At 56.6% G+C, this 57,530-nt stretch carries 54 protein-coding genes and 1 pseudogene (2 of these 55 cut by a window edge); 13 read left to right on the top strand and 42 right to left on the bottom strand.

Translation table 11 applies throughout. The features are described 5' to 3' along the window. From PTZ19_RS19795 to PTZ19_RS19810, 4 genes are all read right to left on the bottom strand, one after another. A protein-coding gene (locus PTZ19_RS19795) for a carbohydrate ABC transporter permease (protein WP_276356941.1) crosses the window boundary here: on the bottom strand, positions 1–55 show its beginning. 836 nt of this gene lie to the left of the window's left edge; 55 of the gene's 891 nt are visible here — the first part of the coding sequence; it begins with the start codon at positions 53–55; the stop codon falls past the left edge of the window. Position 56: 1 nt separating this feature from the next. Beyond that, positions 57–998: an ABC transporter permease gene (locus PTZ19_RS19800; RefSeq protein ID WP_276356943.1), complete on the bottom strand. Its 942-nt coding sequence runs from the start codon at positions 996–998 to the stop codon at positions 57–59. 267 nt (positions 999–1,265) lie between these two features. Further along, a complete protein-coding gene (locus PTZ19_RS19805; RefSeq protein WP_276356944.1) occupies positions 1,266–1,919 on the bottom strand; it encodes an EcsC family protein in 654 nt (217 codons plus the stop codon). Between the two features lie 145 nt (positions 1,920–2,064). Further along, entirely contained in the window at positions 2,065–2,697 is a 633-nt protein-coding gene (locus PTZ19_RS19810; RefSeq protein WP_276356945.1) for an FMN-dependent NADH-azoreductase, read from the bottom strand. Positions 2,698–2,876: 179 nt separating this feature from the next. Here PTZ19_RS19810 and PTZ19_RS19815 point away from each other — a divergent pair, with 179 nt between their 5' ends. From PTZ19_RS19815 to PTZ19_RS19825, 3 genes are all read left to right on the top strand, one after another. Next, positions 2,877–3,752 carry a helix-turn-helix transcriptional regulator gene (locus PTZ19_RS19815; RefSeq protein WP_276356946.1) on the top strand — a complete coding sequence of 292 codons (876 nt, stop codon included), beginning with the start codon at positions 2,877–2,879 and terminating at the stop codon, positions 3,750–3,752. A gap of 29 nt (positions 3,753–3,781) precedes the next feature. Further along, positions 3,782–4,735: a helix-turn-helix transcriptional regulator gene (locus PTZ19_RS19820; RefSeq protein WP_276356947.1), complete on the top strand. Its 954-nt coding sequence runs from the start codon at positions 3,782–3,784 to the stop codon at positions 4,733–4,735. 435 nt (positions 4,736–5,170) lie between these two features. Beyond that, on the top strand, positions 5,171–5,842 hold the full coding sequence (locus tag PTZ19_RS19825; RefSeq protein ID WP_276356949.1) for a class I SAM-dependent methyltransferase: 672 nt from the start codon (positions 5,171–5,173) through the stop codon (positions 5,840–5,842). A gap of 11 nt (positions 5,843–5,853) precedes the next feature. Here PTZ19_RS19825 and PTZ19_RS19830 read toward each other — a convergent pair whose 3' ends face one another. The 6 genes from PTZ19_RS19830 to PTZ19_RS19855 all read right to left on the bottom strand — a co-directional run bounded on the left by PTZ19_RS19830 (position 5,854) and on the right by PTZ19_RS19855 (position 10,831). After that, on the bottom strand, positions 5,854–6,846 hold the full coding sequence (locus tag PTZ19_RS19830; RefSeq protein WP_276356951.1) for an alpha/beta fold hydrolase: 993 nt from the start codon (positions 6,844–6,846) through the stop codon (positions 5,854–5,856). Positions 6,847–6,883: 37 nt separating this feature from the next. Beyond that, entirely contained in the window at positions 6,884–8,095 is a 1,212-nt protein-coding gene (locus PTZ19_RS19835; protein WP_276356953.1) for an MDR family MFS transporter, read from the bottom strand. A 445-nt stretch (positions 8,096–8,540) separates the two neighbouring features. After that, positions 8,541–9,137: a TetR/AcrR family transcriptional regulator gene (locus tag PTZ19_RS19840; RefSeq protein ID WP_276356955.1), complete on the bottom strand. Its 597-nt coding sequence runs from the start codon at positions 9,135–9,137 to the stop codon at positions 8,541–8,543. A gap of 349 nt (positions 9,138–9,486) precedes the next feature. Beyond that, a complete protein-coding gene (locus tag PTZ19_RS19845) occupies positions 9,487–9,963 on the bottom strand; it encodes a VOC family protein (RefSeq protein WP_276356957.1) in 477 nt (158 codons plus the stop codon). 20 nt (positions 9,964–9,983) lie between these two features. After that, positions 9,984–10,490, bottom strand: a complete 507-nt coding sequence (locus tag PTZ19_RS19850; RefSeq protein WP_276356958.1) for an SRPBCC family protein — start codon at positions 10,488–10,490, stop codon at positions 9,984–9,986. Beyond that, entirely contained in the window at positions 10,487–10,831 is a 345-nt protein-coding gene (locus tag PTZ19_RS19855) for an ArsR/SmtB family transcription factor (protein WP_276356960.1), read from the bottom strand. The genes PTZ19_RS19850 and PTZ19_RS19855 overlap by 4 nt, the downstream gene beginning before the upstream one ends. Before the next feature lie 342 nt (positions 10,832–11,173). Between PTZ19_RS19855 and PTZ19_RS19860 the strand changes: the two genes are divergently transcribed. Beyond that, on the top strand, positions 11,174–11,599 hold the full coding sequence (locus PTZ19_RS19860; RefSeq protein WP_276356961.1) for a VOC family protein: 426 nt from the start codon (positions 11,174–11,176) through the stop codon (positions 11,597–11,599). A 46-nt stretch (positions 11,600–11,645) separates the two neighbouring features. Here PTZ19_RS19860 and PTZ19_RS19865 read toward each other — a convergent pair whose 3' ends face one another. The 3 genes from PTZ19_RS19865 to PTZ19_RS19875 all read right to left on the bottom strand — a co-directional run bounded on the left by PTZ19_RS19865 (position 11,646) and on the right by PTZ19_RS19875 (position 16,852). After that, entirely contained in the window at positions 11,646–14,843 is a 3,198-nt protein-coding gene (locus tag PTZ19_RS19865) for an endo-1,4-beta-xylanase (RefSeq protein ID WP_422615021.1), read from the bottom strand. Positions 14,844–15,047: 204 nt separating this feature from the next. Then, entirely contained in the window at positions 15,048–15,968 is a 921-nt protein-coding gene (locus PTZ19_RS19870) for an ABC transporter permease (protein WP_276356962.1), read from the bottom strand. Further along, positions 15,965–16,852, bottom strand: a complete 888-nt coding sequence (locus PTZ19_RS19875; RefSeq protein ID WP_276356965.1) for an ABC transporter permease subunit — start codon at positions 16,850–16,852, stop codon at positions 15,965–15,967. The genes PTZ19_RS19870 and PTZ19_RS19875 overlap by 4 nt, the downstream gene beginning before the upstream one ends. Positions 16,853–17,125: 273 nt before the next feature. Between PTZ19_RS19875 and PTZ19_RS19880 the strand changes: the two genes are divergently transcribed. Beyond that, entirely contained in the window at positions 17,126–18,220 is a 1,095-nt protein-coding gene (locus PTZ19_RS19880; protein WP_276356966.1) for a threonine aldolase family protein, read from the top strand. A 59-nt stretch (positions 18,221–18,279) separates the two neighbouring features. Here the strand turns inward: PTZ19_RS19880 and PTZ19_RS19885 are convergent, their stop codons facing one another. The 11 genes from PTZ19_RS19885 to PTZ19_RS19935 all read right to left on the bottom strand — a co-directional run bounded on the left by PTZ19_RS19885 (position 18,280) and on the right by PTZ19_RS19935 (position 32,696). Further along, complete coding sequence (locus PTZ19_RS19885; protein WP_276356967.1) at positions 18,280–19,329, bottom strand: NAD(P)-dependent alcohol dehydrogenase; 1,050 nt, start codon at positions 19,327–19,329, stop codon at positions 18,280–18,282. 68 nt (positions 19,330–19,397) lie between these two features. Then, the gene (locus PTZ19_RS19890) at positions 19,398–20,396 is read right to left on the bottom strand and encodes a zinc-dependent alcohol dehydrogenase (RefSeq protein WP_276356968.1); all 999 of its coding nucleotides are present in this window, start codon (positions 20,394–20,396) and stop codon (positions 19,398–19,400) included. Next, positions 20,393–21,232 (bottom strand): sugar phosphate isomerase/epimerase family protein, encoded by an 840-nt coding sequence (locus PTZ19_RS19895; protein ID WP_276356969.1) that lies wholly within the window; start codon positions 21,230–21,232, stop codon positions 20,393–20,395. The genes PTZ19_RS19890 and PTZ19_RS19895 overlap by 4 nt, the downstream gene beginning before the upstream one ends. Before the next feature lie 19 nt (positions 21,233–21,251). Further along, positions 21,252–22,088, bottom strand: a complete 837-nt coding sequence (locus PTZ19_RS19900; RefSeq protein WP_276356970.1) for a carbohydrate ABC transporter permease — start codon at positions 22,086–22,088, stop codon at positions 21,252–21,254. Continuing rightward, entirely contained in the window at positions 22,078–22,968 is an 891-nt protein-coding gene (locus PTZ19_RS19905; RefSeq protein ID WP_276356971.1) for a carbohydrate ABC transporter permease, read from the bottom strand. The genes PTZ19_RS19900 and PTZ19_RS19905 overlap by 11 nt, the downstream gene beginning before the upstream one ends. Before the next feature lie 71 nt (positions 22,969–23,039). Further along, positions 23,040–24,383 carry an extracellular solute-binding protein gene (locus PTZ19_RS19910; RefSeq protein WP_276356972.1) on the bottom strand — a complete coding sequence of 448 codons (1,344 nt, stop codon included), beginning with the start codon at positions 24,381–24,383 and terminating at the stop codon, positions 23,040–23,042. A gap of 137 nt (positions 24,384–24,520) precedes the next feature. Further along, the gene (locus tag PTZ19_RS19915) at positions 24,521–26,119 is read right to left on the bottom strand and encodes a response regulator (RefSeq protein WP_276356973.1); all 1,599 of its coding nucleotides are present in this window, start codon (positions 26,117–26,119) and stop codon (positions 24,521–24,523) included. Further along, a complete protein-coding gene (locus PTZ19_RS19920) occupies positions 26,094–27,851 on the bottom strand; it encodes a cache domain-containing sensor histidine kinase (protein WP_276356974.1) in 1,758 nt (585 codons plus the stop codon). The genes PTZ19_RS19915 and PTZ19_RS19920 overlap by 26 nt, the downstream gene beginning before the upstream one ends. Before the next feature lie 2,504 nt (positions 27,852–30,355). Next, entirely contained in the window at positions 30,356–30,511 is a 156-nt protein-coding gene (locus tag PTZ19_RS19925) for a hypothetical protein (RefSeq protein WP_276356975.1), read from the bottom strand. 176 nt (positions 30,512–30,687) lie between these two features. Beyond that, positions 30,688–31,287, bottom strand: coding sequence for a P-loop nucleotide/nucleoside kinase family protein (locus PTZ19_RS19930; protein WP_276356976.1), 600 nt, complete (start codon positions 31,285–31,287; stop codon positions 30,688–30,690). A 56-nt stretch (positions 31,288–31,343) separates the two neighbouring features. Next, positions 31,344–32,696: an MATE family efflux transporter gene (locus PTZ19_RS19935; RefSeq protein WP_276356977.1), complete on the bottom strand. Its 1,353-nt coding sequence runs from the start codon at positions 32,694–32,696 to the stop codon at positions 31,344–31,346. Positions 32,697–32,913: 217 nt separating this feature from the next. Between PTZ19_RS19935 and PTZ19_RS19940 the strand changes: the two genes are divergently transcribed. The 3 genes from PTZ19_RS19940 to PTZ19_RS19950 all read left to right on the top strand — a co-directional run bounded on the left by PTZ19_RS19940 (position 32,914) and on the right by PTZ19_RS19950 (position 36,217). Then, on the top strand, positions 32,914–34,326 hold the full coding sequence (locus PTZ19_RS19940) for an ABC transporter substrate-binding protein (RefSeq protein WP_276356978.1): 1,413 nt from the start codon (positions 32,914–32,916) through the stop codon (positions 34,324–34,326). A 64-nt stretch (positions 34,327–34,390) separates the two neighbouring features. Then, positions 34,391–35,359 (top strand): carbohydrate ABC transporter permease, encoded by a 969-nt coding sequence (locus tag PTZ19_RS19945; RefSeq protein ID WP_276356982.1) that lies wholly within the window; start codon positions 34,391–34,393, stop codon positions 35,357–35,359. A gap of 3 nt (positions 35,360–35,362) precedes the next feature. After that, entirely contained in the window at positions 35,363–36,217 is an 855-nt protein-coding gene (locus PTZ19_RS19950; RefSeq protein WP_276356986.1) for a carbohydrate ABC transporter permease, read from the top strand. Positions 36,218–36,278: 61 nt separating this feature from the next. On the opposite strand, the gene PTZ19_RS19955 is transcribed toward PTZ19_RS19950, so the two are convergent. From PTZ19_RS19955 to PTZ19_RS19975, 5 genes and pseudogenes are all read right to left on the bottom strand, one after another. Then, entirely contained in the window at positions 36,279–36,653 is a 375-nt protein-coding gene (locus PTZ19_RS19955) for a GntR family transcriptional regulator (RefSeq protein ID WP_276356988.1), read from the bottom strand. Then, the gene (locus PTZ19_RS19960) at positions 36,650–37,306 is read right to left on the bottom strand and encodes an ABC-2 transporter permease (protein ID WP_276356990.1); all 657 of its coding nucleotides are present in this window, start codon (positions 37,304–37,306) and stop codon (positions 36,650–36,652) included. The genes PTZ19_RS19955 and PTZ19_RS19960 overlap by 4 nt, the downstream gene beginning before the upstream one ends. After that, the gene (locus tag PTZ19_RS19965; protein ID WP_276356992.1) at positions 37,299–38,153 is read right to left on the bottom strand and encodes an ABC transporter ATP-binding protein; all 855 of its coding nucleotides are present in this window, start codon (positions 38,151–38,153) and stop codon (positions 37,299–37,301) included. Before PTZ19_RS19965 ends, PTZ19_RS19960 begins: the two co-directional genes overlap by 8 nt. 404 nt (positions 38,154–38,557) lie before the next feature. Further along, positions 38,558–39,016 (bottom strand): annotated as a pseudogene (locus PTZ19_RS19970) (carbohydrate ABC transporter permease); the annotation flags it as partial. 79 nt (positions 39,017–39,095) lie between these two features. Continuing rightward, positions 39,096–39,611: a GrpB family protein gene (locus PTZ19_RS19975; protein WP_276356995.1), complete on the bottom strand. Its 516-nt coding sequence runs from the start codon at positions 39,609–39,611 to the stop codon at positions 39,096–39,098. A 134-nt stretch (positions 39,612–39,745) separates the two neighbouring features. Between PTZ19_RS19975 and PTZ19_RS19980 the strand changes: the two genes are divergently transcribed. From PTZ19_RS19980 to PTZ19_RS20000, 5 genes are read left to right on the top strand one after another with little or no spacing between them, the layout of a single operon-like run. After that, a complete protein-coding gene (locus tag PTZ19_RS19980; protein WP_276356996.1) occupies positions 39,746–40,291 on the top strand; it encodes a helix-turn-helix domain-containing protein in 546 nt (181 codons plus the stop codon). Between the two features lie 12 nt (positions 40,292–40,303). After that, positions 40,304–41,410 carry an ABC transporter ATP-binding protein gene (locus PTZ19_RS19985; RefSeq protein WP_276356999.1) on the top strand — a complete coding sequence of 369 codons (1,107 nt, stop codon included), beginning with the start codon at positions 40,304–40,306 and terminating at the stop codon, positions 41,408–41,410. Further along, positions 41,385–42,209, top strand: coding sequence for an ABC transporter permease (locus PTZ19_RS19990; RefSeq protein WP_276357001.1), 825 nt, complete (start codon positions 41,385–41,387; stop codon positions 42,207–42,209). The genes PTZ19_RS19985 and PTZ19_RS19990 overlap by 26 nt, the downstream gene beginning before the upstream one ends. Continuing rightward, entirely contained in the window at positions 42,206–43,009 is an 804-nt protein-coding gene (locus PTZ19_RS19995) for an ABC transporter permease (protein WP_276357002.1), read from the top strand. Before PTZ19_RS19990 ends, PTZ19_RS19995 begins: the two co-directional genes overlap by 4 nt. Then, positions 43,006–44,079 carry an ABC transporter substrate-binding protein gene (locus tag PTZ19_RS20000; RefSeq protein WP_276357003.1) on the top strand — a complete coding sequence of 358 codons (1,074 nt, stop codon included), beginning with the start codon at positions 43,006–43,008 and terminating at the stop codon, positions 44,077–44,079. The genes PTZ19_RS19995 and PTZ19_RS20000 overlap by 4 nt, the downstream gene beginning before the upstream one ends. 52 nt (positions 44,080–44,131) lie before the next feature. Here PTZ19_RS20000 and PTZ19_RS20005 read toward each other — a convergent pair whose 3' ends face one another. The 13 genes from PTZ19_RS20005 to PTZ19_RS20065 form a co-directional block, all read right to left on the bottom strand. Next, positions 44,132–44,599, bottom strand: a complete 468-nt coding sequence (locus PTZ19_RS20005) for a hypothetical protein (RefSeq protein ID WP_276357004.1) — start codon at positions 44,597–44,599, stop codon at positions 44,132–44,134. A gap of 198 nt (positions 44,600–44,797) precedes the next feature. Further along, positions 44,798–45,388: a hypothetical protein gene (locus PTZ19_RS20010; RefSeq protein ID WP_276357005.1), complete on the bottom strand. Its 591-nt coding sequence runs from the start codon at positions 45,386–45,388 to the stop codon at positions 44,798–44,800. A gap of 236 nt (positions 45,389–45,624) precedes the next feature. Then, positions 45,625–49,845, bottom strand: a complete 4,221-nt coding sequence (locus PTZ19_RS20015) for a fibronectin type III domain-containing protein (RefSeq protein WP_276357007.1) — start codon at positions 49,843–49,845, stop codon at positions 45,625–45,627. 111 nt (positions 49,846–49,956) lie between these two features. Continuing rightward, positions 49,957–51,891, bottom strand: a complete 1,935-nt coding sequence (locus PTZ19_RS20020; RefSeq protein WP_276357009.1) for an AAA family ATPase — start codon at positions 51,889–51,891, stop codon at positions 49,957–49,959. A 16-nt stretch (positions 51,892–51,907) separates the two neighbouring features. After that, complete coding sequence (locus PTZ19_RS20025) at positions 51,908–52,414, bottom strand: hypothetical protein (protein WP_276357011.1); 507 nt, start codon at positions 52,412–52,414, stop codon at positions 51,908–51,910. 13 nt (positions 52,415–52,427) lie between these two features. Beyond that, positions 52,428–52,712: a hypothetical protein gene (locus PTZ19_RS20030; protein ID WP_276357013.1), complete on the bottom strand. Its 285-nt coding sequence runs from the start codon at positions 52,710–52,712 to the stop codon at positions 52,428–52,430. After that, positions 52,709–52,900: a hypothetical protein gene (locus tag PTZ19_RS20035; protein ID WP_276357015.1), complete on the bottom strand. Its 192-nt coding sequence runs from the start codon at positions 52,898–52,900 to the stop codon at positions 52,709–52,711. The genes PTZ19_RS20030 and PTZ19_RS20035 overlap by 4 nt, the downstream gene beginning before the upstream one ends. After that, complete coding sequence (locus tag PTZ19_RS20040) at positions 52,897–53,472, bottom strand: hypothetical protein (protein WP_276357017.1); 576 nt, start codon at positions 53,470–53,472, stop codon at positions 52,897–52,899. Before PTZ19_RS20040 ends, PTZ19_RS20035 begins: the two co-directional genes overlap by 4 nt. A gap of 4 nt (positions 53,473–53,476) precedes the next feature. Further along, a complete protein-coding gene (locus PTZ19_RS20045) occupies positions 53,477–53,884 on the bottom strand; it encodes a hypothetical protein (RefSeq protein WP_276357019.1) in 408 nt (135 codons plus the stop codon). Positions 53,885–54,058: 174 nt separating this feature from the next. Further along, positions 54,059–55,165: a MerR family transcriptional regulator gene (locus PTZ19_RS20050; protein ID WP_276357021.1), complete on the bottom strand. Its 1,107-nt coding sequence runs from the start codon at positions 55,163–55,165 to the stop codon at positions 54,059–54,061. A 229-nt stretch (positions 55,166–55,394) separates the two neighbouring features. Further along, complete coding sequence (locus tag PTZ19_RS20055) at positions 55,395–56,231, bottom strand: carbohydrate ABC transporter permease (protein ID WP_276357025.1); 837 nt, start codon at positions 56,229–56,231, stop codon at positions 55,395–55,397. Next, on the bottom strand, positions 56,228–57,166 hold the full coding sequence (locus PTZ19_RS20060) for a carbohydrate ABC transporter permease (protein WP_276357029.1): 939 nt from the start codon (positions 57,164–57,166) through the stop codon (positions 56,228–56,230). Before PTZ19_RS20060 ends, PTZ19_RS20055 begins: the two co-directional genes overlap by 4 nt. 88 nt (positions 57,167–57,254) lie before the next feature. After that, positions 57,255–57,530: the end of an ABC transporter substrate-binding protein gene (locus PTZ19_RS20065; RefSeq protein WP_276357032.1), read on the bottom strand. Its footprint extends 1,077 nt past the window's final position; only the last 276 of its 1,353 coding nucleotides appear in the window; its start codon lies off the right edge, out of view — the gene reads right to left on this strand; it ends in the stop codon at positions 57,255–57,257.

The raw sequence follows: 57,530 nt of genomic DNA on the forward strand, positions 1-57,530 counted from the left end.
ACATGACAAGGACGATGACGATGTCTGCTGCGGTCGCGGTTTTCCTTTTCCCCATGTCAAAACGCCCCATATCCGCTGATTTTCTTGCCGATCCGGTTCGTGACGAGCAGCAGGAAGAGGGACAAAGCCGATATCACCATGCCGACCGCCGCTCCGTAGGAAGGATTGTTGTACCGGATCCCGGCCATGTACACATGATAATCGAGCGTTAGCGCCGTGTCCATGACCAGCGGATTGCTCATGTTGTAGATGGCGTCGAAGTTGGCACCGCCGGAACCGTTCGCTCCGAAAATCGTCGCCACCGTGAAGATGAACATCAACCCGATGACCGGCGCGATTCCGGGGATCGTGATGTAGCGCAGTTTCTGGAACCTGCCCGCCCCGTCGATCGTCGCGGCCTCGTATTGCTCTTGGTCGATGCCGGTCAGTGCGGCCAGGAAGACGATCGAATTCCACCCGATCTCCTTCCACACCGACACCGCAACGAACACGCCCCAGAAATATTTGGGCTCCCTCATGAACCCGATGCTGTCGAAACCCAGCCATTGCAGCAGCACGTTGACGGAGCCGTATTCGTCTTCGAGGAAGATGTACACCAGCCCGGAGACGACCACCCAGGAGATGAAGTGGGGCAAATAAGTAATCGTCTGCGTAACCCGCTTGAACGCGGCGAACCGGATCTCGTTGATTAGAAGGGCGAACAGGATCGGCAAGGGGAACCCGATCAGGATCATCAGGCCGTTCAGCAGAATCGTGTTCTTGAACGCGAGGTAGAAATCGTGCTGCGTCATGAATTCGCGAAAATGCGCGAAGCCGACGAACGGGCTGTGAAAATAGCCGAGACGCGGCTTGTAGTTCTCGAACGCCATGATCAGCCCCATCATCGGGACGTAGGAAAAAATCACGGTCACCAGAACGGCCGGCAGCAGAAACAGGTACATGCTCCGGTATTTTTTGATCGCGTTTACGTCCAGCCAACCGCGCCGACTTTTGTGCATGGTCCGGCAGGCTCCTCTCCGGCTTTGTGGAATCTGCCCTCATTATAGAAGAACCCTCCGGCGGTTGATATACGACAATCTAACGAAAAACGTACCGATCCAACGATGTTTGGAAGCGCTTTATGGCACGGATAAATGCAAGAAGACGATCCCGCTTGGGTCGCCTCTATCATCATCTAAATTTTCACGAACATCCGCGCCCAGGCCTCGCGGAACTCGGATTTCAGCGAGCCTATTCGAATCCGACGCCGCTCATCCTTCCATCATTCATGCGACCGGCGCCGTTCTTCCGCCATTTCCCGGTTGAATGAACAGTTTCATGGCCACCTTGCCTATTGTCGCGGTAGCGATTCCGTCAGCCGTTCCCCCGATCACTCCGCCTACGCCCGGCACCAACTTGCCCAGATTAATTACCCCGGAACTGCCGAACTTCGTCAGCAACCGGAAACCTACTTTTTTATTGATTTCCGCAAGCGCTTTGCCGGATATTTTTTGGATTGCCGATTTTGTCAGTTTGATCCCGATTTCCATTCCGATGTTTTTGAGCAGGTCTTTCACTCCATTGCCGCACATGCACATATATACGAACGTTTGGACTTTATCGTCTCGGAGATCGTAGCCGCCCATCCATGCAATCGCGGCGATCATCCGCGTCTGAACGTACAGCACGCTGGCGATGTTGGCTGGTATCGTTACGGGCAGAGTTACCGCCCCGCCAAGTCCGGTGAGGAACCCGGATGTCGCCGATTTTGAGGTCTGCCATCGAATCAGAGACTTAGCCGCCTCTTCCACTGACGTTGCTTTGCGCAGATATCCTTGTGCCAACTCTTCGGCCGTATCCGTACCGGGCAATCCATTCACCGCTTTATCGTATGCCCAATCCAACGCTTTCTTCATGGCTTCGACGCTCAACTTCGGCATGTTTCAATCCACTCCGCAATTTGTTTTGTTCTTATATTCTCGGAAGTAAGCAAAACTCCTTTTTTGATTTGTATGGACTGCCGAACCGTCATATACGAAGAGGATGCGAAAAAGCCAGCCGCTTCAGGCTGGCTTTCTCCTTGATTCAGAACGCAAGCGCCAACTCCCGTGCTTGGGCGACGGCTTCTTTCTTGATTTCCTGAGCCCGATCGGGATATTGGTTGTGTCCTTCGATGAAGAGGCCCGTGAGTTCGGGAATCCCGAAGAACCGCATGACGTTCTCCAAGTGCGCGTGTCCCGCTTCCATCGCCGCGCTCGGCCCTTCCGAATAGACGCCGCCGCGGGATTGGATGTGCAACGCTTGTTTGCCTCCCAGCAAGCCCACGGGCCCTTGCGCGGTATATTTGAACGTTTTGCCGGCCACCGCCACCGCGTCGATATAAGCTTTCATCAAAGGTGGATACGAGAAGTTCCACATCGGCGTCACGAATACATACTTATCCGCCGCTACGAATTGGTCGGATAACTGCTGAAGCCGTTCGACCTTGCGCCGCTCTTCCGGGCTCAGGCTGTCGGAGTCTCCGGACTGAAGCTTCTTCCAGGCCCGAAAGACGTCGCGGTCGAGCAGCGGAATATCCTCTTCGTACAGGTCCAGTACGACGACCTCGTCGTCCGGATTCGCTTCGCGATACGCCGCAAGAAACGTTTGGGCTGCCGCCACGCTGACGGACGCCGATTCGTCCAGCGGATGGGCTTTAATGCAGAGAAGGGTTGACATGGGAGGGTTCTTCCTTTCAAATGGGAGATAAAGGATGAACCCAGTGTATCTGCCAGCCCGGAAATGAGGGAGAACTGCAGTTATACGAGCGTTGGAAGAACTACCATGTCGGAAAGTCCCATCTTGAAAAGTAGTACTGCGACTATCAGGCCAATCAAGCGAACGGCGGAGGGAAACCCATGATCATCGAATCCAACGAAAACAGGCGCAAGGAGCTCGCCGATTTCCTGAGAACGCGGCGCGAAAGGCTCAGCCCGCAAGACGTCGGCCTTCCGCCGGACGCCAAGCGGCGACGCACGCCGGGCCTGCGCCGGGAAGAGGTCGCGGTGCTGGCCGGCATCTCGCTCCCTTGGTACGTGTCGCTGGAGCAAGGCCGCGACATCCGCGTGTCGGACGAAGTGCTGGTCAGCCTGGCCCGGACGCTGCGGCTGGATGCCGCCGAGCGGGAACATCTTTTTCTGTTGGCCAACCAGAAGACGTGCCCGACTTCCGCCTTTCTCCCCCAACCCGTGTCCGTGCCATCGTCCCTCCAATTGCATTTGGAACAACTGGAGCCATGCCCCGCGTATATCCACGATTCCAGGTGGAACGTCCGGGCCTGGAATCGCATGGCGGCGGAGCTGTTCGGCGACTACGCAGCGATGGCCGAAGAAGAAAGGAATACGGTATGGCTGATGTTCACCCGGCCGGAATACCGCGAACGGTTCGTTCAGTGGGAGGAACTGGCGCAAAGCGTCATCGCGCAATTTCGGATCTCGTATGGGAAGTACCTCCACGATCCGTGGTATCCGGACATGGTCGAACGCTTGAGCGATCGGAGCCCCGAGTTCCGGGAATGGTGGAGCCGGCACGAAATCCAGACCCATCCCGACAGCCCGAAAACGTTCCGCCACCCGCAGGCCGGACTGCTCACGCTGCAGCCGAACAGTTTCGCCCTGCTCGATCAAGACGGCAGCCTGTTCCTGAAAACGATGATGCCCGCGCCCCGTACGGATACGATGGAGAAGTTGACCTCCCTGCTGGGCAGCCTACGCGAGCATGCGTTGCCGGTATGAGGCGGTATACGCGGTAAGGGGTGAGGGTTATGGAATCGTTGCAGTCTATCTATCGGCGGTATTTCGATGAAACGTTATTCAGCCATAAGAACGGAATCTCTTATGCGACGCGACCCGAAGTCGGCGATGGGTACGCCTGCAAAGTGACGACTTACAGCGGGATCGAAATCGTGTATCACGATATTCGTTATCATAAACCGCATCCTTTTCGGTTTGCTTCCGGAGGACGCATGGTCGAGCTTCAGTTTACGCTCTCCGGTCAACGACAGGTGACCGTGTCGGGTCAGGATCATGAAATTCCGGTTGGGCAGGGGGCGCTTGCTCTTCTTCAAGATTTTCAGGTTCAGTTTTATCCCCCGGCCCAGCAGTATGCTTCTCTTTCGCTGGCCGTGCCCGTTCCCCTGTTCGATTATGCGGCTCATCCATTCGCGGCTTCATCCTCCCGGAACTTCGAGTTTAACCGACTCCTCAAAGGACAATCCTTCCGCTGCTATCCGATCGAAAACAATGCCAGAAGCATGTTGTTGATCAAGCAATTAATCGCGGATTTTCATAACGCCAATCGATCCCCTCTCATGATGGAAGCAACCGCTTTGGAGCTGTTGCACATGCATCTTCTTCAATTGCTCGAGCCGACGCCAAGGCCGCAGGGGCTGTCCAGGGAAGACGTGCGGAAGCTGCATATGGCCAAGCAGGTGCTCGAAACTTGCATGGCCGATCCTCCTTCGCTCCTGGCTTTATCGAAGAAAGTCGGCCTCAACGACTTTAAGTTGAAAACGGGATTCAAAGAATGTTTCGGCATGACCGTTTTCGAATATTTGAGACAGATCCGCCTCGATTATGCGCGAAAGCTTCTGAAAGACCAGGCCGTTACCGTGACCGAAGCCGCGATGACGGTCGGTTACGGCAATGTCAGCGCGTTTTCCGAACAGTTCGTCCGAAAATACGGCATCAAACCATCCGAGTTGAAAAAACAATTTTAATCCGTTTGACCGTAATTCTTTCCGCCGCGAGGGAGAAGACGCCGCCCCCATTCGCTTACACTTCATTTCAAAAGGCGAATTGGATAAGGAGTGCGGAAAATGAAGGGGAGCGTTTTTTCTACGGTTGACTAATTGACATACAGAAGATTTGCCTTATGCCGATCGTTACGGACACCACAGCCGTTATTGGAGCAATTTCAACGTTTTTCAAATCGTAACGGACAATACGGACCTTAAGCGCCCCACTTCGCGGCTAATCAGCGGTATTTTTGCTGAATAAGTGCAATCGTGTCCGTTAGAATACGATAGGTTGAGGAATGCCCCCGATAACGTCCTCTGTGTCCCTTAGCCTGATGGTGTCCGTATTTTTCGACCTGGTATGCGAATGGGTCAGTCGTAGTTTTTTTCGCGTTTTCGCGGGAATGAGGGAGGTAAATGGGTAAAGTAGACAATGAAGATTATATCCCCGCCCTTCGTTTTCATTGGCTGACGTCGTTGTACGATCCGATTTTGCGTTGGTCCATGAGAGAATCGACCTTCAAGCCCAAACTCATCGAGCAACTCGGGCTGGACGCAAGCCGGCGCGTGCTAGATTTGGGGTGCGGCACCGGTACGCTGACCCTGCTATTGAAGCAAGCTTGCCCGGAAGCGGAAGTCATCGGACTCGATATCGATCCTAAGGTTCTCCGGGCCGCAAGGAACAAAGCCGAAAAAAAGGGAATGAATATCCCGTTTCATCAAGGGATGTCCGATGAACTTCCCTATCCGGATCGTTCCTTCGACCGGGTGGTTGCCAGTCTCATGTTTCATCATCTGACTTATGAAAACAAACGGCGAACGCTCCATGAGGTTTTCCGCATATTAAAGCCGCAAGGAGAGCTTCACATCGCGGATTGGGGAAAAGCGCAAAACGGTCTGATGCGTCTGGCGTTTCTCTCCATCCAATTCCTGGACGGTTTTAAGACGACGGCAGATCACGTGAAGGGCATTCTTCCCCAATTGATCAAAGATTCCGGATTCGTTGACGTCGAGGAGACGGATCGGTTCATGACGTTATACGGAACCTTGTCCTTATATAGGGCAAACAAACCGGCGAATGGGCAATAGCCGCGGCGCCTCTATTCCCGTTCCGCCAGCGTCCGGCTGCCGCGCGCCCGCACCTGTTCCACGACGTGGCGGATGGCGTTAACGACCAGCTCCGGGCGCGGCATTTGGAGACTGTGGCCTTTGCGGTCGCTCGTCGCGTGGATGTGGTTGGTGGATCGGGAGGCGAGCTCCTGCTGCATCTTCGTCCAATTCTCGCCGAAACCGGGGTTATTCACGACCGCGACCGGCAGATCCCCGAATTGCGGCTTCGGAGCGGCGTTCATCCGATTCTCGGCGGCTCGCAGATGCGCGTCCACTTGATTGAATTCCGCTTCCGCCGCCTTCCGGGCGAACATGCCGTACACGATCCCTTTCCATTGCCGGTATTCGTCCGGACTCAGTTGCTGCTTGTAATAGGAACGTTCGTGTCCGAACATCGGAATCGCCCCGAAGGCGTTGCCCAGAAAACGGGGGATGCCGAACGGGGAGAGCACCCGCATGATCTTCAGCGCCACGCCGATCGCGGCGAAGCCCTGCTTGAATTTCGCGTCGCGGACCAGAAACTCGTGGGTCGAATCCAGGAAGACCAAGCCCGCGACCTTATGGGGATATTCCATCGCGTAGAGCCGGGCGATCAATCCGCCCAAGGAATGGCCGGCCAGGATGACCGGCCCCGTGACTCCGGCCTTGTCCAACAATCGGTCGAGGACCTGGACCGTCTGCTCCGGGGTCGGCTCGGGACCGGGATCGCTGGAACCCATCCCCGGCCGGTCGTAGGCGATCACCCGGGCAAATGGAGCGACTTGTTTGCTCACGTGGATCCAAGAGTAAGAACAATCGCCCGCCCCATGGACCAGAACGACGGGAGGGCCGTCTTTGCCGGTATCCGTCATATGAAGGCGGTATCCGTCTAGTTCGATCCGCTTGCCCGGAACGGGCCTCCGCGCATCCCTGCGCCTTGAAACCTGTTCATAAATCAATCCCAGCGCCAAAACCGTTGCAACTCCCGCAATCGCGATCGCCATTTTCCTCTGCACCCTTCCGTTCCCGCCATGGTGTGAATCATGCTTCAAGGCCCTTACGTTCGGCGAATTCCCGCGTTCCCGCCCCATAGAACGCGGATGCCGCCAATACCACGATTCCCATGAGGGTAAACATCACCGGACCATTGAAAGCGCCGAGCAGGTAACCTCCCGCCCATGGTCCGATAAACTGGCCCAGATTCCCGAACGTCTGGGCCCCGAAATACGTTCCTCTCATGCCTTCCGGAGCGAGACGGTCGAGGAGCACGTTGCCCGCCGGATAGTTCAGGATTTCGCCGATCGTGAACACGACCATCGCCGCGACGAACCCGAGCCAGTGCTTCGAAAACGCAAAGCCCAGCAGCCCGGCGGCGAACAGCGCGTTTCCGGCGTGGATGGCCAGGAGCGGCGATCGCTTCTCCGCCCAGCGGCCGATCGGGAGTTGCAGGAGCACGACCGTTACGGCGTTTACCGTCATCAATGCCGCGAACAGCCGAACCCCGTTTTCGAAATGGTCCTCGATGAACTGCGATAACGTGACGGTCATCTGGCAGTAACCCGCTCCGACGAGGATGGCGCCGATCAGGAACATTTTCAGGCACGAATCGCGCCGTATCACGCGCCAGGCCGATGACAGCGTGATTTTCTCCTTCGGAGGACCTTCGATCTGCTTGATGCCGAACGACAGCAGCAGGAAGTACAACGCGACGCCGTAGAGCAGGAAAATGCAGCCCGTCACCAGGAAAGGCAGCGGCCCCTCGCCCATCCCGAGCCATGCGCCCAGCAGCGGTCCGACGGATACGCCGATATTCGCCGCGAAATAACGCATGGAGAACACCCGCATCCGCTTGTCCGGAGGCGTCAAATCCGCCATCAGAGCCTGCGACACCGGCTCGAACCACGATCGGCACAGCCCGTTCAACAGGTTCAGCAGCAGGAAAACGACCGGCAGCTTGGCGATCGCGAAGCCGACGAAGCCGATCACCCAGGCGAAGAGAGCCGCGAACATCACGACCCGGCGCCCCAGCCGGTCGGACAACGCGCCCCCGATGAACCCGCCGAACGTACCGGCCAGCGCGCCCGCCCCCGAGACGAACCCGATCATCGTTTCGTTCATCGTGGTGTTATGGGACAAATACAGCGCGAGAAAAGGAAGGCTCATCGAAGTCCCGATCCGCGACAATCCATGCCCGAAGACAAGGGACAACACGATCGGATGATAGGAACGGAAAAAGACTTGTATGCGGTTCATAAGATGCGGGCTCCTACCTATTGGCGTTTAAGTTTCACTTGGTGAACCTTCTGCCTCATTAATGGGTTGTTTCCATTCTACGATTCCTTGCCGGATTCTCTAGCGAAAGTTTCTTCGAGTGGAGTTATTGCGTTCGAGCAATAACTCGGCCGATCGACGCACCTACGGGCTGATTTTATTGCTTTTGGGCAATAAAACGAGGCCTTGGGCGGGGGGCGAAGCGAAGATGGCCGGAATTATTGCTCAAACGCAACAAGTCTGCATCTTCCACGGGGACATGCGCCAAGTTGTTGCGCAAAAGCAATAAATCCGTTGAGGGGGATACCTCGGATCATCCCCAAATTCGCAGCCTTTCGCATCCTCTACGCAACCTATCGAGTCTTTTGCATCCTCTACGCTGTCTTTCGCAGCCTTTCCGCAGCCATTCGCTGCCTTTACGCAGCCTTCACTCCACTCTTACCCCGAGCAGTCGAAGACCGTGTTCCGCGAGCGAGCGCACGGTATCGTCATCCGAGCGGCGCGAGATGAGGCCGACTCCGTTCCAATAAGCGAAATAGGCGGCGGCAGCGGCCCCGGCATCTCCCGGCGCCGCGGCGCCTGCCTGCTGCCCCTCCTCGAGCAACTCCGCGAGATGCCGGACGAACTCCCCGGCGAACGCGTCGAGCGCCTGGGTCAGCTCCGCGTCCGGCTGCGGCTGATTGACGATCTGCTGAACGAGCCGGAGGTAAGCGGCGCTGTTCAGCGCGATGCGGATCTGCTTGTGGACGAGCAAACGCAGCCGTTCCGCGGGATGTTCGGAGTCCAGCTTCAGATTGCGGTAAAATTCCCGGGCTTGTTCGATATTGTCCAGCACCGCTTCGCGGAAGAGCTCTTCCTTCGTGGCGAAATATTGGAACACGGAAGCATGGCTGACGCCCGCCGCTTTGGCGATTTCGCTGACGGTGGTTCGGGCAAAGCCCTGCCGGGAGAAGATCACCACGGCGGCGTCCAGCAGGGCGCGGCGGCGGTTTTCCCGAAGCTGCGGGTTAACGGGTCTTGGCATCATGGACCCCCGTTTTCGTTTTAATTAACTGACTGATCAGTCATAATATAAGCCAACCGGCACCGAAAATCCAGCGGGAATTTCGGTTATACACTCGGTTCATCGGGAAACGGGGCAGAAGCGAATCGCCGGAACCGACGGTACCCATAGGAATCGGCGAACGGACGGCGACGGATGCGCACGTACGAAAACCTAGCGCTATGAGGCCGGCTTTCCGATGCCAATTGACAGTGCATGAAAGCCAACCCCATTGGGCCGTCTTTCCGATGCCAATTGACAGTGCGCGAAAGCCAGCCCCTTGGGCTGGCTTTTCGCTGTCGATCGCCATCTCGCGCGAGATGGCGTCCGTTTATTTCGAGTACGCTTCTTTTAATGTTTGGATATCGATTTTGTCCATCCGCAGCATGGCTTGCGTCACGTTTTGCGCTTTGCGCGGATCTTCGTCGGCCATCAGCTCGCCCAGGATCCGGGGGACGATCTGCCACGAGAGGCCGAATTTGTCCTTCAGCCAGCCGCACCGTCCGGGTTCCCCGCCGTCCGCCGTGAGCTTCTCCCACAGCTCGTCGACTTCCTCTTGCGTCTCGCAGTCCACGAAGAACGAGACGGCTTCGTTGAACTTGAAATGCGGGCCGGCATTCAATGCCATGAATCGCTGGCCTTCCAGCTCGAACGTCGCGGACATCAAAGTGCCTTTCGGAAACGGCGCCCCCTCTCCGTAGCGGGTCACGTTGTACGTTTTCGCGTTCTTGAATACCGAGCGGTAAAAATCGATGGCTTCTTCCGCGTTGTCATTGAACCACAAGAAAGGGGTGATTTTATCGGACACGAGCGATCCTCTCCTTTTCATTAACGGCTGAGCGGGCCGATGCCGGCTTCGAACTTGTCGAGGGACTGGTTCATGCCGATCACGGCGAATTCGGACATCTTGCCCAGCGTCCAGTTGCTTTCGGTAATCTTCAGCTCCGTCCGGCGACCGTCCAGCGCTTTGAATTCGATGACGAACCGGACTTCTTCCGGAAAATCGGGCGGCATGCCCGCGTCAGCGGGAGCGATCGGGTTGCCGTCCTCGTCGGACAGGCTCTGCGTGAACTCCAGCCGTTCAAAAGGCACGATCTTCGTGTACACGCCCGTAGAGTAGAAGTCTTGACCGCCCTGCTCCCGCGGCGCCCGCATGCAGAACAGGTATTTCCCGCCTTCGCGAAAATCGATCTCGCACCGCGGGGAAGTATAATGCTCCGGCCCCCACCACAGCGGGACCAGCTTCGGGTCCGTCCAGCCTTTCCATACCCATTCCACCGGAATGTCCATCACGCGGGTAATGACGAGTTCTTGCCTGTTCGAATTCGGAATCATTCGGAAACCTCCTGATTGGGTGGGGACTTGGCCATTTCCGCTTTCAACACCGCTTCCAGCGTATCCAAGCGCCGGCTCCATCTTTGTCTAACGCTTTTGGACCATTCTTCGACCTCCGTCATGGTGTCGGTATTGATCCGATAGAGACGTTGCTGCGCCCGTTTTTGCACGTCGATCAAACGCGCCTCCAGCAAAATCTTCAAATGCTGGGATACCGCCTGAGGACTGATCGGAAACGGCTCCTGGATCTGCGTGGCGGACAACTCTTCGTGATCCGCCAGCATCTCCAGAATGCGGCGGCGCGTCGGATCCGCAAGCGCGGAAAAGGTATCGGCAGCCATACGCCGGATCTGCTCCTCCTTTCGGTTTGCTGGGTCATCCGGGCAAAACCGTCTGATTCTCCTGTTGGTTGATAATCCCATATTAAAGTATTTATTTTATAAAGTAAATACTTTAATACAAAATTTTCCGCCGCCTTTGCGAACCCCTGCCTGCCCGGTCGTAAATCCCGTCTTCCTGCTTTTAATTAACTGACTGATCAGTTATAATACAATTCATTCCTGCCGCAAGGAGATATGGCTTCGATGCTATATGGGTAAGGTCCCGGGCGAACGGGTCGCCCTGTTAGGCCATCCGGCAGCTGTTTCTAGAAGGTTGATCCAACGGAGGAGGATCGTTTACCCATGACGCAAACATCCGGAATCATCATCGATCGCTTAGACCATCTGGTGCTGACCGTCGAGGATCTGGAGCGTACGATCCGTTTCTACGAGGCGGTATTGGGCATGGAAGTCGTCCGATTCGCCGGGGGACGGTACGCCCTGCAATTCGGCCGGCAGAAAATCAATCTGCACGAACGCGGCCGCGAGTTCGAGCCGAAAGCCCATACGCCGGTTCCCGGCTCCGCGGACCTCTGTTTCATCAGCAGCACGCCGTTGGAGGACGTTATCCAGCATCTGAACCGACACGGAATCCCCATCGAAGAAGGACCCGTCCTGCGCACGGGCGCAATGGGCAAGATTCTGTCCGTCTACTTCCGCGATCCGGACTTGAACCTGATCGAAGTGTCGAATTACGCCGAGGATGAACCGAATCGTCCGCAAACATAAAATAGGAGGCGCCCCCTGAGGGGACAGCCTCCTCTTTCCTCTCGCGTTACTTGGCCCTAGTGGTCGCTTTCGCGCTTGCCGCTTCGGTCGTATTCGTCTTCGTGACCGCCGCGACCTTATAGTAATACGTCGTCGCGGGCTTCAACGCGGAATCCACGTATTGGGAAGCCTTCACGCGCTCCGCGATCAACTCGTAAGTTCCGTTCACGCTCGTCGAACGATAAACGGCATAGCTGGCCGAAGGAACGGCGTCCCAATTCAATTGAATCGTATGATGATTCAAAACCTTGGCCGTCAGGTGGGCGAGCGGAGCCAAAAGCGTCCGGGCGGAGACGACGGCGCTCGGCTCCGAGACTTTGGTTCCGCTGGAAGCCTTCACGTAGTAGAAATACGCCGTATTCGGCTTCAATCCCTCATCCGTAAAGGCCGTGCCCGATAGCCCTTCCGCGGCGATAGCGAACGGGCCGCTCGCCGAAGCCGCGCGGTATACGCTGTAGGCCGCCGCGCCTTCGGAAGCGTTCCAACGCAAATCGATCGCGTTCGAAGCGGCCGCCGTCGCGGTAAAGCCGGCAGGAGCCTGAAGTTCCTTGACCAAGGTGAGTTCGCCGAAAACGGACGTATCCTGATAACCGGTACCGGTCGTATCGTTCCATGCCGCCACGCTTTGGCGGGCGCCGTTCTTCGCGTCATTGATCTGCACGTCGAAGCCCAGCTTCTTCCCGATCGCCGGCGCGACGGACTTGAGCGGAATCTTCGCTTCCACCGTATAGTTCGTTCCGGAAACCTTGACGGCGGAAACGAAGCCGTCCGCGATGCCCGCCGGGTTGAAGGAGGTCTCGTTGTCGAAGTTCACGCGGTACTGCCCGTCATCTTCTTGGTAGAACGAGGTTTTGCCGTTGTTCTGATCCAGGAAGATTTCCACCGAATCCTGCTCCCACGGGTTCACGCTGGCCTTATCCAGCTGCTCGTCGCCGACCTGGATCAGCACGTACAGGTTCTGGTCGTCCCAGAGCGCTTTGGCCGTTCCGGACGCTCCTTGCCAAGCCGTCTGGTACCGTTCGATCGGGATCTCGGCCGCCTTGCTCCAGACTCCGTCCACCGTGCCGTCTACGACAGGCGTCCCGTACATGGCCGTCGCTTGGCTGGCTTCCGTCGTCTCCGGCGGATGCTCCGCGATGAATTTGTCCGGATCGATGACGCCGTAATAAGCGGGTTTCGCTTGCAGGTTCTTATCGAACGGCAAAGGGCTGCTTTCGGCTCGCCAGCTCGTTCCGTCGTCCATTCCCCAGAACGTCACGCGGGCGATGTGATCGGCATGGGCTTTGTAGATCTTGAACAATTCAGCGTACAAATAACCTTGCGCGATCGCTTGACGCTCGGTGATTTGACCGTTGCTGCCGGCTTGAACGTCCAGCTCGGAGACGCTGATTTCCACGCCCAGCGAAATGAACTTCTCGAGCGACAGCTTCACGTTTTCCGGGTTCGTGTTGATGCTGTAGTGGCCTTGCATGCCGATGCCGTCGATCAGCTTGCGGCCGGGGTGCGTCAGCGCGTACTTGTCGTTCAGCGCTTTGACCATGCTGTAGATGGCTTGGGCTTTGTTCTGGTTGTCGTCGTTATAATCGTTGTAATAGAGCTTGATGTCCCAATCGGGGTGTTCGTCCAGCACCTCCCTGGCCGCCAGGAACGCCTGCTCGAGGTAATCCGGTCCGATGGCTTGATACCACGGAGATTGGCGCAGCGCAGCCTGCCAGTCCGACGGGTTCGACGGGTTGTCGTTCATCGCTTCGTTCACGACATCCCAGGAAATCACCTTGTTCCCGAAATGCTCCATGACCGTGCGGATGTGCGTCCGCAGATTGCTTAAGGCTTCGTCCCGTCCCAGCGGAACCGTGTTGCCTTGGGCATCCTGCGTCGTGTTGAGCCATGCGGGCGATTGCTGATGCCACGCCAAGACGTGGCCATGGACCTTCAGCCCCTCGGCGCGGGCTTTATCGACCATCGCGTCCGCTCCGCCGAAAGTAAAGTTGCCCTTCGTCGGCTGGAGCGCGTCCGGCTTCATGGCGTTGCCCGCGGTGACGACATTGTGGTGCATCTTGAGAAGCTCAAGTCTGACGCCGTCCAAATCCGGCGCCGATATGGCGTTGCCGATCAGAAAATCGTTCGCGTACGCGTCCTTGATCGGAATCAGGTCTCGCTGGATGTCGACCGGCCCCGCCCCGCGCACGAGGCTGACGTCGTCGATATAGAAAGAGGCCGTACCGTTGTTGGAGCTTTCCACGTAGAGGGTCAAATATTCGTCGCCGGCGTTGTTATAGCGGAAGGTGCCTTCGTACAACACCCAGCCGTCGGACGTGCTGACCGTTTTTCCCAAAATGTTGTTGTAGCTGGCGCTGCTCCCGTTGCCGACCTGCGTGGACAACTGGAGCTGCGAGCTCTCGGGCGAGATCAGCTTCACCCAGACCGAAAGTTTGTACTCATAGCCCAAGTCTATGTACTTCTCGATGCGCAGCGACGGTCCGTGCCAAGTCGCGGTTCGGTTCTCGACTTTGAGCGCGTAGGAGCCGCCCGCGGTATGGTTGGCTTCATTCGTGACGGTCAGCGTTTCCGTACCTGCCCGCCCCGCGAAGCCGCCCGTCGTTTGGTCCTCGAAGGTGATCGTGTCAAACGGCAGAGCCGGAGGCCGGTTATCATCGCCGCCGCCCGAAACCTCTTTCGACGTGATCAGAATATCCCCGATATAGAACGGAACTCCCGCGCCGGCGTCATTCGATTGCACGCGAAGGGCGGAATCTTTGCTCGTATCGACCGTGAACTCCTTCGTCATCGCGAAGGCCGATCCCGCGGCGAAATTCGCGCCGGCCAGCCAGCCGTAGCTGTTCACGGTTTGGAGGAACGTTTGCGCGCCGTCCGGCACCGTTACGTCGGCATCCACGTAACCCGTAACGGTCACCGTATAGGTCTTGCCGTTTTCCAAGCCGACGTCCGCGAATCGGAAGTCCGCCGCATCCCAGTTGTTCGCGCGGTTGCTGACGTATAAAGCGGCTCCGTCCGCGTTGCCTTCGAACGTTTTGCCGGTGACCGGCGTCAGGCTGGCGCCTCCGGACTGCACCGCCGCCCCTTTCCCTCCCGAGAAAGTCTCGTGATACACGACGACCGCGCCGGGATCGTCCGCGGCTTTCACGTGAGTGACCGACGCGTTTGGGGCCCATGCAACCAACGACACCGCAGCGAGTAAAGCCATGATGCTCATCTTGAAATTCCTTTTCACCAATCATTCCCCCTAACCGAGTTGAAATGAATGCGACGGGTTTGCGGTAAGCGCTTTCACTTTTCGCGCGAGCGCCTGCCGCACGTCCCAGCCCCATTATAAGGGATGGCATCCCTATTCGATTACCGGTGGAATTATGGTTTTTCCTACATTTTTTAAACCTGTTTAGGCCTCGGACTATACATGAGAGACTTTCCGGAATCTCTCTTTGTACGATTTCTCCAGCCCGACGGAGATCAGGTGCATTCCGAGAATGTACAGGACGTACGCGGCGAGCGGGATAAGCAGCAGCCATTGGCGGGCGTACAGATGGTCCCGGGCTTGGGCGATCAGCCCGCCCCATTCGTTCGTGCGGCTGATGTACTCGACCGGGTCGCGATTCATGGTCGTGCCGCCGACGAAAATATCGAAAATCGCCAAACTGCCGAACAAACCCGCGACCAGCACGATTTCCTGCACGAACGCGATCGCGAAGCTTTCTTTCATGTGCGGAACCAGATGGGTGCGAATCACCCTCCACCGGTCCGCTCCGAGCGCTATCGCCGACAACACGAAAGGCTTGTCCATCTCCACCATCGTCTTCTCCCTCATCGTGAAGACGAGCGGCGGGATCCCGACGATCGTCAAAACGGCCGCGAGGAGAAGCGCCATTTCGAGGTTGGAGGCCGAGGGATTGATCGAGATTCCGACCAGGATCATCCATACGAGGATAAACATCGGAATGCCGTTCAGCAGATTCCCGACGGACGCCCGATTCGTCCGGGTTTTCCTTTCTTTGGCGAACGTGCCGAGCAACAGACCCAGCATCCCCCCGACCGCGACGCGGCAGAACGCGACGGCGAGAGACAGGAAGATCGTATAATGCGAGCCCGCCAACATTTTCGCCATCATATCGTAACCGGCTTTGTCCGTACCGAAAGGATGCTCCGCGCCCGGGGGAACCGGCGGCACCAACAGGGTGCCTTTTCCGTTTTCGTCGACGACGTATTCGATCTCCACGTGCTCGCTCAAATCATGGGGCGCGAAATACCGTCCGAAAAGGGAGGCCGCGACGATGACGAGCGTGATGAGCAGACCCGCAAGCAACGTTTTATTCATCGAAGCAACACCTTCTCCCAGCCATACAGGAATAATTTCAAGATGGCGTAACCGATCGCATAGAGCACCAGCAAAGTCAGGATCCCGTTCGCCGCCAAGCTGTATTGGTAGCCTTCGAATCCGTACGCGTTGGAGAACACGAGCATGGCGACGCCGTCCAAATTATACAGGTACTCTACGATGAACAAGTTCCCGAACAAGATTCCCATGAACTTGTGCATGTCCGCTTTGACATAAGGCAGCACGTTCGGCAGGGCGTGGAAGAACACGATGGTGCGTTTGCCCATTCCGCGCGCTTTGGCGAAATTGATATAGTCGTCAGCCAGAGCGTGGCTCATATGCAGCGCGACATTCCGGATCATGTAGTTGGCGGGAATAATAACGGCCGATATCAACGGAAGCGCGACGGCGGGATCGTCCGACGAGGTGCTGGCCACTTCGAAAATCAACACTTTGGTATGAAGGTAGATGAAGACGACCGCGAATTGCAGCACGAGAATGATCAGGAAATCCGGCAATATTCCCGTGAATTCCAGCACGCGTTTCAGCCATTCCTTGCGGGAGACCGCCACGTAGATGCCGAGCAAAATGCCGAGCGTCATCGCCGTCAAGGCGCCGATGCCCATATAGAACAGCGTGATCTTGAAGCTGGGACAGATCTGCTCCCAGAAGGACAATTCGGTTCTTCCGGACAAATACCGGAAAGCTTCCCCTGACCGAAGACCCTCGAAATAATCGCGTATGCTGGAAAAACCGCCTTTCCAGTTCAAGAGCAGCCCGCCCTGATGCGGCGCGGTCTGGATCACGGCGGGCAACATGGCGAGCACGAGGACGAACGCGACCACGCCAACCGTAATTAGCGCGATTCGGTAGATTTGGGCCATCAAGATGCAATTCCTTTCGAATTCTTGGCGAAATCGCCTCTTAGATTGCGAGGCGCAATTGTCTATTTCGACAGGAGGGGATTGAATCCTGCCTTGCGCGACCTGGACAAATTCTCCTTCCCGAGGCGCGGCTGCAAATCGAACGAATCATGATGAGAGGCGCTTACGGGGCTCCAAGCCTAGGACGTTGGAAAATTTCTTCTGGTTTCCAAGTGTTCCACGGTACGCCCATCCCGCGGTATACTTAATGTTCAACGAGAAGGAGGGGTTCGGATGAACGACAACAAGACGCTTGCGGAAGCCTTCAAGCAAGCGACCTATCCGGTAGGCGGACACGGCAAACGAACCGTTCGAATGATAAAAGAAGCATTTGCGGAACTCGACGGCAGCGTGCCCAGCGATCAATACGGCAAAGGGGAGCTCATCGAAGATTTTCAGACGCGGATGGCGGAACACTTGGGCAAAGAGGCCGCCGTCTTCTTCCCCAGCGGAACGATGGCCCAGCAGATCGCCATGCGGATTTGGTGCGACGCCCGCGGGCTCAAGCGGGTTGCTTATCATCCGCTCTGCCATTTGGAGATCCACGAAGAAGACGGGTTGAAAATGCTGCATCGGATCGAGTCGGTCCTGTTGGCCGACAAGCATCGGCTGATCACCCTCCAGGATGTCGCGGAGATGCGGGAAGAGATCTCCTGCCTGTTGCTCGAATTGCCGCAGCGGGAGATCGGCGGGCAATTGCCGGCCTACGGGGAGCTCGAAGCGATCTCGGCCTGGTGCCGCGAGCGCGGAATCAAGCTGCATCTGGACGGGGCGCGGCTCTTTGAAATCGTGCCGTATTACGGGAAGACGGCCGCGGAAATCTGCGGGTTGTTCGATTCCGTCTATGTTTCCTTCTATAAAGGAGTCGGCGGGATCGCGGGCGCGATTCTGGCGGGGGACGAGCCGTTCGTGCAGGAGTCGAAAGTATGGAAAAGGCGGCACGGCGGCGACTTGATCAGCCTATATCCGTACATCGTGAGCGCGGATTATTACTTCAAACGCAGAGTTCCGAAAATGGAACAGTACTACCGCGACGCCCAAGAGCTGGCAGTCTCGTTCAACGAATGCGCGTGCGTCAGGACCATTCCGGAAGTGCCCGTGTCCAATATGTTCCACGTGCATATCGAGTTGCCGAAAGAGAAAGCGGAGCCTTTGCTCATCGGCATCTACGAGGAGACGGGGATCGGCATCACCCATTATTTGAGGGACAACGATGCCGGGGGCTGTTATTTCGAGCTTGGTCTGGGGGATGCGTATGCCGCATTGCCCAAGGATCGGCTCAGGACGGCCCTGCAAATGCTGAGCGAGAAGCTGGGGAACGCGCGCTAGAGAGGGAAAGCAAAACCCCCTGAATGGTTTCAGGGGGTTGCTCCGGACTCGTCCTATGATCATTCGTTGGGGTAGACGACCACTTTTAGGCTGCCGCCTTTGTTCGTGCGTGCCCGTTCCATCGCTTCTTGGGTACGTTCCAGCGGATACGAATCGGTGATCAAGGAGCGTACGTCGGCGATACCCGAAGCAAGCAGCGAGATCCCTTGCGGATACGTGTTGGCGTACCGGAAGATGCCGAAGATGTCCAGCTCGTTGTCGGCGATCCAAGGAACGTTCAGCGCGACTTCCTCTTGCGGGGGAAGCCCGACGATCGCCAGCTTGCCTCCCCGGCGAACGGCTTGGAGCGCCGTCTGCAGCGCTTTGGGGTTGCCCGCGGTTTCGAACGCGACGTCGGCGCCTCTCCCACCCGTCGCTTCGCGGACCGCCTGCACGGGGTCGTTGTCGCGGATATTCACCGCGTGCGTGGCGCCCAGCTTCAGCGCCGCCTCGAGACGGATCGGCTCCATGTCCGACACGACGATGGTTTCCGCCCCGAACGCTTTGGCTGCCGCCACCGCCGTTAGGCCCACGGGGCCCATCCCCATGATGGCAACGGTTTGCCCGGGCTTCACGCCCGCCCTTTTCGCGGCATGGAGGCCGACGGAGAAAGGCTCGATCAGCGCAGCCTCCTCGAAGGACAGCGTATCCGGAATCGGAAAAAGGAAATCTTCCCGATGCTTGATATATTGCACGAAAGCGCCGTCTACGGGCGGCGTCGCCAGGAAACGCACGTCCGGGCACAAGTTATAGCGGCCTTCTTTGCAGGCCGGGCACCGGCCGCACGTGATTCCGGGTTCGACGGCCACGCGGTCGCCGGGCTTCAGCCTCGTCACTCCGGGGCCGACGGCCTCGACGATTCCGGCGCATTCGTGCCCCAGAATGATCGGCTTCTCCACGACGTAACGACCGATCCGTCCGTGTTCGTAATAATGGATATCGGAGCCGCATACGCCGACCGCCATCACTTTGACCAGCACTTCCTGCTCCCCGATCTCGGGAATCGGCCGTTCCTCGATTTCGATCTTGAAGGGCGCGGTCATCACCGCGGCTTTCATCGTTCTCGCCATTCTCTCTCTCCACTCCTTCGCGGCACTCCCGCGCACCCTTTAACGCCGTTTAACCGGAACCCGCCGCTTTATTCCCAAGGCCTCAGCATGATTTTGGCGCATTGCTGGGACACGGAAGTCTCCAGCGCCTCCTGGATGCGGCTCATCGGGAACCAATGGGTCACGAAATGCCGCGCCTCGGGCGAGCGGCGGATGACGTTCGCCAGCTTCGGAAAATCGTTCAGATTGTAATGCCAGGAACCGATCAAATGGATGCCTTTGCGGATCAAGTCCCGGCTGACGACGACGGGCGTCTCCGTGTGGGACTCGCCGACGAACGCGACCTTGCCTTTCCTCCGGACGGCGTCGATGCAGAGGCGGTGGGCCGCCGGCACGCCTGAGCAATCCACGGCGCAATCGGGACCGATGCCTCCCGTCATCGCCTTGATCTTCTCCAGCGCGTCGGGATCCCGCGGATCGACTACCTCGTCGATCCCCAGCCTCCGGGCCACTTCGATCCGGTAAGGATTCGACTCCACCCCGATCACCCGCGCGCCGCAATATTTCGCGTTGATGACGGCGCCGAGACCCACCGGGCCGAGACCGGTGACCAACAACGTATCGTAAGCGGCGACGCTCAATTTCTGCATCGCCCCGAACGACGCGCCGAGACCGCAGCAAGCCAAAGCCGCTTGTTCGTAGGTGAGGTCATCCGGGATTTTGCGAAGGCTGACTTCCGGTTTCACGATATACTGCGACATCGCCGAATCTTGCATCGGATTGCTCAGGCAATGGATGAAATCGCCGGCCAGGCACAGATCGCATTCCCCGCAGCCGGAGAGCGGCATGGCGACGACGCGGTCCCCCGGACGGAACAACCCGCCGGGCGCGGCTTCGACGACTTCTCCGACCGCTTCGTGCCCCAGGCAATCGTGCGGTTTCCCTTCCAGGAACGCCTTGTATTCCGTGCACATCGGCGCGACCATTACTTTGATGAGGACTTCGCGTCCCTTCGGTTGGGGGATCGGCCGTTCCACGAGCCCGGCCTGTCGTTCCCCCAGGATTGCCGCTTTTTTCATCGTCGTCATGCGAATCCCTCCAATACCCGGTCCAAAGCCCTTTTGGTGCGAACCGCCGCTTCCCGCGAGCCCAGCAGGGGCAGGGTGTCGCTGAACGTCTCTACGGATAGGTAGCTGTCGTAGCCGATCTCTTGGAGCGCCGAGAGCATGCCCCGCAAATCGATAATGCCTTCCCCCGGCAGCAGCCGCTGATCGTCGATCTGCTCGTCGGCGGGTTTATCCGGCGCGTCGTTGAGATGGACGAGCACGATTTGCTCCGGCTTGAGCGCCAATATATCGTCGCGGGTCGCCCCCGACGTGTACCAATGGAAGCTGTCGAACAGCACGCCGACATTCGGGACGTCGATCGCGCCGATCAATTCCAGCACGCCGGGAAGCGTATGGATGAAGTCGTGCTTGAGCGTGCGCAGCGTCTTCGGGCCGACCCATTCGATCCCGAAACGGATGCCGTTCGCCTCCAGGATTTTGGCGCATTCCCGCAGCCGCCGGATGAACCGGCTCGTGTATTCCGCGACCGGTTCGTCCGTAGCCGGGTACAGCCAGGTGCAGCAGCGCGCCGTTCCCAGTTTGGCGGCGAAATCCGCGATATCCGGCAGTTGCTTGAGTTGCTCTTGGAACGTGGCTTCGTCCTTCCGGAATTCGACCGGCAAGCCGAACGAGCCGAGACCCAAGTTCCGGCTGTCCAACATTTCCGCCGCCGCCGCGAACGAATTCTCCTTATACGTCCGGTAGAACGGCTCTATGGTATAATCGATGGCCGGAAAACCCGCGTGCGAAGCGGCGTCCAGGAATTCCTCCGCCGTTGCCTGCCTGCCGGTCGTTACCGGGTTGATGGTGGGTATCATGCAGCATCCAGTCCTTTCTTCAGCCTTTGACCGCGCCGGCGACCATGCCTTGGATGATTCTCTTGTACAAGAGCAGGTAAACCACGATGACAGGCAATATCGAAACGTTGATCCCCGCCATCAGCTGCGGATAATCGACGGTATATTGCCCGACGAAATTGGTCAGTCCGACCGGAACGGTCTTCAATTCTTGCGTGTTGATCAGGATCAAGGCAAACGGGAACTCGTTCCAGATGTTCAGGAAACTGATGATGACGCAAGTCGAAAGAATCGGCCTGCACATCGGAAACACGATCCGAAACAACGAGGAGGTCAGGCTCGCTCCATCCATGTAGGCCGCTTCTTCCATTTCGGTCGGGATGCTTTTCATGAAGCTCTCGATCAGGAAAATGACGAGCGGCAGCGCGAAAGTCACTTCCGGCAGCACGAGGGAAAGCCGACTATCCAATAGGTGCAGATTGCGGTACTCGATGAACAGCGGGACAAGCAAGCCGTAGGTCGGCACCAGCATGCCGAACAGGAACATCGCGTACAGCGCGTTCCGGCCCCGGAACGAAAAGCGGGACAGGAAATAGCCGGTGACGAAGCCGATCGCGATGGTGAGCACGACCGAGACGGCGGCGACGAACGCGCTGTTTCCCAAATAACGGTACAGCTCTCCGTCCCAGAACGCCTTCGAGTAGTTTTCGAAATGAAGGCTCGAAGGCAAGGAAACGATGTTGCGGCTGAATGCCGCCTGGTTTTTCAGGGAAGAGTACAGCACCCATAAAATCGGAAACACGCAGAACACGGAAAACGCGGCCAGCAGCAGGTTGGCGAGAAGCTTCCCGCCCGTAACGACGGTTCTAGCGTTCAACGGTCCGCCCCCCCATCAATCTGCGGCTGAGCAAGATCAGCGTTAGGCTGAGCACGATCATGCCGATGGAAATGGCGCTGCCGTAACCCAATTTGAATTGGTTGAACGAAGTCCGGTAAGCGTACTGGGCCATGACGGTCGAACTCATGCCGGGTCCGCCTCCGGTCATGACGTAGATATTGTCGAAAATCTTCATGTTCCCGGCAATGCACAGCATGACGGCGACTTTCAACGTATCCATCATCAGCGGCAGCGTAATGAAAATCACCTTCCGGAAGCCGGTCGCCCCGTCGATTTCCGCTCCCTCGTAGATGTCGGAGGGGATGCTCTGAATGGCCGCCATGAAGATGATCAAATACAGTCCGACCCATTGCCAGACGATCGGCACCGTAACCGAATAGATGACGATATGCGGATCGTCGAGCCAGGGGCGAATCCAGGACGAGAGATGCAGGCTCCTCAGCAGCCCGTTCAAAATCCCGTAATCCTGGCTGAAAATCAAGTTCCAGATGAATCCGACGACGACGGCCGGCAGCACGACGGGCAAGAACAGGACGGTGCGGTGGAACTCGCGGAACCGGACCCATTTGGCCTGCAGGATCACCGCGAGCACGAACGCGATGCCGAGCTGCCCGATAATGCTTAATACCGTAATGATCATATTATTCCGGAACGAGAACCAGAATTTGGCGTCCTGGATCAAGTCGCCGTAGTTCCGCAATCCGATGAATGCTTTGGACAAACCGCCGGACCATTTGAAGAAGCTGAAATAGATCGACAAACCCAGCGGAATCAGCACGATGAATACATAGATGAGAGTGCCCGGTAGCAAATATCCGTAAATCGTTGTCGATTTAGGGCGCGGCAAGGTTTTCTCCAAACGATTCATCCCCTTACTCGCGCATTCCCTCCGAGGCTCTAAGCCCCGAAGGGAACGCGGCAGTCATACCTTTAAGATTCGTAGGCGTCCTGGATGTCCTTGGCTAATTGTTCCGGAGTGGTGCCGCCGATCAGCAAGTCTTGCAGACCGTTGTTCATCGTGTCGATCACGGCCGGCGTCAATTGGGCGTCGTAAATCGGCGAAATTTCCAGGTCCTTGAACATGGCCAAATACTCGTTGAACAGAGGCGCGACTTTGCTCTTGTCGTAATCGGTCGGAACCGTCGCGGCTACCGCGTTGTTCTCGGCCGCCATGTTCGCTTCTTCCACGCCCGTCAGTTTCTTGACGAGATCGACCGCCGCTTGCAGCTTGTCGCCCGTCAGATTGGCGTTAATCGCGTAGGACCACGCCGCTCCGCCCGATACGACGTTCGCCTTGCCGGCTCCGCCCTCGACCGAAGGCAGGATCGCCAGGTGCGTGTTGTCTTTGATGTTCTGCGGCGCTTCGCTGTTCAAGGAGGAAATCGCCCAGTCGCCCTCGAAGAACATGGCCGCTTTCTCGTTGTAGTAGAGCGTGCGCTGCTGGTTGTTGTCGATGCTGTTCATGTCGGAGTTGAACGCGCCCATCTTGCTCAGATCCTGCAGCGCTTTCAACGCGCCTACGAAAGGCGCATCCGTGAACTTCGCGCCTTGGCGGTTCTTGATGCTGTTAAACCAGTCCGTGCCGGTATAACGGTCTCCGAGCTCGCTCAGGATGCAGGACTCTGCCACCCATTTTTCCTTGTTGCCCAGCGCGATCGGCGTGTAGCCGTTCGCTTTCAGCGTTTCGACGGCGTCGGTGAATTCCTTCCACGTGGACGGGAATTTCGTGATTCCGACTTTGTCGAATATGGCTTTGTTGTAGAAAATCAGCGAGGTGGAGAGCATCTGCATCGGCGCGCCCACCAATTTCCCGTTCACCGTGAAGTCGTTCAAGGTGCTCGGAATGAAGCCGTTCTTCCATTCCGGATCCTGATTCATGATGTCGTCAAGCGGAAGAACCAGCTTGTTGTCCAGGAACATCTGGGCGTCGGAGCCGATGAGTTCGAAGACGTCGGGCATGTCGTTGCCGGCCGCGAGCGTTTTGATTTTCGTTTTGTACGTCGAATCCTGCAGAGACTCTTGGGTGATCTCTACGTTCGGATGTTCGGCTTTGAATTCCTCGAGCATTTTACGGCGAGCGACGACGGCGCCGTCGGTCGACGTCTCCAGAAGACGGTCCGCCATGCTGAGTTTGATTTTCGGCGCGGAGCTGGCCGCGCTGGACCCGCCGGTTTGCGGCGCTCCGGCATTCTCTTCTTTTCCGCAGGCCGATAGAGCCGCCATCGCAATGATCAGCGCGCCTAACGCGAGCTTCGAAGCTTTCGCTTTTCTCATACTGAATCCCCCTCATACCGTGGATGTTGGATACGCTTTTCATTCTACCGGGACTCCGCTTTGAAAGAAGGCGGCATTTTTACGATAAGGTAGAGAAATTTATTCCCTGGGCGAACGGATATAGAAAAACCCCGGATTTACCGGTTCCGGTAATCCCGGGGCGAGAAGCCCGTGTATTGGCGGAAGGTGTTCGAAAAATATTTGTAGTCGTAATACCCGACCTTCTCCGCGATTTCATACGTCTTGAGCCGCGTTTCCCGCAGCAAAGCCTTCGCCTTTTCGATTCTCAGCCGGGTCAGCCATTTGACGAACGGGATACCGGTCTCCTCTTTGAAAATTTTGCTGAAATACGCGGGAGTGACCTTGACGTAATCCGCCACCTGTCCCAGGCTGATCGGTTCTCCGTAGTGGCTTTCGATATATTGGATCGCCTCCTTGACCGTTCGCTTGTAGGTGTCGCGTTGATTCTCTTCGATCATCCGGCAAATGCCTTCGGCCGACCGGCGGACCCAAGCTTCCAAATCGGCCAGCACCTCGAATCGCTCGATGGCGACGTGGGGGATGAACGGCGATCCGAATATCGGATCGGGGCGGAATCCCATTTCCTCCAAGGTCTGGATCAGCAAAACGATGAGGCGCACGCATGCGCTTTTCACTTCTTCGAACGGCGGATTCCCGGAGGCGAGCCGCCCGAAAAACTCGTCGATCGTCCGATGGAACGCGGGGACGTTCATCAGCTTCAAATATTGCGCCAGCGCCCTCTCTTCGGTCGTGGGGGGCGAAGCTCGCTCTTCGCTCATGTCTTCCGCCCGGCGCTCTTTCGAGTATAGGAAAATTTTCCCTTTCCCTTGATAGACTTTCTCTTTCAAAGCCTGGTCCGCTTCCGAGTAGGATCGGCGGATGTCCGACAGACTCGCGCAAGGCAGCCCGATGCCCATGGTAACGGACAGCTTCAAGTACCGCTTGATGCTGATCTGGATTTCCTCGCATACCGCATACAAGGAATGGACTTTCCGGGTCGCGACCAGGGCGATCAACCGATTCAGTTCGCCGTAACACACGAAACCGGTGAAATAAGCGAGCAGCGTCTCTTCGGCGATGTTGAAGACGGCGAATTTGAACGCTTCGTTCTCCTTTTGCGACAGTTTCTCGGAGAACATCGCATAATCGTCGATATTGATCAGCACCACCTGATACTCCGAGCCGTCTAAAGGGATTTGCAGCGTTTTCAGCCTCTGTTCGATTTCCTCGGGGCTTAATTCCTTTTTGAGCAGGCTGTTCATGAAGGCGTACTTGATATAAGGCAAGTTCTCGTTCAGAATGCGGATCCGGTTCATTTCCTTGCTTCGGCGGAGCTGCTCCTCCCGCTTCTTGTCGCGGATCCCGGTAATCACGGACACCAGGCTTTCCGCGGTGGCCGGTTTCAGCAAATAGTTATCGACCCCGATCTGCAAAGCGGCTTTGGCGTAGGCGAAATCCTCGTATCCGCTCAGTAGGACGATGGAGATGTCCGGATACAAGGTTTTGATTTGTTCCGACAATTCGATTCCGTTCATGACGGGCATGCGGATGTCGGCGAGCACCAAATCCACCTTCTGCCGCGCGAGCTTCTCGAGCGCGTCTTTGCCGTTGCCGGCCTCGGCGGCGATTCCGATGCCGTGCTCGTCCCATTCGATGGAAGTGGCGATGCCTTTCCGGACCAACGGTTCGTCATCCACGATCATCATGCTGAACATGATCCACGCTTCCTTTCCGATACGGCTGTCTGACCGTCACTTTCGTCCCTTGACCGGGCGCGCTTTGAATGTCCAGTCCGTAGGCGGGGCCGAAGCTGAGTTTGATGCGGTCGTTAATGTTCCTCAGCCCCACGCCCTGCGCGTAGTTCTCTTGCTTCTCTTGCTGCTCCCGCCATAACCCGAGAATCTCGGGATCCATCCCGGCTCCGTCGTCGGCCACTTCGTAAACGACGGCTTCGTCCTCCTTGTACACGCGGACCTCGATGTGACCGAATCCGCCCTTCTTCTCGATTCCGTGCGTGATGGCGTTCTCGATCAGGGGCTGCAAAATCAGCTTGATGACTTGGCAATCCAACGTTTCGGGATCCGCGTCGACGGTAAACGAAATGGCGTTGTCATAGCGTTTTTGCTGAATCACCATGTAATGCTCGATGTACTCCAGTTCCTTCCGGACCAGCGTAAACCCGCTTCCTTTATTGAGGCCGATCCGGAACAGCTGCGACAAAGTCTGGATCAGGGAAGAAGTCTCGAACGCTTTCTCCATCCGCCCCACCCAATAAATCAAATCCAGCGTGTTATACAGGAAGTGGGGATTGATCTGCTCCTCGAGCGCTTTGATTTCGGCTTCTTTCTGTTTGATCTTCACGACGTGAACCTCATTGATCAATTCGTCCAGTCTTCGGGACATCTTGTTGAAGCTGGCGGCCAATAGCGCGATCTCGTCGTTGCCCTGCACTTGCATGTTCACGTTGAAGTTTTCCTTCTCCAGGCTGCCCATGAGCCGCCGGATTTGTTTGAGCGGTTTCAATACCTTGAACAGGAAATACATGAGGAACAGGAAACAGATCACCAAGCTCAGGCAGACGGACAGAAAAGTGACTTGCTTGATTTCCTCGCTCGGCCGGGTGATGGAGTGGATCGGGACGTAATTGATCAGTTTCCAACCGATTTGGTCCAGGGTATAAAATTCGACCAAATAGTCGTTTCCTTCGATATTCGCGTTATAGTAACCTTCCTTGGATTCGAACACGCGCGGTTGCACGTACCGTTCTTCCAGCTTGCGTCCCACCAAGGCATCCGAATGGGTGGACAGAATCGTCCGGTCTCCGTCAATGATATAAAACATGCCTTGTTCATTGTTGATTTGCCTGTCATAGATTCCGCGGATTTGGGCTCCGGTCAAATTGATTTTCATATAACCCAGCACCCGATCGATTTGGTTGATGTCCCGAATCGAGCGGAACAACGAAATCACTTTCAGATCCGTAGTCCCGACGTAAACGTCGCTGAGCGACCACATTTCCCTTCCGTTCAAGCGCCTCAGTTCGGCTAGACGGTCGTCGTCCAATACGTTGCGGGCCCCTTGGGTATCCATGCCTCCGCCGGAGAGATCCTGGATATAGATGGAATAAACATACCGTTTGGTTAGAATGTAATCCCCAAGGAACGTTTGGATCGAGGGGTCGTTTTGCACCATCTCCCCCCGGTTCAACGCTTTGAAATATTCGTTCAGCTTGTGGTTGTTGATCATGTTGAACGATATTCCCCGCACGTCGTTGATGATGAATTCCAAATTGTTGGCGATCTGTTTGAGCGTCTCCATGTTCAATTTGCTCGTCTGGTCCTGCACGATGTTCGTGGAACGCACGTAGGAAAAGCTGCCGACGACGAGTATGGGGACGAGCGTCATGAGCAAGGAGAAAATCAGGATTTTGTACCTGAGGCTGAACATTCTTTGGGTACGGATCGGTCATCCCCCCTCCGGTCTGCATCCGTGCCGCTGAACGGGCTTAGTCGATGCTTCCTATCCTAATGGGGGCATCCTTCTAAAGCAAGTGTTTTCTGCACCTGCGGCACTCGGAAGGCCGTCTCCCCCCCCCCCCCCCCGGCAGGCCGATCCTTTGCCGCGCCGAGATGACGCCGGATGCCGGGCGTAAGAAACCGTCAGGGAGAAATTCGTCCCTGACGGTCCTTTGTTTCGTGCCTCTGCAGTCACTCATCAGCAACATTTCCACGAACATCCTCAATCCTGTACTCAAATGAACATGACCATTGGGTTCCGGTTGCCCAGAGGGGCGGGGGGTTAAGCTTGCGCGGCAGGCTTAATCAGCGGTTGCCCCTAGAGCTGGCGGGGGTTAAGCTTGCACGGCAAGCTTAATCAGCTGTTCCTCAATGCGTTGGCGGGGGTTAGGCTTGCGCGGCAGGCTTAATCAGCTGTTGCCCCCTACGTTGGCGGAGGTTAAGCTTGCGCGGCAGGCTTAATCAGCTGTTGCCCCTCGCGTTGGCGAGGGTTAAGCTTGCGCGGCAAGCTTAATCAGCGATTGCCCCTCGAGCTGGCGGGGGTTAGGCTTGCGCGGCAGGCTTAATCAGCTGTTGCCCCCTACGTTGGCGGAGGTTAAGCTTGCGCGGCAGGCTTAATCAGCTGTTGCCCCTCGCGTTGGCGAGGGTTAAGCTTGCGCGGCAAGCTTAATCAGCGATTGCCCCTCGAGCTGGCGGGGGTTAGGCTTGCGCGGCAGGCTTAATCAGCTGTTGCCCCCTACGTTGGCGGAGGTTAAGCTTGCGCGGCAGGCTTAATCAGCTGTTGCCCCTCGCGTTGGCGAGGGTTAAGCTTGCGCGGCAAGCTTAATCAGCGATTGCCCCTCGAGCTGGCGGGGGTTAGGCTTGCGCGGCAGGCTTAATCAGCTGTTGCCCCCTACGTTGGCGGAGGTTAAGCTTGCGCGGCAGGCTTAATCAGCTGTTGCCCCTCGCGTTGGCGAGGGTTAAGCTTGCGCGGCAAGCTTAATCAGCGATTGCCCCTCGAGCTGGCGGGGGTTAGGCTTGCGCGGCAGGCTTAATCAGCTGTTGCCCCCTACGTTGGCGGAGGTTAAGCTTGCGCGGCAGGCTTAATCAGCTGTTGCCCCTCGCGTTGGCGAGGGTTAAGCTTGCGTGGCAAGCTTAATCAGCTGTTGCCCTCGCGTTGGATGGGGTTATGCTTGCGTGGCAAGCTTAATCAGCGATTGCCCCTCGAGCTGGCGGGGGTTAAGCTTGCGCCGCAAGCTTAATCAGCTGTTGCCCTACGTGTTGGCGGGGATTAAGCTTGTGCGGCAAGCTTAATCAGCTGTTCCTCCACGCGTTGGCGGGGATTAAGCTTGCGCGGCAGGCTTAATCAGCTCTTGCCCTACGTGTTGGCGGGGGTTAAGCTTGCGCGGCAAGCTTAATCAGCGATTGCCCCTCGAGCTGGCGGGGGTTAAGCTTGCGCCGCAAGCTTAATCAGCTGTTCCTCCACGCGTTGGCGGGGATTAAGCTTGCGCGGCAGGCTTAATCAGCTCTTGCCCTACGTGTTGGCGGGGGTTAAGCTTGCGCGGCAGGCTTTAGTCAATCCCACTTCCGCCTGCTCTTGGTCATGGTTGATCCCGCCTTCCTGCCTATGCGGTAACGTTTTTCACCGAATCCCCATCCTCCCCGTCACGGGTTCCGATTCTAACGGACACAGCAGCCGCTATTGGATCAAATCCACTCATTTTCAAATCGTAACGGACACAGCGGCCCTTATCCGTAACCTTTTACGGTTATACGTGGGGTTTTTCACCCAATAAGCGCAACTGTGTCCGTTACAATGCGCTTTGCCGAGAAGCGCCCCAGATAGCGTCCGCTGTGTCCGTTAGCCTTACCCCCTCAGCGAATGGGGCAGCCGGCGGCGGTCGCTCTAAGAAAGGAATGGAGCATGACTTCACCCCGAATAGTTATAAGTTCTGATCGGTTAAGACAGCCAGGCCTCGACATCACCGAAAAGTTATAAATTCCGATAGGTTAAAAAAGCCAGGCCTCGACATCACCGAAAAGTTATAAATTCCGATAGGTTAAGAAAGCCAGGCCTCGACGGCCTGGCTTCGTTCTGTCTGTGCGGCAATCAAGAGGCGGCGGAATATCTTCTTTTCCAGTTCAAGTAACCCATCGCCAACAAGCCTGCCGCTGCGCCGATTTCATACCCGACTGCGTGGTAACCGAACNAAAAGCCAGGCCTCGACATCACCGAAAAGTTATAAATTCCGATAGGTTAAAAAAGCCAGGCCTCGACATCCCCGAAAAGTTATAAATTCCGATAGGTTAAAAAAGCCAGGCCTCGACATCCCCGAAAAGTTATAAATTCCGATAGGTTAAAAAAGCCAGGCCTCGACATCACCGAAAAGTTATAAATTCCGATAGGTTAAGAAAGCCAGGCCTCGACGGCCTGGCTTCGTTCTGTCTGTGCGGCAATCAAGAGGCGGCGGAATATCTTCTTTTCCAGTTCAAGTAACCCATCGCCAACAAGCCTGCCGCTGCGCCGATTTCATACCCGACTGCGTGGTAACCGAACAGCCCTCCGATGCTTCCGCCCAACAGTACGCATGCTCCCATAACGATTCCTGCCATATCCGAACCTCTCCTTTTCTCGTTCCTTGTGATGTCTTTATTGTAACGGGGACCGAGGGGGCCGGATCAGTATCGAATATCAGGAATCGGGGATGACATTTGTCACCGGAACGGCATGGCGACTATCAGTCTCAAGCTTCGGGGGATTCCCTTGTAGTCCGCACGGTTGACGGACATCACGATCCCGTCCCGTAGACGAAACGCTCCAACTGCTCGATCTTCCCGTCGGTTAGCGGTCCGCTGTTATCGAAATACAAGACAGAGCCGTCCGGAAGATTCCACTTCACTTCCCGGTCCGCGAGGAGCGAACGGCTGAATTCGTCCCAATGCTCCAGCTTCCACGCATCCAGCGCGGAGCCCCGATCCCGGATGCGTTCGAGGTACGCGTCGGCGTCCTTCAGCGTCACCACCACCGCCTTCACGTCCACGTCCCGCGCGGAGGCGCCGATGCGCGACAACTCCGACTCCAGCCAGCCGGGGTCCCAGATCTCCCGGGTAAATGGGCCGACGACGATGGCGTCCGTTCCGATGTCCACGTTCTCCAGCGCCGCGTCCATCGTCAGGCGGTAACCTAAGTCCCGGCATAGGGACTTGTATACGGGCGAATCCCGGTCGGCCGGATCGAGTCCGGACAACGTCATGATCGCTTCCGACGCGGGGCGCGACAGCGTATCCATGTCGAACAAGGCCGCGCCCCTTCTGCCGGCGAGCGCTTTGGCCAACGTCGTTTTCCCCGCTCCCGCTCCTCCGACGAAGAAAACCAGTTTCCCCCGCATTGACCCTACCTCCCCGCCGTCGTTTTCCCCTCGGTTATTTCACGTTCGCACGATCGCTAAGCGTGGGCGGATTCCTTAATCGTCACCGAGTTCCAATCGGTCCGATAATATCGGATCATGACGGTCAAGCCCAGCAGCATCAGGAACGAATACAGCGCCAGCCAAGCCCCGACGCTGCCCCAGTCCAGGACGGATACGAACAGGTAAGTCGCCGGAATGAAGTACAGCAAGTTCAGTACCATCGAAGCCCGCATGAGGAACGTCGTATCCCCCGTCCCCCGCAGCCCGCCCGCGTAAAAATTGAAGAACCCGTCGAACAGCTGCAAATAGGCGGAGATCATGATCAAATGTGCGGCCAGTTCGTACACTTCCTTATCGTCCGTGTACAATCGCGCGATGGGGACCGACCAGATCAGCTCCGCCGTTCCGAGCAACAGAAGGAAAATCGTACCCAGAATGGCCGCGTCGGTTCCCGCCCTGCGGGCCAGCCGGGGCTGCCCCCGCCCGATCTCCTGCCCGACCAGGATCGTCGCGGTCGATCCGAACGCGAACGCCGGCATGAATCCGAACGACATGATATTGAGAGCGACTTCGTTCGCGGCCAGCGCCCGATCGCCGAGCCGGGCGACGAACATCGTGAAGACGTACATGGACACGCTCATCGAAAATTCCATGATGCCGAGCTTGCCGCTTTCCTGGAAGATCAGCCGCATCTCCGAGACCACCCGCCCCGGCAGCCGGCGGGTGCCGAATTTCCGATGCATCAGTCCCCAGAAAACGAGCAGGCACGCCAACAATTGAACGGCTTCCCCGATCAGGAACGCGTAGCCCGCGCCCATGAGGCCCAGCTTCGGCAATCCCCAGTGCCCGTACGCCAAGCCATATGTCAGTACAAGCATGAGCACGTTGCCGATGATCGACACGATCATCGAAATCCGGGTATCCCCGACGCCGCGGAAGAACCCGTGAAACACGAAGCTGATAATGCCGAATGCCTGCGCGTAGAACCGGAGCTCCAAATAATCCGCCCCGGTGCCGATCAGTTCCGACGACGCCCCCGTCAGTTTAAGGATCGAGGAGCTGGCCAGCCACCCGGCCAACGCGATGAACGCCCCTACCCCCAAGCTCATCAGCAGAGCCGCGTACATGCGCCTAAGCCCTTTGTCCATGTCGTTCGATCCGTAGTTTTGCGCGACCAAATAATTGACCGTATGGCCGATGCCGGAGAACAACGCGAACGCGTTATACATGATGATGTTCGAAACGCCGACTACGGCGATGATCAGGAACCCCAGATCGCCGACCATGATGAGCAGAATCGTGCCCGTCACCGTCTGCGTGGCAAACGCGAACAAGGACGGCAGCCCGAGCAGCGCGATCCGCTTCCATTTCCCCAATAAATCTTTCATATGCGAATAATTCCTTTGCTGTCTGGATTTCTCCCCATTGTGGAAGATCGGTGCCGCTCTGTCAACGGACCGCCGGGGAAAACGTTTTTCTCCGGACTTCGCGCTTCTTTCGAAAGACCCAAAAAAAGTGGAATAATACCTAATGGCCGTTACCTTATGCGCTTACATTTCCACTTCTATAATTATGATTGCGTTTACAAAAAAGGGAGGTTCAGAAATGAAACGGACTTTTGCGGGAATTTCTGCAGTACTTATGATGTCTTCCGTACTCGCCGCCTGCGGCAGCGGAAAATCGGACAACGCCAGCTCGAGCGGCGATGCCGGAGCCAGCTCCTCGCCTGCCGCGAGCAGCAGCGCGAGCACCAGCTCGGGCGGCAACTCGGGCGCCAAAGTCACCATCAATCTTTGGTCGTTCACGGATGAGATTCCGAACATGACGGTGAAATATAAGGAGACTCATCCGGACGCGAACGTAGAATTCAAAACGACGATCATCCCGACCACGGACGGCGCTTATCAGCCGGCGCTCGACCAAGCGCTTGCCGGCGGCGGCAAGGACGCTCCGGACATCTACGCGGCCGAGGCGGCGTTCGTCCTCAAGTACTCGCAAGGCGACGCATCCGACTACGCGGCGAATTACGCCGACCTGGGCCTGACCGACCAAATGGTACAGGACGCCGGCATCGCCCAATACTCGGTCGACATCGGCTCCAAAGAAGGCTCGCTGAAAGCCCTCGGCTACCAAGCCACCGGCGGCGCCTTCATCTATCGCCGCTCGATCGCCAAAGACGTGTTCGGCACGGACGATCCCGCGACCATCAAGAACGAAGTCGGTCCCGGATGGGATAAGTTCTTCGAAGCAGCCGCGAAGCTGAAAGCGAAAGGCTACGGCATCGTGTCCGGCGACGGCGATATTTGGCACCCGATCGAGAACAGCTCCGACAAAGGCTGGATCGTAGACGGCAAGCTGCATATCGATCCGAAGCGCGAACAGTTCCTGGATCTCTCGAAGAAGCTGAAAGACAACGGCTTCCATAACGACACGCAAGACTGGACGGAAGCTTGGTACGCCGACATGTCCGGCACCGGCAAGCAGCCGATCTTCGGATTCTTCGGCCCGGCATGGCTCATCAACTACGTCATGAACGGCCAAGTGAAAGACACGAACGGCGACTGGGCCGTCACCGAACCGCCGACCGGCTTCTTCTGGGGCGGCACCTGGCTGCTCGCCAACAAGAACGTCGAGAAAGACGACGCCAAGAAACAAGCCGTTGCCGACTTCATCAAGTGGGTAACGCTCGACACTTCCGACACGGGTCTCCAGTATTTCTGGGCGAACGGCACGATGAAAGCCGGCGAGCCAGGCACGAAGGACAGCGTCGCTTCCTCCGTCGTCATGCAGAAATCGAACGGCGAAGTCCCGCTGCTCGGCGGCCAGAACATGTTCGACGTGTTCGTTCCGGCTAACGCCAACGCTACGGGCAAAAACCTGACCCAGTACGACGAAACGATCAACCAAATCTGGCGCGCTCAAGTACGCGAATACACAGCGGGCAACAAGAGCCGTGACCAAGCGATCGCGGACTTCAAATCGCAAGTCAAAGACCAGCTCGGTATCGATAGCGAATAAGAAGACGCCGAAAGGGGCGGGTGATCTTTCCCGCCCCTTTATATCAATTCATGGGGTGAGAATCATGCGCAGCAAAGGCGTCAGCTATTCCAAATACGGCTACATCTTCTGTCTTCCCTTCATACTCGCGTTCCTGGTTTTCTCGCTGTATCCCACTGTGTATACAGCAGCCATCGGGTTCACGGATATGAAGGGAGTTATCCCGAAATCGATTCATATTTTGGATAACCCGTTCCAGAACTTCAAAGACTTGATTTTCGATAATCCTTCGTTTAAAACATCTCTGTCCAATACGTTTTTGCTCTGGATTTGGAACTTCATCCCGCAGATCGTCCTCGCGCTCTTGCTTACCGCTTGGTTCACCAACAGGCGCCTCAAAATTCGGGGACAAGGCGCGTTCAAAATTTTACTTTACATGCCGAATATCATCACGGCGAGTTCGATCGCCGTGCTTTTCAGCTCCTTGTTCGCCTACCCTATGGGGCCTATAAACAGTCTGTTCGAAATGATGGGTTGGCAGCCGTTCGACTTCCTTCAGGACAAGACAACCACGCGGGGCATCGTGGCGTTCATCCAGTTCTGGATGTGGTACGGCAACACCATGATCGTCCTGATCGCGGGCGTGATGGGCATCAGCCCCGATCTATTCGAGTCCGCGCAGATCGACGGCGCGAACGGGACGCAAACCTTCTTCCGCATCACGTTGCCGAATCTTCGCACGATCATGCTGTTCACGCTCATCACCTCGATGATCGGCGGTCTGCAAATGTTCGATATTCCGCAGCTCATCACGAGAAACGGGGGCGGACCGGACAACGCGACGCTTACCACGTCCGTCTTCATTTATCAGCAAGCGTTCAGAGGCAGCTATATGTATAATCGCGCGGCGGCTGCAAGCATGATCATGTTCGTGATCGCAGCGGTGTTGTCCGCTATCGTCTTCTACTTGATGCGCGATCGTTATGCGGCGAAACTCAAGAAACAAGAAAAGAAGATCAAAAAAGCTGCGCGGGCAGCGGCAAGGGGGGCGTAACGCATGGCGAACATCAAGACAAGCAGCAACGTCTCCCGGGGATTCAACAAGACGGTGATTTATGTCGTCTGCATCGTACTAGCCCTGCTCAGCATCATGCCGTTTTTGATCATGTTCGTCAACGCCACGCGTTCCACGCCGGAAATCCAAAGCGGTCTCTCGCTCATTCCGTCGGTACATCTATCGACGAACTGGGACGTCCTGGTGGGCAAAACCTTCTCCCCCTTCAAAGGGCTACTGAACTCGTTCATTGTCTCCGCCGGAGCGACCCTATGCGCCATTTATTTTTCTTCACTGACCGCGTACGGGCTCATGGCGTACAACTGGAAAATGCGCCAGCCTTTCTTCACGTTCATCATGTGCGTCATGATGATTCCCGCGCAAGCCAGCTCTATCGGTTTTTATCAGTTCATGTACAAGTTGCATTGGACGAACAGCTTCCTGCCGCTGATTCTGCCCGCGATCGCAGCGCCGGCCGTCGTGTTCTTCATGCGGCAATACCTGCTCGCCACGCTGTCGATGGAGATCGTGGAGGCGGCACGTATCGACGGATCGGGCGAATACGCCACTTTCAACCGCATCATCCTGCCGATGATGATGCCTGCGCTCGCGACGCAAGCCATCTTCATCTTCGTGTCCACCTGGAACAACCTGTTCCTGCCGCTGATTCTGCTAACGGACAAGAGCAAGTATACGCTGCCGATCATGGTCAGCTTGCTGCGCGGCGACGCTTACCGAACGGAGTTCGGCTCGATTTACCTGGGCTTGTCGCTGACCGTGCTGCCGCTGTTCGTGATTTACTTCCTGCTGTCGCGGTACATCATCGCGGGCGTGGCGCTCGGCGGAGTGAAAGAGTAACGGTTCAAGGCACGATTCAACGAATACGCAAGGGGCCATCCATGACGGATGGCCTCTTCTCTTACTCATTCGGATACACCTTTTTCAAAAGCTCGATCGCTTCTTCTATGGTGAGACCAAAGGATTTGTAGTAGGAAGCGTCGCCGGCCATTTGCTTCAGGATCATTTCGTTTCGTATTTGCAGCCTCTGATCCGGTGATAAATCGGCTACGAAACAACCTTTCCCCGTGATGGTATGGATCAAGCCGCGACGCTCCAGATCCTCCCAAGCTTTCTTGACGGTGATGACGCTGATGCGTAGCTCCTGTGCCGCTTGCCGGATCGGCGGCAGACAGTAACCGGTTTCGAGTTCGCCTTTCAGAATCTGGGCGCTGATCTGCTCGAAGAGCTGCTGATAAATCGGTTTTTCGGATGTGCTTGAAATCGCGATGTTCATTGGATTTCCACTTTGAGGAATCGTTTGATCGCCATTCGATAAGCGATGATGGCAAATCCGACGAAGATCACGATTCCCGCGATCAGGATGAAAGTCTGCCATACCCTATGCTGGACGTCTGTCCCGTAGAAAAGGTCGGACATCAACGGACTCTGGATTCCGAGCCACTGGGCGATTCCGGCGAACAGCATGGCGGCCGCGATGGCCGCGATCGTCGCCCCGCCGAATTTGTAGGCCGTCCTGTAATACATAGGGATAAAGACAAGGTTGAAGATCGCCATCATGACAAAACACAATCCCCAGAAGCCCATGTTAGGCGGGTAGAAATAGTAGGTCAGATCCGGGTACAAGCGAATCGTGATCAAACCGAAGATCATGGCGGCCACGATATGCAACAATTCAAGGCCGGCGATCACGGTTATTCTTGCTTTAACGATGTCTTGTTTCGTGACGGGCATCATGGAGGTCATCATCAAGTCGTTATTCACCCTCAACTGGCCGAATACATTCGGTACCGTGATCCAACAAAAATACAAAGGGACGATAAAATAGATCCAACCGGGAACGAGCATTAAAGCCCCGAACAGAAAAGGCATGACCAGAAACATGAAATGGATGCTCAATTTCAAATCCTTGATGACCAGGTTATACATGCAAATCCTCCTTCTTCGCGAAGTAAATCATGATCTCCTCTAGATTCGGCGTAGCCGTCTGGATGCCGGAAGAAGGATCGTAATCGCCCGCATGGATCAATCCCGTGAAGCCGAATGAATTCGTTTTATAGGAAATCAACCGCTCCTTTACCTCGTTCAATTGGCTTGCGGTACCGTTCAGCAGGAGATACGATTCCTTGAACTCTTCTTTCTCGGCGCTTCGCACGATTTGCCCGTTTTCGATAAAAGTGATGAAATCCGCGCACTTCTCCAGGTCGGAGGTAATATGGGTCGAGAAAAGGATGCTGATTTCGCCGTCTGAGACAAGCTGTTGGAAAATCTCCAGCAAATCGTCCCGGGCCACCGGATCCAGCCCGCTTGTCGGTTCGTCGAGGATGAGAAGCTTCGCCCCATGGGATAAAGCCAAGGCAAGGCTGTATTTGACCTTCATCCCGATCGACAATTCGGCGATTTTTTTGTTTTCATCCAATTTGAATCTTCGCAGGTAGTCGGAATAGGCGGCATCATCCCAATGCGCATAGAACTTCTTGATCACGCCGGTCAACGTCTTCACTTTGCTCCGAGTATAGAAATCGATGCCGCCTAAGGCGTATCCGATCCCTTGCTTCAGTTCAAGCTCGTGATCGGCCATGTTCTTGCCCAGAACATAAACCTCGCCGCCATCGATATGAACCATGTTCAAAATCGACTTGATCGTGGTGGTTTTGCCCGCCCCGTTGGCGCCGATAAAACCCATGATATAGCCCTTTTCCAATTGAAGCGATACATCCTTGAGCTGAAATTTTTCATACTTTTTATTCAAATTCCTAACGTCTAAAGCCAGCATATCGAACCTCCTTTAAAAAAATTGTGTATGTCGTGTATGCACAATATAACACGATGAATATTAGCTGTCAATCGTTACCATCGCCCTGCTTTTTGCGAGCAAAGTTTATCGCTCATAAGGATATCGGTTCGGAGAAATACTCTTTATGGATAACTTAGGAGGTGAAAGATAAAGTGAGCACGAAAACCAAACCCGATAAAAACAACCCCCAGAACAGCCCGTCGCGATCGAACGACCCTAACAATCAAGGGAAACCTAGAGCGCAACGCTGATCCTGATCAGCCCGGTAACGATTCGGCATGCAAAGTCAAACCCGGGGAGCGCATCATCGCAGAACGAAAAAACGCCGGCCTCGTGAGGCCGACGTCTTCGTACGGGGATCGCGCGAGGCTGGCGTTCCCCCGCTACTCCTTTACCGCGCCCAGCATGATGCCGGAGACGAAATATTTTTGCAGGAACGGGTAAACGGCCAGCATCGGGACCATGGCGATGAACACTTTGGCGGCGTTGAGCGTCCGGTTGGACAGCTCGGACAGCTTCTTGTACTGCTCCGGGGTAAGGTTCGTGCCGACCGGAATGTTGACGACCAGCTGTTGAATGTACGTCTGCAAAGGATATTTGTCGGACGTGTTCATCAGCACCAAGCCGTTGAAAAACTCGTTCCAGTGGTACACGCTGATGAACAGCGCTACGGCCGCCAGCACGGGGATCGAGCACGGAATATACACCCGGAACAAAATGGACCACGGACCGGCACCGTCCACGATCGACGCTTCGTGGAGATCCTTCGGCAGGTTGCGGAAGAAATTCATGATCAGGATGACGTTGAAAATCGGCACGCCGCCGCCCAGCACGAGCGCCCAGTAACCTCGGTCGTGCAAGGATACATTTCGCCGCATAAAGTCTTGAGGCATTCGGCACGTATAAGCGGTTCTCTCTCCCCTATTCCATGCTTTCCTTCGCTTGTACCAGTAATCGGTGCACGTAATCCGCTTTGTCGTCCGAATAAGAGAGCAGCGTCGTATGGCCTTTGCGAATGGCGCCCAACTTTCTTTCGCCGTATTGGCTGGCTATATCCGGGTTATTCCTTAGGTAATCCCGGATGAGCAGGTTGTTGACCCATTGCTCCCCGTTCCAGATGACGACCGCAAGATTATAGGCATGTTCCCGGCGTTTACGAAAATACAATCTTCCCTTTACGCCGGCTTCTCCGAACCCTTCATAGCCGAGTCGGATGAGTCCGTTCGTTATGGAGCCGTTCAACTCCAGCGACCTCACGCCGATCAAGACGTCAATAATCGGTTTGGCCCACATTCCCGGTACCGACGTACTGCCAAAATGCTGAATATCGACCGCATCGTCACCGAAAACTTTCAACAGATGGCCTTTCTCCTCCTGAAATAACGTCGTCCATTCCTCATCGTAAGGAACGACGCGAATCCTCTCATCCAATTCCATCCTTAACTCCCCCCTTGAAGATGATGTCGAATGTCGTATAATAATATCGTTTATTATAGTAAACCGTTTGTGCGACTAATAGTAAACTTTCGAAACTTCAGGTTTACCATACGTAAAGAGAATGAGAGGTTCCCATGGAAATCGGTTCTAAAATCAAAGCGCTGCGGTTGCGGAAAGGGCTCACCCAGGAGGAACTCGGCGAGAGAACCAATCTGACGAAGGGCTACATTTCGCAATTGGAACGCGACTTGAACTCTCCCTCGATCGAAACCTTGTTTTCCATCCTGGAAGTGTTGGGCACGACGCCTAAAGAGTTTTTCGACGACGGGATGGGCGAACCCAAGATCGTCTACCCTGCCGGCGAGCAAACGAATGTTTATTCGGACGACGACAAGAAGTACAGCCTCCGATGGCTCATTCCGACCTCCAACGAGAAAGAGATGGAGCCCGTCCTGATTACGCTGGCCGCGTCCGGCGAATTCAAGAGATTCGAGCCTTCGCTGGCCGAGACGTTCATCTACGTATTGAAAGGGAAAATCCGCCTGCTGCTCGGCGAGGAGCCGTACGTCGCCCATCAAGGGGATTCCCTCTATTACGAAGCCAAAATGCCTCACCAAGTCGTCAACGCATCCGATGGCGAAACCCGCATCCTATTGATCGCGACACATTCTTACTTGTAGGAGGTCCAGCATATGGCCAACCAGCCGATCATTCGCTTCGAACGCGTCTCCAAATCCTACGGCGGCGATACGGACGTGCTGAAGGATATCAACTTCGAATTGGAACGCGGCAAATTCTATACGCTGCTCGGCCCGTCGGGCTGCGGGAAAACGACGATCCTGCGGCTGATCGCCGGGTTCGAGAAACCGACCGGCGGCAACGTGATCATTGGCGGCGAGCGCATGAACGACGTGCCCGCGAACAAGCGCCAAGTCAACACCGTATTCCAAGACTATGCGCTGTTCCCCCATCTGAATGTGTTCGAGAACGTCGCGTTCGGCCTTCGCGTGAAGAAGCAGAAGGAAGCCGAAGTGCGGCGGCGGGTGGCCGAAGCGTTGAAATTCGTCAACTTGAGCGGCTACGAGAAGCGCGAAATCGGGGAAATGTCGGGCGGCCAGCGCCAACGCGTGGCAATCGCCCGGGCCATCGTGAACGATCCGGAAATCATTTTGCTGGACGAACCGTTGTCCGCCCTGGACCTGCAGCTTCGAACGGAAATGCAGTACGAGCTGCGCGAGCTGCAGCAGCGTCTCGGCAAAACGTTCGTCTTCGTCACGCACGACCAGGAAGAAGCGCTGGCGATGAGCGACGAAATTTTCGTGCTGAACGAAGGGCGAATCCAGCAATCCGGCACGCCCGTCGATATCTACGACGAGCCGATCAACCGGTTCGTCGCCGACTTCATCGGGGAATCCAATATCGTCGAGGGCGTCATGATCGAGGATTACAAAGTGCAATTGGGCGGCAAAATCTTCGATTGCGTGGACCGGGGAATGAAGCCGAACGAGAAGATCGACGTCGTCATCCGTCCGGAAGACCTGACGATCACCTCCCCGGAACAAGGGAAACTGGTTGTCCACGTGCGAACGCAGCTTTTTCGGGGGGTCCACTACGAGCTGTCCACTTATGACAAAGACGGCAACGAGTGGCTCGTGCATTCGCTGAAGAAGGCGGAAGTCGGCGCGTTGATCGGGCTCGATTTCGAGCCGGAGGCGATTCACGTCATGCGGTTGAACGAGACGGAAGAAGAATTCGATAAACGGCTGGAATCCTATGGAGACGAAGACGATGTCCGCTAAATCTAGATCGCGAGCGCCGATCGTTCCCTATGCCGTCTGGATGGTCTTGTTCGTCATCGCGCCTATCGCGCTGGTTCTCTACTATTCGTTTCTCGATCTCGATCGGCATTTTACGTTAGCCAATTATCGCAACTTCTTCTCGTCGGCTTATCTGACAATGACGCTGACGAGCTTCTGGTACGCGGCGATCATTACGTTCTTCACGCTTCTGATCTCGTACCCGACGGCCTATCTGCTGACCCGAACGAAGCATAAAAACCTCTGGCTGATCCTGATCATCATTCCGTCCTGGATCAACCTGCTGCTTAAAACGTACGCCTTCATCGGCATTCTCGGCCTGCACGGACCGATTAACGCGTTGCTGGAAACGCTTGGCTTCGATCCGACGCAGATGCTGTTTACGGACTTCAGCTTCATTCTCGTCGTGGTATATATTTTCATCCCGTTTATGATTTTGCCGATTTTTGGTTCCCTGGATAAATTAGATCGGTCGCTTGTCTACGCCGCCCGGGACTTGGGCGCTTCCGGCTGGGACACTTTCCGGCGCGTTATCTTCCCGCTGACGATCAGCGGGGTCAAGTCCGGGATCCAAGTGACCTTCATCCCCGCGCTGTCGCTGTTCATGATCACGCGCCTGATCGCCGGAAATAAAGTCATCACGCTCGGAACGGCGATCGAAGAGCAGTTCCTCGTCGCCGACAACTGGGGCATGGGATCGACGATTGCCGTCTTCCTCATTCTCGTGATGGTGTTGATCATGATGGCAACGGGCACGAGCCGGAAAGGAGGCCGCGCATGACGAGCAAGCTGTCCCTGGGCGGAAAGGCATACCTGGCGCTGATGTTCCTGATTCTGTACGCGCCGATCTTCTATTTGATGCTCTATTCCTTCAACAGCGGAGATTCCATGAGCGGGTTCGAGTCCTTCACGCTGTCGCATTACGCGGACGTATTCGCCGATACCCGCCTCATCGTGATTCTGCTCGACACCGTGCTGGTCGCGCTGCTGTCGGGCTTCATCGCCACCGTCATCGGAACGCTGGGAGCGATCGGCATCGTGTCCGTCCGCAACCGGTGGTGGCGCCATACGCTGCTCTCCCTGAACAACGTGCTCATCGTAAGCCCCGACGTCGTCATCGGAGCCAGCTTTCTGATCCTGTTCACCTTAATCGGAGCGAAGCTGGGCTTCGCCTCCGTGCTCCTCTCGCATGCCGCGTTCAGCGTGCCGATCGTCGTGCTGATGGTGCTGCCCAAGCTGCTGGAAATGAAAACGTCGCTGATCGACGCCGCGCTGGACCTCGGAGCGTCGAGGCGGGACGTGCTGACGCGCGTCGTGCTGCCGATGATCCAGCCCGGGATTTACGCCGGGTTCTTCATGGCGATCACGTATTCGCTCGATGACTTCGCCGTCACCTTCTTCGTGACCGGGAACGGCTTCAGCACGCTGTCCGTCGAGATCTATTCCATGGCGCGCACGGGCATCACGCTGACGGTGAACGCGATTTCCACCTTGGTCTTCCTCGCGACCTTGATTGTCGTTGCCGGCTACTATTGGGTGACGAACCGCGCCCGGGCAGCCGAAGCGGAGGTGAGAGCATGAAGTCGCTCATCCGTTCCTCCATCGCCGTGCTCGTCGCCTGCGCTCTGCTCTTTTACGCTTCGTATACGTTGAACGCGACGAGCAACGCCGGCGGCGCCGGGGTGATCACGGTGTACAACTGGGGCGAATACATCGATCCCGATCTGATCACGCAATTCGAGGAGGAAACCGGCATCCACGTCATCTATGAGACGTTCGATTCCAACGAAGCGATGCTGACGAAAATTCAGCAAGGCGGCTCCGCCTATGACGTCGCTGTCCCGTCCGAGTATATGGTCGAAAAGATGGCGGAGGAAGGGCTGCTCCTTCCGCTCGATCCGTCGAAAATCCCGAATTTGGCCCATATCGACCCGTACTTCCTGAACTTGCCCTTCGATCCCGGCAACCGGTATTCGATCCCTTACTTCTGGGGAACGCTCGGGATCGTCTACAACCCGAACCTGGTGCCGGAAGGTCTGACCTTCGATTCGTGGCAGGATCTATGGGACCCGGCGCTGAAGCAGAAGGTCTTCCTGTACGATGGCGCCAGGGAAGTCGTCGGCATGGGGCTGAACAGCATCGGCGAGTCGCTGAACGTGAAAGACGAGGCGCTGCTGCGCCGGGCGACGGATCATTTGAAGACGCTGGTGCCGAACATCAAAGGGGTCATCGGCGACGAGATCACGCCGCTCATGGTCAATAACGAGGCCGCCGTCGCGCTGACGTTCTCCGGCCAAGCCGCCGACATGATGGCGGAGAACGAAGACCTGGAATACAGCGTCCCCCGGGAGGGCTCGAACCTCTGGTTCGATAACTTCGTCATTCCGAAGACGTCCAAGAATATCGAAGGCGCGCACGCCTTCATCAACTTCATGCTGGACGCCGAGGTCGGCGCGCAGAACGCGGACTACGTCGGCTATTCCACGCCGAACGCCGCGGCCATGGAGCTGATGGACGAAGAGGTCGTGACGGACGAGCGATTTTATCCGACGGGCGAGCAGCGCAAAAACCTCGAAGTCTATCAGAACCTCGGCCCCGAGTGGATGGGCAAGTATTCGGAGTATTTCATGGAGTTCAAGATGGCGTTGTAAGTTGCGAGATGACAAGAGCCAGGCCGCGATGGCCTGGCTCTTTCGTTTGCGATCATGAAATTTTAATCCGACTAAGTTCATCCAGCAAAGCCGGGCGGTTGGGGTACCGTTGCCGCAGACTCTCCACGACCTGCTTAGCCTGCTGCCGCCCCCCTGCCTTTAGAAGCTCGCGGATGAGGCTGCATCCTTTCTTGTACTCCTTTCGATTGGAAGCCTCTTGCATGGCATGTCCGATCTGCTGTTCGAAAACACGATACACTTCCTCCGGGTACTTCCCAATCAAATGCTTATAATAATCAACTACGGTGCGGGGGTGCCGACGGACATATTCCAACAGCTTCTCGGTTTCCTTCTCTTCGATTAACAGCTTCACGTACGTAGACTCCGCAAGCCAACTCCGATCTTTGGCAAGTTCGGCCATCAATCGGGCATAAACCTCCGGCCATTCCTCCGGTGCGTACAGTCCCCTCAGGTTTGCGTAATATTCGTACTCCCCGGAAGAGGCGAATTCCTCGGCCAATTGGCGGCGAAGCTCCAGCTGGTCCGTTAATTCGTAGATTCGGAGCCTAAACTTCTTCCACTTCACAACGAGTCCCGGATAACGCCGCTCGGTATCCTGTCGTTCACCTTCCAAGGCGTAAGTTAAGGCTTCGTCTAACCGCCCCTCTGAGATCGCCCTTGCGGATGGCTTCCTCCCGTACCTCGGTAAGATCCATGTTCAGTTCGCTCGAAGATAGTCGGCAGCGCTCTGCTGTCCATCGAATCGCTCAATGAGACGATATTTCAGCATGGCAACCTCTCGGGTAAAATAGGAGTCCCACTCGTTTATGCCGTCTTGGTCCTCAAACTTTCGTACGCAATCCTCCCAGAGCTGCCTGGTCCCGGCGTCCTCTACAAGATGAACGGCGCTTTCCAACAGGGATATTCGCCAGTCTCCCAGTTTCCCAAGCCGAGTTTCCTTTAGAATCATGTCGAGCAACAATCGTTTTTCTTTAGATGACAAAGTGTCGGAGGTCTTTGCCGTTGCGGCGGCAATCAAACCTAACGTCTCCTCAATCAAACCTCCCACGATGCCGTCGGAATCGTCGCACATTTGCAAAAGATCGGCCATTTCTTCTATCACGCAAAAGCCGACTCGCACCGCTCGAAGGGAATCCCCTTCGTTCAGCGCTTGACCGGCTATCCTCAACACCGTCTCTGCTCCCTGGACGGAACCGGAAACATTGCGATAAGGGACAAAGCCGCGATCCGCATGCATCTTCACGTATGACCGAATCAGTTTAACGAATGGCTCCTTCTTCAATTGCAATGGGATCGTCTCCCTCATCATAGAGATAGCCGCTTATTCACTTAGTATAATCCATTTCGACGTCATTGCGGTCCCATGAAATAAAGCCCCATCTATCGACGGGGCTTAGCCATGCTTCAATCCAACAACTCCGCTGCGCCGGCAACTAGGCACCAGACTCAATGTTGTCTTTAAAAGAACTCAAAAAATCGACCGTAAGCCCGGTGGCTTACGGTCGTCGAATAAGCTATCATTTCCTAACGCTTCGAAGCTGCCTGAACTGCTCCGTATGCCCAGTGCGTTCGGGGAACGTCCGAATAATAAGGCGTTGCACCATCGTTCGGATTGATTTGCAGCAGTTTATTGACGATGACGACCGCTTCCGCGCGGGTCAACGTTCGGTCCGGACGGAACGTGCCGTCCCCGTAACCGCTGATCAAGCCGGCGGTTTGCGCCTTACGAATGGCCGCTTGCGCCCAATGGCCGTCCGTGTCCGCGAATCCGCCCCCTTGCCCTGCGGCATCCCCGGCGCTCCGGATAAGCAAGGACAGCAGCGCCGCCATCTCCGCGCGCGTAATCGGCTTGTCAGGCCGGAAGGTGCCGTCCGGATAGCCGCTCATGAGGCCGCGCGCCGCCGCAACGCGGATGGCATCGGCAGCCCAATGGCCCGCGGGGACGTCGTAGAAAGTACCGGTCTCCTTCGTTTCACCCGTAGCATCATCGGCGAAAGCTTGGACGAGAATGGCCGCCATCTCCGCCCGGGTCATGCTTGCGTTCGGTTTGAACAGCCCGCCGGCATAACCGGAGATGTACGGTTGCGGCTTCTGCGTCTGCGGAGGTTGCCCTTCTTTGCTGAATTCGTCCCAGCCCGCCACCCGGACAACGGCAAACGTGCTGAACTTGTTCGCTTCGAACGAGATCCTCGGTTTGCCCCCCGGCCCGTCCTGCAAATACTTGCCGCGCACCAATTCCACGGTTCCATCGCTATGCTCGACGTACACGCCGATATCGGATACCCCCGTATCGGCCGGCAGCGTCAGCGTCATTTTCCGGTTCTGCCAATCGGTCGCGATATCGACGGGATTCCCGATGAGTGTCACCGTACCTTGGCCCGCCGCGGATCTCAAGACCGTCGACTTCTCCGCGCGTTTCTGCAGCTCCGATTTGCGATCGGTGCTGGTCAGCGGCGTGACCGACAGTTGAATCGGATCCGCCGCGTTTTGAAGCGATCCAGCCGGAATCGCGATCTCCGCATCCGCTGTGCGAAGCCCAAGAGAAATCCCGGCACCGGCCAGCGCCCCCGCCGCTTCCTTGGACATCCGGAGAACAAGCTCCGCCGACTCTCCCGAAACGGACGGCAAGACGATGCTCAGACGGGATTCCCCCGCCGCCTTCAGCTTGGATGCCGCTTCTTCGGCGTAAGACCCCGTAAGCTCCAGCGTATCCTTCACGGTTCCGTCCGCCAGCGTCTCACGCCGGACGTTCAACGTTCCGAGCTGAACTCCTCCGACGGTCACGCTCACGCCGTAGGTATTCGAAGACGTTCCTCCGCCTCCGCTGGCAGACGGAGCGGTCGGTGCCGATGGCGTTACGGAAGCCGAAGCATCGGATTCCGGGGATGGGCCATTGGCGTTGATCGCGGCTACCGTGAAGGTATAAGCCGTTCCGTTCGTCAGGCCTGTCACCGTAATGGGGCTGGAGGAGCCGGTGGCCTCTTTGACGTTACGTCCATCTTGCCATGCCGTAACCCGATATCCCGTAATCGGGCTGCCTCCATCGCTCGCGGGTGCGTTGAAGCTCACCGACGCCTGGCCGTTGCCTGCCGTTGCTCTTACGTTCGTCGGTGCCCCAGGCACCGTACTTGGCGTCACCGGGGCCGGTTCCGGTGTCACCGAAAGAGACGAATCCGATGCCGGCGACCAGCCTTTTTCATTGTAAGCTTCCACGGTAAACGTATAGGCCGTGCCGTTCCGGAGCCCCGTCACCTCGATCGGACTGGACGCTCCCTCGACCTGCTTGACTGCAGTCGATCCCGCCCAAGCCGTCACCCGATAGTTCGTAATGGCTAGCCCGCCGTTGGCCGGTTCGTCGAAGGATACGGTCGCCTTACCGTCACCCGCTATAGCGGATAAGTTATAAGGCTTGGCCGGCACCCTGCCCACATGCGTCCATTCGTACGTCTGCGCTTCGGCGGAAGGTCCTTGCGCGTTCATCGCGACGACTTTGAATTGATAATCTCCGCCGTTTCGCAACCCGGTTATGACCGCCGAGGTTGCCCCCGGACCCACGGTCACCGAAATGGGGGCCTCCGAGGAGTTGCCTGGAATCGTCGTCACCCGATAACCTGTGATGGAGCTTCCGCCATCGCTTGCAGGGGGCGTAAAGCTTACCGTGGCTTCTTCGTCACCGCCTACCGCCGTTACGTTGGTCGGAGCGCCCGGTACCGTGGCCGGGGTTCCCAACAATGCCTCCGATGGCGCGGAATCCCCGCGGGCGTTAACCGCCACTACCGTAAACGAATACACATGTCCGTTCATTAAGCCAACAACGGTGATCGGCGACTCCGTTCCCGTCATGCTTCTCGTTGGAACATTGTCTTGTGATGTCGCGAGAACCGTATAGTTCGTGATCCGGCTGAATCCATCGCTGGCCGGCGGTTCGAAGCTAACCGTCGCCTGGCGGCTGCCGACCACAACCTCCTTAATCGTCGGCGCTCCCGGCACCGTCGACGGCACGAAAGTCTTTGCTGCCGTTGGGAGAGAAGTTCCTACGCTATTGGTTGCGGTTATCGTGAGGCTATACGTCTGACCGTTCGTCAATCCCATCCTCATATAAGGGGTTTCGGTCGTGTGCTCGACAATATCTTCTCCGGTCGATGGATGGATAGTGACCGTATAGCCTGTAATCAAGCTGCCGCCGTTATTCTCAGGCGAGTTGAAAGAGACTTCAACTTTACCGTCGCCCGGGGAAACATCCGTGATTACCGGCGCGTCCGGCACGGTTACGGCGGTCGTGAACGTCCATTCAATGGCCGGGGTCGGGGTGCCATTCAGGTCGACGAAAGTCCCCGCTTCCGCAACGGCCCGGTAGCTCGTCCCCCCTCGTAATGGCACTTCGACGGTCGCGACATTCCCCGATACCTTCAATTTCTCGCTGCTGGCATCCACGCGCTGGCATTCCGTCGAATCCGTCTTGCAAATTTCGATGAAATGTTCGGCAATGCCTTGAACCGTTTTACTGAACGTGGCCGTCAATTTCGCGTTTACCGGCACCTCCGTCTCGTTCGGCGCCGGATACTGAGCCGTAACGGACGGAGGCGTCAGGTCCGGGAGGTAACCGATCACCTTGGGTGCATAATGATTGTCTTTGTCCAGATAAGCCACATATGGTGTGCCGTCCGCTCCGATCGCCAGCGATAAGGACGAGGCATTCGCCGGTAATTCCGATGCTTGGCCGAGTTCATTCCAAATGAATCCATCCCATTTAAGCACGTGAATCTTGTTCCCCTCATCCGGTCTGCCGACGTAAGCCAATACAGGCTTCTGATCGAGGGGATCGATGGCCATGGCCGGCCCCTCACCTCCGTCGGAGTTAAAATCGTACGACCACCAATTTGTCCCGTCGTACCTCTTTACCCCCGTGACGCCCGTATTTACGGTATCTGCGTTCAAGTAAGCCAGGAACAAGGAGCCGTCGCCTGCCGCCCGGATCACGGCGTAATTGCCTCTTTCCATCAGACTTCCGCTCGGCACCGCCGTCCAATTTCCAGCGCTGATTCTGCTCTTGATGCGCGGCAATTCACCGAGGGCATAATCCGTATAAGCCACCGTCGGCTTGCCGCCCGCATCCAGGGTCACCGAGGGGGCCATCCCCCTTGAATCGGTTACAGCCTCGGGATCCGACCACACGCCATTCTCAAAAACCCGCAGCATCGCTTTATAAGTGTAGGAGCTGCCACCGCTGTCTTCATAGGCCACATAGACTTGGTCATCCGCCGAGACCGCGATATCAGACGCTATGGCCGTATTCGCCGACAGTTCCGCCTCCCCCAGGAATCCCCAATCCTGCTGTTCGTTCATCCAGAGTACTGCCGGGTGTTGTCCGATCGAATTGAGAAAGGACAAATAAGCCCGGCCGCTCGGCGAGATTGCCAGTTTCAAATTGCTGCCGGGGCCAAAATCGTTCCCGTTGTTTCCCGCCATCTGCCAACTGCCTGACGCCCACTCTTTGATTCTGATTTGCGAGCTATCATTATCGTTGAATGCGATATACGGCGTATTGCCATAAGTCGCGATCGTAACCGAATTGGCGGACACGGAATCGTCCACCGCGCCTGAGCCCAGCAGCTGCCAGGACCTCGCCCCCGCTGCCGCGGCCGCTTTCCCGACACCGATATCCCAAGTAAGTCCAAGCGTCTGCCAGATCACCAGCGCCGCCAGCGCGGCCGACACGACTCGTTTCCAATTGAATGCGAGCATGATTGCCATCTCTCCTCCGACGATTTCCGGGCGGATGCGCCCTTATTGTCGAAGTGTATCACCCCCTGCTCCCAAGATTCTCCCAAATGGATCATGCTACGCAATTCTCGATTATTTACCGGATCCCCCCAGATAACCAATCCGCATCGATCCCGATCGTGCTGCCAGTCGATCCGCCCGCTCCAGCTCTTCGATCGCCAATCGAAGATCATCCAATGCCAGCAAAGTCATGTCTTGCGCTTCCCTCTCCGCCATATGGCCGATCGCCGCCTTCAGCAGTTTGCGCATCAACCTGCCGTTGCCTTGATTGGCTCCCCGCCTATCAAGCCGCTGCCCTACAAGGAACCGAAGCACGAGTTCTCGCGCCTCCGGCTCTCGCTCCAGCTTGTATTGCTCTTGAGAAGCCATATGCCGCAAAATGTCGAACATCTCCTCGTCCGAATAATCCGGGAATTCGATCAGATTCGTCAGCCTCGATCTCAGCCCCGAATTCGACTCCGCGATGAACCGCCTCATCTCATCCGGATAACCGGCGAAAATGACGAGCGTCCCCGGATTGTTCTCCATCTGCAGAACGATTTCGGCCATCGCCTCGTCCGCGAAATCCGCACCGCCGTTGCCGAGAAGACTGTAGGCTTCATCGATGAACAGGATGCCGCCGCGCGCTTCTTCGAAAGCCTCCTGTACGACATGGGCCGTCCAGCCGACGTATTTGCCGATCAAATCCTTACGGCTGACCTCGTGAAACTCGCCGTTATCCAGGACGCGTTCTTCGGCTAACCATCGACCGAAGAGCCTTGCCACCGTCGTCTTGGCCGTGCCGGGCGATCCCATGAACACGGCCGCCATCGGGGCGGGCTTCGCCGACAAACCGGCCCGCATACGCTCGCGCTCCAGCTTCAGCCGCTTCACGAGGCGCCGCAGCTGCGCCTTCACTTCTCCCAGACCGATCATCCGATCGAGCTGGGTCTCCGCTTTGCCGGATTCCTTCGGCGCTTCCATCTTCACCTTCCGGTGCATCAGCAACGCCCTGCGGAAATCATCGGCGGCGAGCCTTGAAGACGACGCTTCTCGGCGGATCGTCAGCTTGACGAACCTTTCGATATCGACGTAGCTGTCGAATTGTTCCCGCCGAAATTCGCGCAGCTCTTCGACCAGCTTGACGGCGTCCGCCTTGCGCGACAGCCGGTAACCTTCGCGCTCTACGCAGTTCCGGAGGACAGCCGCGTAGTACTCCGGGGCGGGCTGGCCTATCGGGCACAGGTCGAAATCGCATTCGAACACGAGCTGCTTCGCGAACGGCGGTGCGACCGACGAATCCTCGGGCTCGGACAGCCATGATTTTTGCATCGTCTGGATGACATAGAGAATGAAGCGATTCGCCCGCTTGACCGTATTGGCGGACAATGAATAGTAGCCGTGAGAAGGGGCTACGAGCACGAGCGGATACGAATGATCCAGCCAGTATGGCTCCTGGGGCGGGTTAGACGTATCGCCGCGAAGCATGTTCATCTGACCGATCCCGATCGGGAAGTTGTCCTCTTGCCCCCCTAACGCCATGCCGAACTCCCGGTACGTGACGATCGGCAGCCGGATCATGCGGCCTTCCGAATCCGTCACGCGCGCGGGATCGTCGCCATTCGCGTCATCATCCTCGTCCATGGATTCGCCGTCCTCTTCATCCGGACCGAAGGAGGCCCCCTCCTCTTCCCATCCGGCCGATTCGTCCGGCGCCTCTTCGTCTTCAGCTTGGACAAGGGCGGAATCGCGCGATCGCTTGCCGGCGATGTCCCGCTCCCACTTCCGCACGAGGATCGCCGCGGCTTGCAGCCCATCCGCCAACCGCCTGCACAGGACTACGACTCCTTGGGCATCGCCAAGCCGATCGAGTTTGTCGATTTCCTCCAGATGCCCCGCGCTTCGAACGGCTGGCCGCAACGCGTCGTAGGCTGCGTCCGGCATCTCGACGTATTCCATATGTTGACCGTTCGCCAGCTTCGCGGACTGCCTGCGAATCGACAACAAATCTTCCAGCTTTGCCGGCATTGTACTCACCCCTGTGCTAGAAAGGATATTCTTCTTCAAACGGCGTTTCGATCGTTCCCAGCGTCTTAAGCGCGGAGGTTCGCATTCGTTCGTCCGGCAACGTGCTCGCCAGTAACTTCTCGGCGCACTCCAGGAACGTTTCCGACTCCGGCACGCACCCGCAAGACCAATAAACGGCGATCAGCCGGTTGATATCGAGCAGCATGGCGATTTGCCGCACCGCGGCGAAGTCGTTGGCCTCCAGCTCGTCGAACAACGAAGCCCGCAGCTCGGCGTCGATCGCGCAGGCTTCCGCCTCCAGCTTGTCCGCCGCTTCTCGGATCAAATCGGGGCGTGCCCGGCTCCACCAAGCCAGCAGCTCCATCCGGCAGAGACCGTCGCGCGGGGGCAGCGCAGCTACCCATGCCGTCTCTCCTTGTCCCAGTCGATGCTCTCGCACCACGTTCAACCAGTGGTCGAACAGCGGCGCCACGTCTAGCATCACTTCCGGGCGGCAAGCTCCATCATTTCCGCGTCGTACCATCCATGGTCCCCTCCTATACCGAATATAAGTAAGCGAAGATCTCATCCGGATCGCAGCGGCCCGATACCTCGAACTCCCATTCGAGCTCCTCCTGGGCAAGCCTCTCCTCCACCCAATCTGCAGCGGAGACAACCGTATAGATCGAAGGGTGATCGGCGCCTACCAGCTTCAACCGATAGATGCAGCCGCTTTTCTTCAGCGGACCGAATACCTCCGGCGGAAACCGCGGAATCGCCTTGCCGTCATCGGCTATCGCGAACTTGAGACGAATGACTTGCCATGCCGCGGCTGCGTTCATGGCCGGCTCGCCGCGGCCATCGCCCGCATTCCGCGAACCAGCAAGTCCAACTGCCGGGAAACGAACACCGCGCTCATGTCGGCCTGGAAATCGAAGTCCCGCCGCACCATTCCCGCCGTCGTTTTCAATGAAAGCTCCTTTTCCAGCCGTTCCAGCTCCTGTCTCAGCGACGCCCAACTCCTGCTCACGCCTGCATCTCCCCCTGCAATAATGGAATGCCCTTCGTCGACAGTTCGAGTTGAAATCGGGTAGACTGAAGAAGCCAGCGGTGGTCCGAATGCAGCCGCCACGCTTCCGACTCCGCTCCCAGCAAGCCCCATCGGGCAATCCCGATCAGCAGAACGAGCAGGTAGATCGGATACAGCTTAAGCAGCCGCGGATACAGGTCCAGTTCGGCGACTCCGTTGTCACGCAGCCAGCCTTTGCAGAAAGCGATTGACTTCGCCAACTCAGCGGCAAGGCGATTCCGCGCCTTCGCCGCTTTCGAGTCCGCAGCGATAGAGTGTTGGAGCAGATCGGCACATGCCGACTCGTCGTTCACATCCGTCAGCCCAATGGCTTCCGCATAAGCGTAAAGCCGTTCGCTCAAGCGGCTCCCCCCCATGAGCGGATGGTCATCCGCCATATACGCCAGATAGAAGAGCAGCAGGGAACACGCCTTTCGATCGTCACCCTTCAAAGCAGCCAGTTGCATCGCTTGCTCGATCCGCGCCGCCACCCGCGGCCGGCCGATCGTTTCCGGATTTTTCACGAGCGCCATCGTTTCACTTCTCCCCGAAGTCGCAAGTTTCGTATAGCGGAACCGCGCAATCGGTGATGTTCACTTTCATCTGCCGGCAATGCAATTCGCCCTCGCCGTTCAGTGGATGTTCGGCCACGATGTTGAAGACATAGAAGTCGCCGGATTTCGCCCGATACAGCGGCAGGCTTTGCAGCTCCTCTGGCGTGAAGCAGTACGCCAGCATCTCGTGGCCGCACAGGAACACGCACATGCGCGCTTCCGGGTAAAAGTTCACCGGGAAAAAGTAGCGTTTCGCATTCGGCTCCGAGATGTGCAATTCGAAATGGTAGTTCCCTGCCCGGTACAGAGCCCCCTCCACATGATGCATCTCCTGCCCTTGGAGCAAATACTCCTCGATCGCGGGGACGTATTTCCGGAATTTCTTGTTCATCTTCGTCTCTCCTCCTGGTTCCGTTGGTCTGAATCCGAGGATAGCTGATTCAAGTTACTTGAAGGCAACCGCTTTTTTTAAAAATTTTTAAAAAAAAATGAAGACCGCCGAAATGGACAGTCTTCTTCTTCCTGGTTATGCGATTCATTAGGGGATCAAGACCATGATTGCTTGCTATCGGTTTAACGGATCGGGCAAACCGACGAATCTGGCGGCATCGAGCAACTGCTCCGCAGGAATACGGACGAGCTTGGCAGGGTCTCCGCCGAAGCCGTACCGGGCCTCCAGCGTGTCCGCCCACGCCATGATTCGCTCAAAATGTTCTTTGGCATAGGACTGGAAGGATGGATCGAGGTACAGCTGCGTCACGACGCGCTGCAGATCGAACTCGCCGTAAAATAAAAACGAGACCAAATATTGCTCGATCGGCCGCAATTCGAGATTCGCCTTGCGAATCAATCGTTCTTTAGCCTGTTCGGTTTCCGGCTTCGCTTCACCGAGCAGACGGTCGCGAAGTTTGCCGGTAAGCCGCGGGATCATATTCTCTTCTCCGGCCAACGCCAGTACGCTCACGGTCGTCAGCTTCAGCCGCTCGATCTCGCCGTCGAGCTGTCGCAGAAATTCGTACTCCGCATGCTCTTCCAACCATTGTTCGAAAGTTTCGCCACCCTCGCGAATCTCGGACTGTTCGTCATATTCCCATTGCAACACGCGGAGCGTATTCTCTACGAGCTGCTCGATGTCCAATTCCGGAACGAGTCTCGCCAGTGCGCGATCGAGCTTTTCCGGCGTGATGGATACAAGTTCGTTGTCCGTCGGGATGTCGCGATATAACCGTTCCCAGTCGATCTTCCCGAACCAGCCGTCCGGATCGGCATTCCGAAATTGCAGCAACTGCCGTACGAGCCACTGCTCGATCTGCGGCAATTTCTCCGGATCGTCGACCGTCCGTCTGCCGTTCCGTCGTTCCGGGCTGTCCATCAACTCGATCAGCAGTTCCGGCCCGAACCGGCCTGGCTTCCGCTCGGAGTTGCCAGCTTCCGCCTCGATGATTTTAAGAATATTCGGGTTCGACAACCGCAATTTTTCCCCAAGGATGATCGCTCGAAAAACGGGCCCGATATGCTCTTCCGTATAGTAACGGTAGTTTTGTTTCGTTCGTAATGGATGCACGAGCCCGATCTCGTCCAAATATCTCAGCCTGCTGTCCGATATAGGCTTCATGCCCCGTTTCTTGAGTTCCTTGATAAACTCCTTAATACTCCATTCCTGCTCGGGCATTTGAACCTCCTCCTTATTGGCGTCCCCGAAATTTAACGTTTCTGCCGTTGAATTTCCCATCTATCTCGTATTAACTTCCCTCTACATCGTCATTCTCCTCCAGCTTGCGTCGTTTGTACACTAAAAGTGCCTTACCCTTTAAAACGAGGGTCTGATTACGATGCTGAAAAAACAACCGCAGACTCCCTGTGAAGGGCGCCTGCGGCTGTCCTACTGACGTTCTTATTTCCTACCCTTTAACGGCACCTGCCGTCAAACCGGACACCATGTATTTCTGGAAAAACAGGAACAGCAGCGTAATAGGAACGATCGAGGTGACGCACACGGTCATGATGCTGGACCAATCATAGGACAACTCGCCGATGTAGCGAATCGCGATCCCCGCGTTCAGCGGACGCAGCTCGTCCTTGTTGATGAGCGTGATCGAGTACAGAAAATCGTCCCATGACAAGATGAAGGAGTAAATGCCGATCGAAAACAGGCCGGGCTTCGTCAGCGGGAGCACGATCCGGAACAGGATGCCGAACCGCGTCGCTCCGTCGATTTTCGCGGACTCTTCCAGATCGACCGGGATGTTGTCGAAGAACACTTTGATCATCCAGATCGAGAAGGGCAAACAAGAGGTCGTCAGCGCAATGACCAGCCCTGCTCTCGTATTGAGCAGGTGGTAGTTGTTGTACATCGTGTACAAGGCGATGAGCAAGCTGACGACGGGGAGCATCTGGGTGGACAGAATCGAGAACAAGGCGAACGATTTGAATTTGAACTCGAATCTCGAGAACCCGTAACCCGCGAACATGGCGGCGAGCAGCGTGACGGCCGTCGTGCAGAAGCAGACGATCAGGCTGTTCCGGTAATAACCGAGGAAGACGCCGTCCGAGAACAGTTTGTCGTAGTGGGACAGGACGGGCTTCGATGGCCACCATTCCGGCGGAAGCTTGAACAAGACGGAATTGTCCTTGAACGAAGTCAGCAGCATCCAATAGAGCGGGAACAGCAGGAACAAGAGAAACAAAACCGCGATCAAGATCGAGAGGAAGGCGCTCAGCCGTTTGCTTCTATTCAATGCGCCGCGCCTCCTTTCCCTTCGCCGATCGCGAACAGCCGGTTGTACACCCAAGAGAACAACAGCATGATGACGAGCCACAGCGCGCCTGTCGCCGCCCCCTTGCCCAAGTCCAGGTCGATGAAAGCCGTCTTGTAACTCAGAATGGAGAGGGTCGTCGTCGCGTTGACCGGCCCTCCGCTGGTCATGATCCAGAAAAGCGGGAACATCTTGAAATTCTCGATGCAGGCGATCAGCGTAACCGTCTTGATCGTATTCTTGAGCATGGGAAGCGTAATATGGAAGAACTGCTGGCGTTTGCCCGCACCGTCAATCATCGCGGCCTCGTACATCTCTCCCGGGATCCCTTGCATGCCGGCGAGCAGCATCGTGACCATGAACGGAAGCTGCTTCCACAGCGCCGCGATCGTCACGGCCCAGAGCGCCAGATGAATGTCGGACAGCCATTGCAGAGGTTTGCCGATCAGCTCCAGACGCTGCAGGATAAAGTTCATGACCCCGTATTGCGGCTGGAACAGCCACATCCAGAGCAAGGCGCCGATAATGGTGGGAATGACCCAAGGTATCAGAATAACGGTTCGAAGGGCTCTCCGAAACGGGATTTTTCCGTTGAGTATAAGAGCGAGCATCATGCCGAGCGCGAATTGCAGGAACACGACCGTAACCACATAACGAAACGTGACGCCGATCGCATGAACGAGCTCTTGATCCGCGAACAGCTTCTTATAATTGCCGAAGGCGTTCCATGTTTGCGTTTTCATGCTCAGAAGAGAGACGTCGAAGAAACTCAGATACAGAGACTTGAGGATCGGAATCCCGATCGTGAACAAGAGCAGCAGGAGGGCCGGAAGGATCAATACCGCGAGGAAGAGGAAATCCTTCTTCTTCTCGCTGAGTCGCATTCCGCCTGCCTGGAGCTGGGCTGGCTTATCCAAGATGCTCACTTCCTTGTCGGTATCGGAAGTTCCCGGGAAGCAAAGCTGGCATCGCCGGGCTCTGCTTCCCGGAAAACGGTCTCGCGTTTTATTTCATGATTTGCTTCAGCTTGGAATCCAGTTCCGCGGCGGCATTCTCCGGACTCTCTCCGGCAACGGTGACTTTCTGCACGGCTGTGGCGATTTCCAGGTAGGCTTGCTCCAGACCTTGATTGTTCGCCGGCAGCGGCTTGATGTGCAGCAATTGGTCGTTCAGCGTTTTGTCGAATTCGGATGCGTTGAAGGCAGGAAGCACGGCGATCGATTTGCGGGCGCTCATGACGTCGCTGTTGTCGTGGTAGAGCGAGATCATGGGCTCGTCCGT

Origin of the sequence: Cohnella caldifontis (assembly GCF_029360585.1) — a bacterium.
Taxonomy (GTDB): domain Bacteria; phylum Bacillota; class Bacilli; order Paenibacillales; family Paenibacillaceae; genus Cohnella; species Cohnella caldifontis.

Bases quoted from the DNA above. Each gene is read 5' to 3' on its own strand.
- PTZ19_RS20015 (WP_276357007.1), bottom strand. From the start codon at position 49,845: ATGCTCGCATTCAATTGGAAACGAGTCGTGTCGGCCGCGCTGGCGGCG.
- PTZ19_RS19975 (WP_276356995.1), bottom strand. From the start codon at position 39,611: ATGGAATTGGATGAGAGGATTCGCGTCGTTCCTTACGATGAGGAATGG.
- PTZ19_RS19870 (WP_276356962.1), bottom strand. From the start codon at position 15,968: ATGAATAAAACGTTGCTTGCGGGTCTGCTCATCACGCTCGTCATCGTC.
- PTZ19_RS19995 (WP_276357002.1), top strand. From the start codon at position 42,206: ATGACGAGCAAGCTGTCCCTGGGCGGAAAGGCATACCTGGCGCTGATG.
- PTZ19_RS19940 (WP_276356978.1), top strand. From the start codon at position 32,914: ATGAAACGGACTTTTGCGGGAATTTCTGCAGTACTTATGATGTCTTCC.
- PTZ19_RS20030 (WP_276357013.1), bottom strand. From the start codon at position 52,712: ATGAACGCAGCCGCGGCATGGCAAGTCATTCGTCTCAAGTTCGCGATA.
- PTZ19_RS19925 (WP_276356975.1), bottom strand. From the start codon at position 30,511: ATGGCAGGAATCGTTATGGGAGCATGCGTACTGTTGGGCGGAAGCATC.
- PTZ19_RS19850 (WP_276356958.1), bottom strand. From the start codon at position 10,490: ATGATTCCGAATTCGAACAGGCAAGAACTCGTCATTACCCGCGTGATG.
- PTZ19_RS19860 (WP_276356961.1), top strand. From the start codon at position 11,174: ATGACGCAAACATCCGGAATCATCATCGATCGCTTAGACCATCTGGTG.
- PTZ19_RS19855 (WP_276356960.1), bottom strand. From the start codon at position 10,831: ATGGCTGCCGATACCTTTTCCGCGCTTGCGGATCCGACGCGCCGCCGC.
- PTZ19_RS19935 (WP_276356977.1), bottom strand. From the start codon at position 32,696: ATGAAAGATTTATTGGGGAAATGGAAGCGGATCGCGCTGCTCGGGCTG.
- PTZ19_RS19885 (WP_276356967.1), bottom strand. From the start codon at position 19,329: ATGGCGAGAACGATGAAAGCCGCGGTGATGACCGCGCCCTTCAAGATC.
- PTZ19_RS19875 (WP_276356965.1), bottom strand. From the start codon at position 16,852: ATGGCCCAAATCTACCGAATCGCGCTAATTACGGTTGGCGTGGTCGCG.
- PTZ19_RS20025 (WP_276357011.1), bottom strand. From the start codon at position 52,414: ATGGTACGACGCGGAAATGATGGAGCTTGCCGCCCGGAAGTGATGCTA.
- PTZ19_RS19865 (WP_422615021.1), bottom strand. From the start codon at position 14,843: ATGGCTTTACTCGCTGCGGTGTCGTTGGTTGCATGGGCCCCAAACGCG.
- PTZ19_RS20050 (WP_276357021.1), bottom strand. From the start codon at position 55,165: ATGCCCGAGCAGGAATGGAGTATTAAGGAGTTTATCAAGGAACTCAAG.
- PTZ19_RS19965 (WP_276356992.1), bottom strand. From the start codon at position 38,153: ATGCTGGCTTTAGACGTTAGGAATTTGAATAAAAAGTATGAAAAATTT.
- PTZ19_RS19890 (WP_276356968.1), bottom strand. From the start codon at position 20,396: ATGACGACGATGAAAAAAGCGGCAATCCTGGGGGAACGACAGGCCGGG.
- PTZ19_RS19930 (WP_276356976.1), bottom strand. From the start codon at position 31,287: ATGCGGGGGAAACTGGTTTTCTTCGTCGGAGGAGCGGGAGCGGGGAAA.
- PTZ19_RS20020 (WP_276357009.1), bottom strand. From the start codon at position 51,891: ATGCCGGCAAAGCTGGAAGATTTGTTGTCGATTCGCAGGCAGTCCGCG.
- PTZ19_RS19945 (WP_276356982.1), top strand. From the start codon at position 34,391: ATGCGCAGCAAAGGCGTCAGCTATTCCAAATACGGCTACATCTTCTGT.
- PTZ19_RS19800 (WP_276356943.1), bottom strand. From the start codon at position 998: ATGCACAAAAGTCGGCGCGGTTGGCTGGACGTAAACGCGATCAAAAAA.
- PTZ19_RS19910 (WP_276356972.1), bottom strand. From the start codon at position 24,383: ATGAGAAAAGCGAAAGCTTCGAAGCTCGCGTTAGGCGCGCTGATCATT.
- PTZ19_RS19835 (WP_276356953.1), bottom strand. From the start codon at position 8,095: ATGAACCGCATACAAGTCTTTTTCCGTTCCTATCATCCGATCGTGTTG.
- PTZ19_RS19950 (WP_276356986.1), top strand. From the start codon at position 35,363: ATGGCGAACATCAAGACAAGCAGCAACGTCTCCCGGGGATTCAACAAG.
- PTZ19_RS20040 (WP_276357017.1), bottom strand. From the start codon at position 53,472: ATGGCGCTCGTGAAAAATCCGGAAACGATCGGCCGGCCGCGGGTGGCG.
- PTZ19_RS19815 (WP_276356946.1), top strand. From the start codon at position 2,877: ATGATCATCGAATCCAACGAAAACAGGCGCAAGGAGCTCGCCGATTTC.
- PTZ19_RS19990 (WP_276357001.1), top strand. From the start codon at position 41,385: ATGGAGACGAAGACGATGTCCGCTAAATCTAGATCGCGAGCGCCGATC.
- PTZ19_RS20000 (WP_276357003.1), top strand. From the start codon at position 43,006: ATGAAGTCGCTCATCCGTTCCTCCATCGCCGTGCTCGTCGCCTGCGCT.
- PTZ19_RS19895 (WP_276356969.1), bottom strand. From the start codon at position 21,232: ATGATACCCACCATCAACCCGGTAACGACCGGCAGGCAGGCAACGGCG.
- PTZ19_RS19960 (WP_276356990.1), bottom strand. From the start codon at position 37,306: ATGTATAACCTGGTCATCAAGGATTTGAAATTGAGCATCCATTTCATG.
- PTZ19_RS19985 (WP_276356999.1), top strand. From the start codon at position 40,304: ATGGCCAACCAGCCGATCATTCGCTTCGAACGCGTCTCCAAATCCTAC.
- PTZ19_RS19830 (WP_276356951.1), bottom strand. From the start codon at position 6,846: ATGGCGATCGCGATTGCGGGAGTTGCAACGGTTTTGGCGCTGGGATTG.
- PTZ19_RS19840 (WP_276356955.1), bottom strand. From the start codon at position 9,137: ATGCCAAGACCCGTTAACCCGCAGCTTCGGGAAAACCGCCGCCGCGCC.
- PTZ19_RS19955 (WP_276356988.1), bottom strand. From the start codon at position 36,653: ATGAACATCGCGATTTCAAGCACATCCGAAAAACCGATTTATCAGCAG.
- PTZ19_RS19820 (WP_276356947.1), top strand. From the start codon at position 3,782: ATGGAATCGTTGCAGTCTATCTATCGGCGGTATTTCGATGAAACGTTA.
- PTZ19_RS20045 (WP_276357019.1), bottom strand. From the start codon at position 53,884: ATGAACAAGAAATTCCGGAAATACGTCCCCGCGATCGAGGAGTATTTG.
- PTZ19_RS19810 (WP_276356945.1), bottom strand. From the start codon at position 2,697: ATGTCAACCCTTCTCTGCATTAAAGCCCATCCGCTGGACGAATCGGCG.
- PTZ19_RS19880 (WP_276356966.1), top strand. From the start codon at position 17,126: ATGAACGACAACAAGACGCTTGCGGAAGCCTTCAAGCAAGCGACCTAT.
- PTZ19_RS19920 (WP_276356974.1), bottom strand. From the start codon at position 27,851: ATGTTCAGCCTCAGGTACAAAATCCTGATTTTCTCCTTGCTCATGACG.
- PTZ19_RS19805 (WP_276356944.1), bottom strand. From the start codon at position 1,919: ATGCCGAAGTTGAGCGTCGAAGCCATGAAGAAAGCGTTGGATTGGGCA.
- PTZ19_RS19980 (WP_276356996.1), top strand. From the start codon at position 39,746: ATGGAAATCGGTTCTAAAATCAAAGCGCTGCGGTTGCGGAAAGGGCTC.
- PTZ19_RS19915 (WP_276356973.1), bottom strand. From the start codon at position 26,119: ATGTTCAGCATGATGATCGTGGATGACGAACCGTTGGTCCGGAAAGGC.
- PTZ19_RS19825 (WP_276356949.1), top strand. From the start codon at position 5,171: ATGGGTAAAGTAGACAATGAAGATTATATCCCCGCCCTTCGTTTTCAT.